Raw genomic sequence first — 57,056 nt, forward strand, 5'->3', positions numbered from 1 at the left:
CGTCCATATCGAGTGTGAGCGGTTTAGCCACTTCACCGTCGATTTTTATTGTCCAGGGTGACGTCACCAGTTGCCCGGCATTAGCGGCCGGATCGGCTTTATCCAGCCCGAATTCGTAGAAGTTGTTGTAGCCTTCCACTTTATCTTCCGGGGTAAGTGTGAGTGAATTCTGATAGGCGGCGGGTTTGGTGAAATCCAGTGGTTTTCCCGCGGGCGCGGCCGGGCGGTCATGGCCTTTGAACCAGGAAAGAATATCTGCCTGCGCACTGGCCGGGATCGCCAGTGCGGCAGCGCTGATCCCCAGCGCCTGCAAAACTTTACGACGATCCTGAAAGATATCCTCGGGGGTGACATCAGCTTCCGTCAGCTTGCGAAATTTGGACATTGCAGTCTCCGGTATTCATCTTATTAATGTTTTTATCGTTATGTAGACAGCATGGCGTGAAACACAGGGTTTTGCGAGACAGGCAAATAAAATAGCGATTTTTAATCCCCCGTTTTGGCGCATTTCTCCTGACACCATAAGAATTCTAAATTGATTAACTTTTGAGTTGCTATGCTATGAATGTATGTAAATGCAACTTTCCCGGGTACAAAATGGTCAGATATTGTCGAATATCAGACCCTGCGCCCGCCAATGCCCGTAACATTCCTTCATGCCTGTTTGGTAAATTTCTCCTGCCGGCGGGTTTTTCTGTTTTATAGTAGCGGCGTTTTTTTCGTAGCAGGCTCAGAGAATACGGGCGCTGTTTCCACCTCACCGTAGCGAGTAAGGCACAGGGATGCGATTTACTACCAGACTATCGGCACTGATTTCGATGTTAGTTGCGCTGGCAATGTTGTTAATGTTGCTTGGCGTGACGTTTAGTTTTATCTACCTCAACAAGCAAAGTACCGAACAGCATTTACAGGCGCTGGCGACCACTTATGATCAGTCGTTACTGACTCATACTCCGGCGGAAGCCGAGCGCTGGCTGCCGCAGGCGATGCGCATGCTTGACGTCACCGATATCGAGGTAAAGCTCGATAACTCCACGGTCTATGAATATCACGAGCGCCCGGATTTGCACCGTTCGTGGGACAGCGTTATGCCAGAATATGACACGGTAGTTATCCCCCTGATGCAAAACCACGCAATGTCGCTGCGTGTTTCTTATATTGATCCCGTCAGCAGCTATATCCGCTCCATGCGTTCAACGCTCGCAATCAGCCTGGCTATCGTGGTCATGCTTGCGATGTTAATGCTGAGTTTCCGCTGGTTACGTAATGAAACCGAAGGTGTGGAAAAACTGGAAGACCGCGCCGTCAGGATTTTGCGCGGTGAACGGGAAGGGCTGGCTGGCACTGTCGGGGAATGGCCGCATTCTGCCAGCAGCGCTATCGATCTCCTGTTAACCGATCTTAATGAAGCGCGCGAACAGCGCAGCCGCGTCGATACGCTGATCCGCGCGTACGCCCAGCGGGATGCGCAAACCGGGCTCAGCAACCGGCTGTTTTTCGACAATCAGCTGGCGACGCAGCTCGAAGAAGCGGGCGCGCATGGCGTACTGATGCTGCTGCGGCTGCCCGATTTTGACATGATGCGCGAAATCCACGGGCAGACGGTGGTTGAAGAATTACGGTCGGCGATGGTGAACCTGTTATCGACTTTCGTGATGCGTCATGTCGATGCGCTGCTGGCGCGCTACTTCCACAGCGATTTTGCTGTGCTCCTTCCGCACCGTACGCTGAAAGATGCCGAAGTGATGGCCGCGCAGTTAATTAACGCGCTGGGCGTGCTGCCGACGTCTTCTCTGATCGACCGGGACGCCCTGATGCACATCGGGATCACCGCGTACCGTTTCGGCCAGACGCCGGATCAGGCTATGGATATGGCCGAACAGGCAACACGCCACGCGGCCTTCCAGGGCAGCAACAGCTGGTTTATCTACGATAAAAACGTGCCGGAAAAAGGGCGTGGCAGCGTCCGCTGGCGCACCTTGCTGGAAAACACTCTGGCGCGCGGCGGTCCGCGTTTGTACCAGAAACCGGCGTTTGGCAGAGACGGAAAACTCGATCACCGCGAGATTCAGCGGCGCGTCTTTGATGGCGAACAGGAACTGCTGGCGGCCGAGTTTATTCCTCTTGTCGTGCAATTCGGGCTGTCTCAGAGCTTCGATCGGGTGATGTTAAGTCAGATTATTCCGTTACTTAACCGCTGGCCGGACGAAACGTTAGCATTTCACCTGACGGTTGATTCATTATTGCAGCGCTCATTTGTTCGCTGGCTGCGCGATACGTTGCTTCAGTGTGAAAGAAAAAAACGAAACCGAATTTTGATTGAACTTGCTGAGGCAGATCTCTGTCAACATACCGACCGGCTGCGCCCTGCGATCCGTTTATTGCAAGGTTTGGGCTGTCGGCTGGCGGTTTCACAGGCCGGTCTGACGGTGGTCAGCACGTCGTATCTGAAAACTTTTCCGGTGGAAAGGGTTAAGCTTCACCCCGGACTGGTGCGTGATATTGATAAAAGGGTGGAGAATCAGCTCTTTGTTCAAAGTCTGCTCAGCGCATGTGAAGGGACTCAGGCGCTGGTTTTTGCAGCCGGCATAAGGACAAAAGAAGAGTGGAACACCTTGCAGAAAAGCGGTATCCACGGCGGCCAGGGGGATTTTTTTGCCGGACCACAGCCTGTTGAACCGGTCGGTAAAAAATATTCACACAACCGCGATGTTTAAGTGACCGTTATTGGTTTATTTAACGTAGAATGAGCCAGCTTTTAACCGACACCCTTACCTGGCATCCGGTGCACGCTTTATGGCCGCAGGTGGACGGAATATGTGGGTGAAAGTGTAAGAATTTATGTGCGGTGTTGCTACTTCGCCTGGGTGCCTGCCCGAGGTAAACCGAGCCTGCGATACAGAATTATTTCGCAGTGCCATCAGCCTCAAAAAGTAACAACCAGTGAATGGCGACATCGCGGACAATTTTCACGGAAGCAGGACGTTTTTGCGCCTTGTCGCTGCTTCGCGTGGTTGGTAAAGTAGGCGGATTTTATTTTCCGCCCCCAGCTTGCAGGATTATCCTTTCGTTATGTTTAAGAAATTTCGTGGCATGTTTTCCAACGACTTGTCCATCGACCTGGGTACCGCCAATACCCTTATCTATGTAAAAGGACAAGGCATCGTGCTGAATGAGCCATCTGTTGTGGCTATTCGTCAGGATCGTGCTGGTTCACCTAAAAGCGTTGCTGCTGTAGGTCACGACGCAAAACAGATGCTGGGTCGTACTCCTGGCAATATCGCGGCTATCCGTCCGATGAAAGATGGCGTTATCGCTGACTTCTTCGTGACTGAAAAAATGCTGCAACACTTCATCAAGCAAGTTCATAGCAACAGCTTCATGCGCCCAAGCCCTCGCGTGCTGGTGTGTGTGCCTGTCGGCGCAACTCAGGTTGAACGCCGCGCTATCCGTGAATCTGCACAAGGTGCAGGCGCGCGTGAAGTGTTCCTGATTGAAGAACCGATGGCTGCGGCAATCGGTGCAGGTCTGCCAGTTTCAGAAGCTACCGGTTCCATGGTTGTGGATATCGGTGGTGGTACAACGGAAGTTGCCGTGATTTCCCTGAACGGCGTCGTGTACTCTTCTTCTGTCCGTATCGGCGGCGACCGCTTCGATGAAGCCATCATCAATTACGTTCGTCGTAATTATGGTTCACTGATCGGCGAAGCCACGGCAGAACGCATCAAGCACAGCATCGGTTCTGCGTATCCGGGCGATGAAGTGCATGAAATTGAAGTGCGTGGCCGTAACCTGGCTGAAGGTGTTCCTCGTGGTTTCACGCTGAACTCCAATGAAATCCTGGAAGCGTTGCAAGAGCCGCTGACCGGTATTGTTAGCGCTGTGATGGTTGCACTGGAACAGTGCCCGCCAGAACTGGCTTCCGATATTTCTGAGCGCGGCATGGTGCTGACCGGCGGTGGCGCATTACTGCGTAACCTCGATCGCCTTCTGATGGAAGAAACCGGTATTCCGGTGGTTGTCGCAGAAGATCCACTGACTTGCGTAGCGCGCGGCGGTGGTAAAGCACTGGAAATGATCGACATGCACGGCGGCGACTTATTCAGCGAAGAGTAATCTCAGCGAAGACTTGTTTTTTTTGACAAGACCCGTTGCAAGCAGAAATAGTCTGCCCGGGAAGGTGGTTGTCCATCAGGTAAAACCTGCAACGTGAAGTGTGCAGTGTTCAATGTGGATCCGCGCAAACACTGTCTGAGCTTAATTGTTCAGGCGGTGTTTTTGGCTATCCCATGAGATTGCCGCCTTTTCTGTCAGATGAAGCACCGACTTCGACTGGCTGAAACCTTCTGTTGCCGAGGAACTCGCATATTTTATGAAGCCAATTTTTAGCAGGGGGCCTTCCCTGCAACTGCGACTTTTTTTGGCTATTCTTACGGCCATTGTCCTGATTGTTGCCGACAGTAAGATAGGTACGTTTGTTAAAATCCGCACCTATATGGATACTGCCGTAAGTCCCTTCTATTTCCTATCTAACGCCCCGCGTGAATTTTTAGATCAGGTTTCCTCGACTTTTGCGACACGTGGCCAGCTTGAATTGGAAAACCGCGCATTGCGTCAGGAATTGCTGTTGAAAAACAGCGATCTGATGTTGCTTGGTCAGTACAAACAAGAAAACGCCCGTTTGCGTGAATTGCTGGGTTCACCACTGCGTCAGGACGAGCACAAGATGGTGACGCAGGTACTTTCCACCAGTAATGATCCGTACAGCGATCAGGTTGTCATCGATAAAGGCAGCAACAACGGCGTTTACATCGGGCAGCCGGTGATCAGCGATAAAGGTGTAGTCGGCCAGGTTGTGGCCGTTGCCGCACTGACCAGCCGCGTTCTGCTGATTTGCGATGCTTCCCATGCATTACCGATTCAGGTGTTGCGTAACGATATCCGCGTGATTGCGGCGGGTAGCGGTTGTGCTGACGATTTGCAACTCGAGCATCTTCCAAGCAATACCGATATTCGTGTCGGCGATGTGCTGGTGACTTCCGGGTTGGGCGGGCGTTTCCCTGAAGGTTATCCTGTGGGCGTGGTGTCTTCTGTCAAAGTGGATAACCAGCGCGCGTACACCGTGATTCAGGCTCGTCCTACAGCCGGTCTGCAACGTCTGCGCTATCTTCTGTTGTTGTGGGGTTCTGACCGGAATGGCGAACATCCGCTTGCGCCGGACGAAGTGCATCGTGTTGCCAATGAGCGTCTGATGCAAATGATGCCACAGGTTCTGCCGCCGCCGGGTGATATGGGGCCTCCGGCACCTGTTCCCGCTCCTGCCACAGGCACGGTGACGGCGCCTGTCAGCGCTCCGCCTGCACAGGGAGCCACACAATGAACAGTTACCGGAGCCACGGACGTTGGATTATTTGGCTATCCTTCCTGATAGCCATGTTGCTGCAAGTGATGCCGTGGCCTGAGCAGATTTACATGTTCAGGCCCTCATGGCTGATGCTGATCCTGATTTATTGGGTGATGGCCTTGCCGCACCGCGTCAATGTGGGTACCGGTTTTGTTGTCGGCTTCATCATGGATTTGATCCTCGGTTCAACGCTGGGGATCAGGGCGCTGGCATTTGCGATTACCGCTTATCTGGTCGCCTTTAAATTCCAGTTATTCCGTAATCTGGCACTCTGGCAGCAGGCGCTGATTGTCATGGTGCTTTCACTGGCCGTGGACGTCATGGTGTTCTGGGGGGAATTCCTGGTCGTTAACGTTTCGTTCCGGCCGGAAGTTTTCTGGAGCAGTGTGGTTGACGGTATTCTGTGGCCATGGCTGTTCCTGCTGATGCGAAAAATTCGTCGTCAGTTTGCCGTGCAATGAGGATGTTATGACTGCACTTTATCTGGCCTCCGGCTCTCCACGTCGCCGTGAATTACTGACTTTGCTGGAACTGCCTTTCGAGCGTCTGTCGACAGATGTGGCAGAAGAACGTCAGCCCGGAGAAGCGCCGCAGGACTATGTTTTACGCCTGGCGAAAGACAAGGCGCAGGCCGGTGTGGCGGTGGCATCAGAAGATTTGCCGGTACTGGGCGCAGATACGATTGTGGTACTTGACGGTAAAGTGTTGGAAAAGCCACGTGACGAAGCGCAAGCCGCTGTTATGCTTAAGGCATTGTCCGGAAAACAGCATCAGGTGATGACCGCCATCGCCTTTGCGGATCGTCGGGATTGCCTCTGTACGCTGGTTGTGACCGATGTCACCTTCCGTTCACTATCCTCCGACGACATTGCACATTATATTCTGAGCGGTGAGCCCATGGATAAAGCGGGCGCTTATGGTATTCAGGGAAAGGGCGGTTGTTTCGTCCGTGAAATTCGCGGCAGTTACTATGCAGTTGTGGGTCTTCCTCTGGTGGAAACTCAGGAACTGCTAAATGAATTTTCTGCCTTACGCGAGCTTAGGAGTAAACATGACAGCTGAATTACTGGTCAATGTCACCCCGTCTGAAACCCGCGTGGCCTACATTGACGGTGGCATTCTGCAGGAAATCCATATTGAGCGTGAGACCAAACGCGGGATTGCCGGCAACATTTATAAAGGACGTATAAGCCGTGTATTGCCTGGGATGCAGGCAGCATTTGTAGATATCGGCCTTGAAAAAGCAGCGTTTTTGCACGCTTCAGACATCATGCCTCACACCGAATGTGTGGCGCGCGATGAGCAGAAAAATTTCCATGTGCGCGATATCGCAGAGCTGGTGCATCAGGGCCAGGATCTGATGGTTCAGGTGGTGAAAGATCCGCTGGGTACCAAAGGCGCGCGCCTGACGACCGACATTACTTTGCCATCCCGTTATCTGGTGTTTATGCCGGGAGCGTCTCACGTTGGTGTCTCCCAGCGCATCGAAAGCGAAGCAGAACGTGACCGCCTCAAACGCATCGTTTCAGAATATTGTGACGAACACGGCGGCTATATTATTCGTACCGCGGCCGAAGGCGTGGGCGAAGAAGAGCTTAAGCAGGATGCTGCGTATTTAAAACGCCTGTGGACCAAAGTCATGGAACGCAAGCGTCGTAACAAAACCAAGTGCAAGCTGTATGGCGAACTGGCGCTGGCGCACCGCGTGCTGCGTGATTTTGCCGGCGAAGCGCTGGACAGGATCCGCGTTGACTCCCGTCTGACCTATGAATTACTGGTGGAATTCACCAGCGAATACATGCCGGAAATGACCAGCAAGCTGGAGCATTACAGCGGCAAACAGCCAATTTTCGATCTGTTTGATGTGGAAAATGAAATCCAGCGTGCGCTCGAGCGCAAGGTTGAGCTGAAATCGGGTGGCTATCTGATCATCGATCAGACCGAAGCCATGACCACCGTGGACATCAACACCGGTGCGTTTGTCGGCCATCGTAATCTGGAAGACACCATCTTCAACACCAACACCGAAGCAACACAGGCTATCGCCCGGCAGCTCCGGTTACGTAATCTCGGTGGCATTATCATCATCGACTTCATTGATATGTCGAATGAAGATCACCGGCGTCGCGTGTTGCACAGCCTCGAGCAGGCATTATCCAAAGACCGCGTCAAAACCGGTATCCACGGTTTCTCCGCGCTCGGTCTGGTGGAAATGACCCGCAAACGTACCCGCGAAAGCGTGGAGCACGTATTGTGCAGCGATTGCCCGACCTGTCACGCGCGCGGCACGGTGAAAACGGTTGAAACGGTGTGCTATGAAATTCTGCGTGAAATCGTGCGCGTGCATCACGCCTACGATTCTGACCGTTTCCTGGTTTACGCTTCTGCGGCCGTGGGGGAGGCGCTGAAAGGCGAAGAATCACATGCACTGGCCGAAGTGGAAATCTTCGTCGGTAAACAGGTCAAAGTGCAGATTGAACCGCTCTACAGTCAGGAGCAGTTTGACGTGGTGATGATGTGATTTGATGGCCGCAAGCCCGCAACATCGAGAAGTTAAAGGTTTCCATTGCCGTCTGTACGGGTGAAAACCCGTATGGAATGGGAAACAAGGAGAGAAGTTTGAGGCGACTGCCCGGTATTTTATTAACGACCAGCGCAACCCTTGTCGTGATAGTGGCTTTGGTGATCAGTGGCTTGCGTCTGGCATTGCCTCAGCTCACCCGCTTTCAGACACAACTGGTCAGCAAAGTAGAATCCGCTACGGGCGTGCCGATCGAGTTGTCGCAAATCAGCGCCAGCTGGCAAACTTTTGGCCCTGTCATGGAAATCCGTGGTCTGCATGTGACCCTGCCGGATTCTGACTGGCAGGTTCAGCGCATCACGATGGCGCTCGACGTCTGGCAATCCCTTCTCCATTTCCGCTGGCAGTTCCGCGATCTCACTTTCTATAATTTGCAGCTGGATCTCAACAGCACGCTGGGCGGCGATACCAATAAAGGGAATGGCATTCAGCCAAATCGCATCAGCGACATCTTTCTCAGGCAGGTCGATCATTTCGATTTGCGTAACAGCCGTATTTCTTTTCTGACGCCTTCCGGCCCGCGCGCTGAATTCGATATTCCGCAACTGACCTGGCTGAACACGCACAACCGTCACCGGGCCGAAGGGCAGCTGAGTTTATCCAGCTTCAACGGGCAGCACGGCATTGTACAGGTGCGTATGGATCTCAACGATACCGACGGTCTGCTCAATAACGGCAAAATCTATTTGCAGGCCGACGATATTGATATGAAGCCGTGGTTCAGCCGCTGGCTGCGCAGCAATACCGGTTTAGAAAACGCCAATTTCAGCCTTGCGGCCTGGCTGACGGTGCGTAACGGCGATATTTACGCGGGCGATGCGCTGTTGAAAAACGGCTCGGCGACCTGGAAAACGGGCGCGGATGAACACCGTCTGGACGTTGATAACCTGGCTCTGCACGGCAGCCGTCAGGGCGATGGCTGGCAGGTTGGTACACAACAGCTGAACCTGAAAACTGACGGCATAGAGTGGCCGAAAGGGCGTCTCGAAGCGCTGTACCTGCCTGAAAATAATGATTTCCTCGGGCCCACGCAGGGCGAAGAATTACGTATCCGCGGTACAAATCTGCAACTCGAACGTTTAGGGCCGATTATTCCGACTTTTTCCTTCCTGACACCGTCGCTGCTGGAGCGCTGGCAGGATCTGAAACCGGCAGGGAATGTCGATCGCCTCGCGCTGGATATCCCGCTTAAACAGCCGGATCAGACCCGTTTTGATGCCAGCTGGAATGATGTCAGCTGGCAGCGCTGGGAACTTCTGCCCGGGATTAACCACTTTAAAGGCAGCGTGAAAGGCAGCATGTCGGGCGGGCAACTGACCGTTAATTTACAGGACAGCCTTCTGCCATATGGTGAAATGTTCCGCGCGCCGCTGGACGTGAGTGTGGCAACCGGTACGTTCAACTGGACCAGCGGCAAAGACGGCTGGGCGCTGTCGGGCAAAGACGTGGATGTCAAAGCCAACGCGCTGTGGGCGAAAGGTGATTTCAGCTACAAGCAACCCGCTGAAGGTGAGCCGTGGCTGAACATTCTGGCCGGTATCCGCCTGTATGATGCGGGCCAGGCCTGGCGCTATTTCCCTGAACCGCTGATGGGCAAACATCTGGTGGATTATCTGAGTGGCGCGATTCAGGCCGGGCAGGTGGATAACGCGACGCTGACCTTTAACGGCAATCCGCATCATTTCCCGTTTAAAAAGAACGAAGGGCAGTTTCAGGTTTGGGTTCCGCTGCGCCATTCGACCTTCCAGTTCCAGCCGGAATGGCCTGCGCTGACCGATCTGGATATCGACCTCGACTTCCTGAATGACGGCCTGTTTATGAAAGCCGCGCACACCAAACTGGGCAATGTCGATGGCAACAACGTCGTGGCAAATATTCCGGATTATCTGAAAGAAAAACTGTTCATCGATTCCGACCTGCGCGGGCAGGGTAAAGATATCGGCGATTACTTCATGGATACGCCACTTCACGACACGCTGGGTTCTGCATTGCAGGAGCTCCAGATTGGTGGCGAAGTAAATGGTCGCTTACATCTGGACATTCCGCTGGACGGGGAACTGGTACGCGCATCCGGTGGCGTAACGCTTAACGATAACAGCCTGTTTATCAAACCGCTGGACAGCAAAATCAGCCATCTCAGCGGCCAGTTCAGCTACGACAACGGCAATCTTCAAAGCAATCAGTTAACCGGTAACTGGTTCGGGCAACCGATCAACGTGATGTTCAGCACGCAGGAACTGCCGGACGATTTCAAAGTGCAGGTTGGTCTGGATGCTAACTGGCAGCTGTCAAAAATTCCAGGCATGCCTGCCGCGGCGGCCAGCAAAATTTCCGGCGGTACGCCGTGGAAAGGCAACGTCAATATCACCCTTCCGCATAAAGGTACGCCGACGTATACCGTAGACGTGAATGCTGACCTGAAAGATGTAAGCAGTCACTTACCTGATCCGCTGAACAAAAAGCCCGGTCATTCGATGCCGCTGGTGGTGAACGTCAAAGGTGATTTGCACAGCTTTAATCTGGAAGGTGTGCTGGCGGGTAGAAACCATTTCAACAGCCGCTGGTTGCTGGGCAAACAGCTGAAACTGGACCGTGCCTCGTGGCAGGAAAACACCAAAAAAACGCCGCCGTTGCCGGATGACAGCAGCCTGACGCTGCATCTGCCACCGCTGGATGGTGAAAACTGGCTTGGCCTGTTGTCGCCGGACAAAGCGACGCAAAGCGCCAGTACTAAACTGTCCGGATTCAGTTTCCCGCACCAGATTATCCTGACCACACCGGCGCTGACGCTGGGCGGGCAGGTCTGGAATGACCTGAAGATTCAGTCGGTTCAGAGCCATCAGGGCATGGAAGTGACTGCCAAAGGTAAAGAAATCGACGGCACGCTGAACATGAATGACAACGGTCCGTGGCTGGTGAATCTGCATTATCTGTATTTCAACCCGCAGTGGACCGTGGACGACGTGGCCAGCAGCGGCCAGCCTGGCGGGAACCCGTTTGCCTCGAGTAAGATTTCTTTCGCGAACTGGCCTGCATTGCAGCTCCGGTGTGAAGCGTGCTGGTTCCTCGGGCAGAACTTCCGCAAGGTGAATGCTGACCTGACGCCGCAGGGCAAATTGCTGATGCTGCGTAACGGCCTGATTGATACCGGTGTGGCAAAACTGGATGTGCAGGGCGACTGGAAGCAGGACGAACAGGGTGAAAATACCGGCCTGAAAGGGAAACTGTCGGGCAAAAATATCGAACAGGCGATGTCCTTCTTTGGCGTGACTACGCCACTTAAAGATGCGCCGTTTAATGTGAACTTCGATCTCCACTGGAAATCGGTGCCGTGGAAGCCGGATATCAGCACGCTGAACGGCACGCTGAAAAACGAGCTGGGCAAAGGCGAAATTGCTGATATTGGTGGCGGTCGCGCCGGACAGTTGCTTCGTCTGGTGAGCTTCGACGCGCTGCTGCGTAAGTTGCGTCTGGATTTCAGCGACACCTTTGGTCAGGGATTCTATTTTGATTCCATCAAATCCACCGCGTGGATTAAAGATGGCACGCTGCACACCGATGACCTGCTGGTTGACGGGCTGGCAGCGGATATCGCCATTACCGGTAAAGTGAATTTCGTAAACCAGCAGCTCGATTTAGAAGCGGTGATTGCGCCGGAAATTTCAGCCACCGTGGGCGTGGCGACGGCATTCGTGATTAACCCGGTGGTCGGCGTGGCTGTTTTTGCGGCCAGTAAAGTGCTGGCACCGCTGTGGAATAAAATCTCGCTGATCCGCTACCAGATTAGCGGGACGATTGCTGAACCGCATATCAATGAAATTTTGCGTAAACCTGCTGTCCCGCCAAAAGAGGCCACCGCGCAGTAACGTTTCCGAGACGGCGCAGGAAAGCTCGTTCGGGCTGTGTTAGGCTGTTAATAACTTTGTAACAATGGATTGTCCGGCAGGCTGACTGATTACCGCAGAGCCAGCACTGCCGGATTTTCGTCTAAAAGAGAGTGAATCTATGAGTCTGGCCTTAGTCAGTGAGCAGTTACTAACTGCCAATAATCTGAGTCATCAGGATCTGTTTTCCGTTTTGGGCCAGTTGTCAGAACGTCGCCTTGATTATGCCGATCTCTTTTTCCAGTCCAGTTTCCACGAAGCCTGGGTTATTGAAGACAGTATCATCAAAGACGGTTCTTACAATATCGACCAGGGCGTCGGTGTCCGTGCGGTCAGCGGTGAAAAAACCGGTTTTGCTTATGCCGATCAGATCACACTGAACGCGCTCAATCAAAGCGCGACGGCGGCGCGAAGCATCGTCCGCGAGCAGGGCAATGGCAAAGCGCATACGCTGGGCGAAATTGCTTACAAATCCCTTTATACGCCACTGGATCCGCTGCAAAGCCTGCCGCGTGAAGCGAAAATTGAGCTTCTGCACCGTGTCGATAAAATTGCCCGCGCTGCCGATAAACGCGTTCAGGAAGTCAGCGCCAGCATTACCGGCGTCTACGAAACCGTACTGGTCGCCGCAACCGATGGCACGCTGGCGGCGGATATCCGTCCGCTGGTGCGCTTGTCTGTCAGCGTGCTGGTCGAGCAGGATGGTCGTCGCGAGCGTGGCTCAAGCGGCGGCGGTGGCCGCGTCGGTTATGATTATTTCCTCGAAACCGTCAATGGTGAAGTGCGCGCAGAAGCCTTCGCCCGTGACGCCGTGCGTATGGCGTTGCTGAACCTGACCGCCGTTGCGGCACCTGCGGGCGGCATGCCTGTGGTACTCGGCGCGGGCTGGCCGGGCGTGCTGTTGCACGAAGCGGTCGGGCATGGCCTCGAAGGCGATTTCAACCGTCGCGGAACGTCAGTCTTCAGTGGCCAGATGGGTAAACTCGTGGCTTCTGAGCTGTGCACGGTTGTTGATGACGGCACAATGCCAGGCCTGCGCGGCTCGCTGGCGATTGACGATGAAGGCGTGCCGGGGCAATACAACGTGCTTATCGAAAACGGCGTGCTGAAAGGCTACATGCAGGACAAACTGAACGCGCGTCTGATGGGCGTTGCGCCAACCGGTAATGGCCGTCGCGAATCCTATGCGCACCTGCCAATGCCGCGTATGACCAATACCTACATGCTGGCCGGGAAATCAACGCCGGAAGATATTATCAGCAGCGTGGAATACGGCTTGTATGCACCGAATTTCGGCGGCGGTCAGGTCGACATTACCTCCGGCAAATTCGTGTTCTCCACCTCTGAAGCCTATCTGATTGAAAAAGGCCGCATCACCAAACCGGTGAAAGGCGCCACGCTGATTGGCTCCGGGATCGAAGCGATGCAGCAGATTTCCATGGTGGGTAACGATCTGGCCATCGATAAAGGCGTGGGCGTGTGCGGTAAAGAAGGTCAGAGCCTTCCGGTCGGCGTCGGTCAGCCAACCCTGAAGCTGGATAATCTGACGGTGGGCGGTACGGCGTAACCTCAGGTTTTTCAGCGATTAGCCTCCCTTTGCGGGAGGCTATTTATTTCCTGCCTAATTCCACTGCGTCACTTTCTTACCCTGCCGGTAACCCTGATACACCTTACTCACCCGTTTGAAATAATCCGTCAGATAATCAATGCAGACCTGCACTTTCAGCGGGAGTTTGTCTTTTTCCGTGTACAGCGCGTACACCGGGCGCGGATCGGACTGGTAGCTTCTGAATAAAATTTCTACTTCGCCGGCATTAATTTCCTCAATCACCCACATCAGCGGGACATACGCAATGCCAACACCCGCTTTCAGCCAGCGGATCATGGTCTGTGAATCGTTGGTGACGAAACGCCCTTGTGGCGTGATGCGCGTCGAAATGCCTTCCGGTGCGATCAGCTCAAATTCACTGTCGGGACGCACGCTGTATTCCAGCCACGAGAAATTCACCATATCGGCAGGTTTTTCCGGCGTACCGTGCTGCGCCAGATAGCTGCGTGCCGCACACACCACCATCGGCATGGACCCTAATCGGGTGCAAAACAGGCTGGAATCTTGCAACGCACCGACACGGATGACGACATCCAGCCCGTCGGCGATTAAATCGGGCGCGGGAATGCCGGTGACCAGATTCACCGTCAGGCCGGGATATTCGCCGAGCATTTCGGCGGTCATGGCAGCAAGAACATTTTGTGCCATTGTCGATGAGCTGCCGATGCGCAAAGTGCCGGTCGGCGTGTTATTGAAGGCATACAACTGTTCATGCACTTCACGCACGTCATGCAGCATTTTCCGGCATCCCTGATAGTAAAGCTTCCCGGCTTCTGTCAGGCCGATACTGCGGGTGCTGCGGTTTAGTAATTTGATTTGTAAGTCATTTTCCAGCTTTGAAATGGTCTGGCTGATGGCGGAAACGCTCATGTCGAGGCGTCGTGCGGCGGCGGTAAAAGAACCGCTTTCCACGACCTGAGCGAATATCGACATGCGTTTTAATCGATCCATTGTTAACTCTGGCTTAAAAGTGATTTAGATCACAGAACGTTGATTACTTGATAATAAGCACGCTAATATACTCGTCCGGGCGATAAAACTCAGGTTTCTGATTTCCTGAATCAATGCTTACCTTCGCACACTTCCCTGGCAACCCCACAGTTTCATTGAGCACTTCCCAGTGAATTATTTATCTCCGGGGACGCGTGGCATTGCCTAAAATAATGAATAATGCGTGCGCGGGACGAGCAGATCTGCCCGCCGTCACTGCTGCTGGTAATAATGTAAGGAATTTTTGATGAGTTTGCTTCCGGTAATGGTGATTTTCGGATTGTCGTTTCCACCGGTATTTTTTGAAATACTGCTGGCGCTGGTGGTGTTTTTCCTGCTCCGGCGGATATTACAACCGACTGGTATTTATGACTTTGTCTGGCATCCGGCTTTGTTTAACACAGCATTATATTGCTGTCTTTTTTACCTGATTTCCCGCTTGTTCGTCTGAGGCCGTTGTGAAAAATTTCTCTATAAAAATAATACGTTATGCAATTACGCTGATTCTTGTCGTTCTGGCTGTCATCGCAATCTTCAGAGCCTGGGCGTTCTATACGGAATCTCCGTGGACCCGTGATGCCAAATTTACCGCTGACGTTGTGTCGATTGCGCCGGATGTGACCGGTTTAATCACTGACGTGCCGGTGATTGATAATCAGCTGGTGACCAAAGGTCAGGTGCTGTTCAAAATTGACCAGCCGCGTTATCAGCAGGCGCTGGACGAAGCCAGTGCTGACGTCGCTTATTATCAGGCGCTGGCCGCCGAGAAAAAACGCGAAGCCGGACGCCGTGTGAAACTGGGCGTTCAGGCAATGTCGCAGGAAGAAATTGATCAGGCGAACAACGTACTGCAAACCGCGCAGCATCAGCTGGCGAAAGCGCAGGCCGCGCGCGATCTGGCGGTACTGGATTTAGAGCGTACCGTGGTTGTCGCACCGGCTGATGGCTGGGTCACCAACCTCACGGTTCATCCCGGCAACTACATTAACCGGGGATCGACCGCTGTCGCGCTGGTGAAGAAAAACTCTTTCTATATTCTCGCTTATCTGGAAGAAACCAAACTGCCGGGCCTGAAGAAAGGCGATCGTGCGGAAATCACCCCGCTGGGCAGTAACCGCATCATGCACGGTACCGTCGACAGCGTCGCTGCTGCGGTCACCAACAGCTCATCTTCGGCGGCGACCAATGGTCTGGCGACTATCGACAGCAACCTGGAATGGGTGCGCCTGGCGCAGCGCGTGCCGGTGAAAATCGTGCTCGACGATAAAGACCAGCAGCATCCGTACCCGGCGGGGACGACGGCCACCGTCGTAATCACCGGCAGTCATGATCGTAAACGAGATGAAGGTTCTCCGTTCCTTCGTCTCCTGCATCGCCTGAGAGAGTTTGGATAAGGCCGGAAAGATGAATAGCGTACTTATCCCGCGCATACGTTTTGCCTGCAAGCTGACGTTCGCGATCCTCGGCGCTCTGGTTCTCGGATTTTATCTGCAACTCGAGACCCCGCGCTGGTCGGCCATGACCGCCGCCATTGTGACCTCCGGCCCTGCGCTGGTGGCGGGCGGCGAACCTTTTGCCGGTGCTATTCGTCACCGTGGTTTCCTGCGCGTTATCGGGACGTTTATCGGCTGTATCGCGGCGCTGGTGATTGTTATCGCCACCGCCCGCGCGCCGGTCGTGATGCTGCTTTTATGCTGTATATGGGCGGGCATCTGCACCTGGTGGTCTTCACTGGTGCGCATTGAAAACTCCTATGCGCTGGGGCTGGCGGGTTATACCGCGCTGATTATCGTGGTGACTTCCGCCAGCGCACCGTTACAGACACCGCAGTTTGCCGTTGAGCGTTGCAGCGAAATCGTGATCGGTATTTGCTGCGCCATCGTGGCTGACCTGCTGTTTTCTCCGCGTTCCATCAAAAAAGATATCGACCGCGCCGTCAGTCAGCTGATGTTGGATCAGTTTGCGCTGATGCGGATTTGCGTGAATGTCGGCTCTAAAGAAGATATCGACAAATCCTGGAATAATCTGGTCAAAAGCACCACAGCGCTAAACGGTATGCGCGGCAGCCTGATGATGGAATCATCGCGCTGGCAGCGTTGCAATCAGCGTCTGAAGGCGCTGCACAGCACCTCGCTGAGCATGATTACCCAGGCCTGTGAAACCTACCTGATTATGCAGGACACGCCGGAAAGGCTTTCTCCCGAGCTGAAAGCGTTATTTGCTGAACCGGCAGAAACCGTTGCGGATGTTCACCGTCGCCTGAAACAGCTGCGCCAGATTATTACCGGCATGCACAGCGATAACGTACTGGTGACGCTCAGCGCCTGGGCCGGGGCAGGGACCCGTGCGCTGTTGCTGATGAAAGGTGTTCAGACCAACAGCAGCATCAGCAGCATTGAAAGCGGCGTGCTGGAAGGCGAAGTGGTAGTGCGTCCGGTGTCTGCAGAACGGCATCATGCGCTGATCAACGGCCTGCGTACCTTTACTGCGACGGCGATTGGCTGCCTGATGTGGTTGTGGACCGGCTGGACGTCGGCCAGCGGCTGCGTGATTATTATCGCCGTGGTGACCTCGCTGGCGATGCGCACGCCGAACCCGAAAGGCATGGCGATGGATTTTATCGTCGGTATGTTACTGGCGATCCCGGTTGGCTCGATGATGTTTATGCTGATCATGCCTTCGACGCAGCAAAGTCTTTTCCTGCTGTGTCTGATGCTGGGGATTTTTACCTTCTTTATCGGTATCGAAGTGACCAAGCGTCGTCTCGGAATGCTCGGTCTGCTGGCGGGCACCATCAATATTCTGGTGCTCAGTAACCCGATGAAATTCAACGTAACGTCGTTTCTCGATAACGCGCTGGGGCAGGCGATCGGGACAGTCATTGCGATGGCTGTATTGCTGATTATTCGCGATAAGTCCCGCGATAAAACGGGGCGCACATTGCTGAACCGCTTTATGAGCAGTGCAGTATCGGCGCTGACCACCAAGGCGTACCGGCGTCGTGAAAACCACCTTCCGGCGCTGTATCATCAGCTCAATCAGCTGCTGGTCATGTTCCCAAATGACATCGGTAAATACCGCCTGGCGCTGATGCTGATTATCGCTCACCAGCGCATGAAACTCGCCGAAGTGCCGGTGAATGATGAGCTGTCAGCGTTCCATAAGAAAATCCGCAACACGGCAGATCACGTGGTTTCTGCATCGGGCGAAGGCAAGCGGACTTACTATTACCAGCGTCTGCTCAAGGAGCTGGCTGAGTATCAGCAGAAGCTGGTCGATTACGATGCACCACTGAAAGTGACCGAGCCAGTGCGGCGCCTGACCGAAATGCTACATCGTTATCAGCATTCATTTGTGGCGTAATTGTCTGCAAAAAACATAAGGCCGGTGTTTAACTACACCGGCCTTTTTTATTGTCGTGCTCCGCGCATTATTTCATGAACGCTTCGCGGTCGGCGGCGGTAATCTGACGTATTACCCGACAGGGAACGCCAGCTGCCACCACACCGGCGGGAATGGACTTTGTTACCACGCTGCCCGCACCAATCACGCTGTTGCGCCCGATTGTCACGCCCGGATTTACCATTACACCCGTGCCCAGCCAGACGTTATCTTCGATGACAATCGGCAGGGAGAATTGCTGTCCGGTTGCGCGGATTTCAGGGTCGATCGGGTGACCGGCTGTCGCCAGCGTCACGTTTGGCGCGAACATCACGTTATCGCCAATCGTCACCGTGGCGTCATCCACCACCGTGAGATTGAAGTTAGCGTAGAAGTTCTTGCCGATATGAATATGCGTGCCGTATGCGACGCGCAGCGGCGGCTCGATCCAGCCGTTTTCGCCGATGCTGCCCATTATGTCTTTCAGCAACCGCTGGCGTTTGTCTTCTTCAGACGGGCGGGTCAGATTGTAATCGTACACCCGCTCTTTTCCGGCGCGGCGCTCTTCAGGCAGTCCTTCGCCCATGTCGGTATAAAGCTCGCCAATGTTCATTTTTTCGCGTGTCGACATACTTTCGTCCTTTTTAAAATGAGTCAGATTGCAGACAGTTTACGGAGTGCCACGCGGGCTGTGAACGTATGACATTCAACTTTGCGAGCTGTGTCTCTCAGTGCTGTCTGACAGACGCTTTCTTCTCAGCCGCTATACTTAACGCAATCCCGTGCGTTAACCAGCACAAATCAGGAGGATCCCTAATGTCTGCCCATTCTCAAAAACTGTCCGCGCATCCTTTATTCAAGACCGGCTATTTTGTCGGCGGCGAATGGCATGAAGCCAAAAACACCTTCGATGTCCTGAATCCGGCGAGCGGCGATGTGGTGGCTAAAGTGGCCAAGGCCGGTAAAGCCGAGACCGAAGCCGCCGTCAAAGCCGCCAGCGACGCTTTCCCCGCATGGCGGAAAACGACCGCAAAAGCCCGTTCGGAGATTTTGCACCGCTGGTATGAACTGATGCTGGAAAACAAACAGTTTCTCGGCGAACTGATGGTGGCTGAACAAGGCAAACCGCTGAAAGAGGCGCTGGGCGAAGTCGATTACGCCGCCAGCTATCTGCAATGGTTCAGCGAAGAAGCCAAACGCGCCAACGGTGAAATCATTCCGCCGGCCAAATCCGGTTCGCGCATTCTGGCAACCCGGGAACCTGTCGGCGTCGTGGCGGCGATCACACCCTGGAATTTCCCGCTGGCGATGCTCACCCGCAAACTCGGTCCGGCGCTGGCCGCAGGCTGTACCGGCCTTATCAAACCGGCAAATAATACGCCGCTTTCCGCTTTTGCGTTGTTGCAGCTGGCGAAAGACGCGGGTGTGCCGGATGGCGTCATCAACGGCGTGGCGGGCGATACGCAGGCTATCAGCGACGTGATTATGGCCAGCGATAAAGTAAGAAAAGTGTCCTTTACCGGTTCTACTGAAGTCGGGAAAACGCTGGTTCGCAACAGCGCCGACACCATGAAAAAAGTGTCGATGGAGCTGGGGGGTAACGCGCCGTATATCGTGTTCGACGACGCTGATATTGAGGCCGCAGTGAAAGGGGCCATCACCTGCAAATTCCGTAACACCGGACAGGTCTGCGTGTGTATCAACCGCATCTACGTTCAGGACGGCGTTTACGAAGCGTTTACCTCGCGCCTGGTCGAAGAAGTGCGCAAGCTGAAAGTCGGTAACGGCATGGATGAAGGCGTGATAGTCGGCCCGCTGATTGACATCAAAGGGCTGGAGAAAGTGGAGGAACATGTTAAAGACGCGCTGGAGAAGGGCGCGAAGCTGATGGAAGGCGGGCAGCGACATAAGCTGGGCGGTAACTTCTTCCAGCCGACGGTGATTATCAATGCAACCGACGACATGAAAGTCGCGCGCGAAGAAACCTTTGGTCCGCTGGCAGCCTGTTTCCGTTTCAAAACGGAAGAGGAAGTGATAAAGCGCGCCAACGATACGCCGTTCGGACTGGCCGCGTATTTCTACAGTCAGAATCTGCAACGTATTTTCCGCGTTGCCGATGCAATTGAAAGCGGCATGATCGGCATTAACGAATGTGCGATTTCCAATGAGGCCGCGCCGTTTGGCGGGGTAAAAGAGTCCGGTCTGGGGCGCGAGGGCTCCGTGCTGGGGCTGGAAGAGTATTTGCAGGTGAAAACATTACATTTGGGAAATCTATAAGTCAGCTTTCCCGAAACTCTGTTTTGAGAAACAATATTCAGCAACCGACGGTTTTTCGCATTATAAAAGGGACGTCAATGAAGGCATTCAACGGGCTGCGTTCGCGCACTTTTTCTCGCAATCTGATCATGGCCATCGCCGTCATTCTGGGGCTGGCCGGTGTTGCCGGACACGTTGTCGCAAAGTCGACATACAATCAGGGCACAATCGTTGCGGGTACTGATGAACAATCCGTGGTGAATTATTTGCGCCAGAATCACAGATTGCCTGATAACTACATCACCAAGAAAAAGGCACGCGAAGCGGGCTGGGATGCGCGTTCCGGCAACCTGTGCGATGTATTGCCAGGAAAAGCCATCGGCGGCGACCGGTTCTCAAACCGGGAAGGGCGTTTACCGGCGGCTAACAAACGCGTATGGCGTGAGGCAGATATCAACTATCGCTGCGGACGCCGCGGTGCTGACCGCGTGCTGTTTGCCAGCGACGGACTGATTTATGTCAGCCGTAACCATTATCAGAATTTTGTTCGGGTGGAGTAATGTCGATGAAAAAAGTGAGCTTCGATTTTAATCACATCCCGGATTTACCCGCATTCTACGGCGAGTTTGCCCGTCAGTTTGAACTGACCGACGAATTCGGCGCGAATCTGGACGCACTTTGGGATGAGGTGACCGGCGGAATAGCGCTGCCGGTTGAAATTGATTTCTTAAATCTGAACGCCAGCCGCAAACGGCGATTTGGTGCGCTGATTCTGCTGTTTGAAGAGGCGGAAGAAGAGCTGGAAGGCGAGTTGCGGCTGAACCTGCTGGAGAAACCTGCCGCGAAAGCGAAAGGCTAAAAAGAAAAAACCCGCCATTTCGGTGACTCAAAAGGCGGGTTTTTATTTTAGTCCTGGCCTTCAGCCAGTTCGCGCAGATACTGGAAAATCTGGCGGTAAGATTTCGGCGGCTTGTTCGTCGCTTTCTCTTTTTGCGCGTTGCGGATCAGCGCGCGAAGTTGCTGACGGTCAGCTTCCGGATAGAGAACTAAAACGGAAGGAATGACATCGTCGCCTTCTTCGACCAGACGGTCACGCAGCATTTCCAGTTTATGGAACAGCGAAACCTGCTGATTGTGGCGGTTTTTCAGTTTATCCAGCGCGGTCTGGATCGGCTCAACGTCACGGGAACGCAGCATTTTACCGATCAGCTGCATCTGGCGGCGACGGCCTTCTTTCTTGATCTTTTGCGCAAGGTTGATGGCGGCGCGGAGATCTTCATCCAGCGGCAATTTGTCGAGCGAGTTATTACCCAGATCAACCATTTCTGCACCGAGATCTTTCAGCGCCTCGGCGTCACGTTTGATTTCACTTTTACTGACCCAGATGATCTCATCATCTTCTTCGTTCGCGTTGTTATCCGGAACGTCGTCGTGCCAGTCGTCAATTTTCTTTGTCATGGGCGCTTCCTCTTAACGAGGTAATCCTGTCAGTTTGATTGTGCTTTATTGCTTCGGCCGCATTATGCCACAGTCCTCTATATTCTGTTGCAACTTCGGTTTAACACTCTCGGACTGAAAGCGAAATTATGGCGAGTCTCTGTTAGACTCAAAGGTAATCGTCTTCATAATTCAGTGTAGAACAATCCCTTTTATCTCATAAGCGATGGCATGCCGATGAACGTAGTCAATCAAGTTGCGCAGCAGCGTAAAACCCTGGAACAGGCCGTCTCACAGGCACTGGAGCTGGCGAAAGCAGGCTCAGATGCCGCAGAAGTGGCGGTCAGCAAAACCACCGGTATCGGCGTCAGCACGCGTTTTGGCGAAGTTGAGAACGTAGAATTCAACAGCGATGGTGCGTTAGGCATCACGGTGTATTACCAGAACCGCAAGGGCAGTGCTTCTTCCACCGATTTAAGCCCTGACGCGATTTCCCGCACCGTGCAGGCTGCGCTGGATATTGCCCGTTATACGTCACCGGATCCGTTCGCGGGCGTGGCGGATAAAGAGATGCTGGCGTTCGATGCGCCGGATCTGGATTTATTCCATCCGGAAGAATTGGATCCAGATCGCAGTATCGAACTGGCCGCCCGTGCTGAACAAGCCGCATTGCAGGCGGATAAACGAATCACTAACACTGAAGGCGGCAGTTTCAACAGCCACTACGGCATCCGGGTTTTCGGAAACAGCCACGGTATGTTGCAGAGCTATTGTTCGACGCGTCACTCCATTTCTGCTTCGGTTATTGCTGAACACGAAGGTGACATGGAACGCGATTACGCCTATTCCATCGCCCGTAAAATGAGCGACCTGAAAGACCCTGAATGGGTCGGCGCAGAGTGCGCACGCCGCACGTTATCGCGTCTGGCTCCGCGTAAATTACCGACCATGCAGGCACCGGTTCTGTTCGCTTCCGAAGTGGCGACCGGTTTGTTCGGTCATCTGGTCGGGGCGATCAGCGGCGGCAGCATATACCGCAAATCGTCATTCCTGCTCGACAGCCTCGGCAAGCAAATTCTGCCGGAATGGCTGACCATTGAAGAACATCCGCATCTGCTGCAAGGTCTGGCTTCGACGCCGTTCGACAGCGAAGGTGTGCGCACCGAACGCCGTGATATCGTTAAAGACGGCGTGCTGCAAAACTGGCTGATGACCTGTTATTCCGCGCGTAAACTCGGTCTGCAAACCACCGGCCATGCGGGCGGTATTCACAACTGGCGCATCGCGGGTCAGGGCGATGATTTCGCGGGTATGCTGCGTAAACTCGACAAAGGTCTGGTTGTTACCGAACTGATGGGCCAGGGCGTCAGCGGCGTGACCGGTGACTATTCCCGCGGTGCGGCAGGTTTCTGGGTAGAGAATGGCGAGATCCAGTATCCGGTGAGCGAAATCACCATCGCCGGTAACCTGAAAGATATGTGGCGCAATATGGTCGCCATCGGCAGCGATATCGAAACCCGCAGTAACATTCAGTGCGGCTCCGTGCTGTTGCCTGCGATGAAAATCGCCGGCGAATAATCCTGACTTAAAAGCAGCGATCGCCCGATCGCTGCTTCCTCCTTTACTACCTTTCTTTACAAAAAATTCATCCCGTTTTCCTCTCTCTCAGCCTATTTTTATAAAGCCTTACAAGCAATGTCGTCTTAACTAACAAATAAATAACAATAGAGAGAAAAGAATATGCGCAAACAACTGATGGCGTTGGCGGTAATCGCCCTGTTAGGAAGCAGTACGGCGGTTCTGGCCGCAGATTTAGAAACGGACATGGACACGATTGCGGATAACTACAGCAAAGTGCTGAAGACCAATGATCAGGCAGAACTTACGACCAGCCTGGCGAACATGAAAGCGGCAGCGGAAGACGCGAAAAAAGCCACACCGCCGAAGCTGAAAGGCAAAGCGCCGGACAGTCCGGAGATTCAGGATTACCACAAAGGGCTGGATACGCTGATTGGGCAGATTGATTCGGCATCAGCTTTGGCGAAAGCCGGCAAAGTAGATGAAGCGAAGAAAGAAGCCGAAGGGTTTAAGGCCACAAGGAATGAGAACCACAAGAAGTTTAAGTAAGCAGATGGCCGCTGCTTAGGCGGCTTTTCATGCTGATAGCAGCGTAAGTTTCGGTTTCTCAATAACGGTTATCACACGGCCTCTCGCACCGAAACCGACCAAAGAGGGCTAAGACGAGCCCTCTTTGGAATCTCTACGTCTTAAACTGCGCGCTCCGCTCGCTGTCTATGTTTCAGATACCACCGCGACAGGCTGGAAATCTTGCCGCTGCGCGGTGCCTTCTCTCGGGATTCGAGCCTCTGGTCTCGAACCTCTCGCTCAGCAAGATTTCTGAATCGCCCGTAGGGTCTTAAATTCAACGTCAGATCGTTTTCATCTTTTAAATAAGCTTAATGGCGTGCTCAAAAATGGCACCGAATGAATGGTTCGAGACCTGAGGCCCGAAGCCTGAAATGAGGGAATCGCGCAGCGATGACATTTTGCGCCGCTCACTATTGCCATGGAACATGTCCATCGAGCCTGCGATAGCGCGCAGTAAAAAAGCGGGGAGAGATCCAAGAGAGGGAAAGCACTTCCCTCTCCTGGGCGGTTTCGGCGCTGCGCGTTAAGCGATCACCGCAGGTGAGAAACCGAAATGTTCTCGGTCTTTAGTAAAGCAGTGCAGCGGCTTCTGCAAAAAAATCTTAACTTCTCAGTTCCCCGGCCGCCTCCGGCTGATACAACAACTCCAGCACGGTAATGTGGCTTTCTTCGCCATTGGGCATTTCCCACGTAATGCTGCCGCCGACGCGCAGGCCTAAAAGGGCAGCGCCGAGCGGGGCCATCACCGACAGTTGCTCATTGCTGTCTTTCAACGCTGCCGGATAGACCAGTGTACGGATGTGCTCTTCGCCTTCTTTACCTTCCGTAAAGCGAACCTTGCTGTTCATCGTAACTACGTCGGCAGGAATTTCCCCGGGCGGCAAAATCTCTGCGCGATCCAACTCTTCATTCAGGGCATCGGCGACCGGGCTGCTGGCAAATGCCGGTTGCGCCAGCAATGTGTCCAGGCGTTCTGCGTCAAGTTCATTGATGATCAGTGTCGGTTTACTCATAACATTCTCCATGGTTCCTTTTGCATCACCCGCTTCATGCGAGTGGGGTGCCGGTCGGCAAAAAATAACACCCCCGCGGGTAAGCGCGGGGGTGTCAGTGTTCTGCATGTGTTCTTTGATACTAGGCATTCTTATCGGTAAAAGAAAGCGTTGTAAGGGAATTAATCCGCATTGCGAAAAATCCGATTACCAGTGAAATACGCTGCTACAGACGGTAATACTCAGTGATATGACGACTTAACTTTTCGTTTTGCGAATTAGATCTGCTCAGCTCACCGTATTTCCACTTCGAACTGGAAAAAGACCCACTACACAGGAAATCTCTCCAGGGTTAGGGTAAAGACAGATGAAATAAACGACTGAAAATAGAAAGTCAGGCAAGGAGAGAGGTAACCGCGAGTGAATAACGGAACCGCATCTGTGAAGGGTAACGGGCAGACAGAATTGGAAGATGCTCCTGCAATAACAGAGAAAGTATTAAAAGATATTCAGGCAATGCAAAGTGCGAAGAATATCTACACCACAGATGTTCAGTTACAGATGTTAACGTCACACGTTAAAGCCATGGTATTACGCTCAATCACCGGCGAACCATTGCCTGAAGTCGAAAAAGATTTATTTGACGAAATTTCTGATGAGTCCATGAAAATGGCAGAAGAAGTTGTCAGCTGGTTCGGAAATTTACCGATTGAGGAAGCGTATTTGCTCTCGGTGCATTTTGAAGTCGCAAGAGACAACGAACCGAAATAATCCTGATTTTTGATTTAACGAATTAACCAAACTGGAGAAGTAAATTATGGGACAAGTATTAGTTGTGATTGGCGACCGTTTAGGTAAAGGCCAGAAAGTGGCAGCAGGCGTGGAAGCGGCTGGCGGAAGAGCCATTGTTGTCCCAGGCATGGCAGCCGATATGAAACTCGGCGACGTGATGAAAACAGAAGGCGCGACCTTTGGTATTTCGTTCTGCGGCAGCGGCGGCGCCGGTGCGATTACCGCACAAAACAAATACGGATATAAAGCCAAGTACGGGATGCGTTCAGTGGATGAAGGTGTGACGGCAATTAACGAAGGCTGTCTGGTATTAGGGTTCGGATTTATGGATAAAGAAGAACTGGGTCAGCGCCTGGTTGAAGCTTATAACAAGAAGTATGGTCAGGCGTAATGAAGCAACAATTAAGCACGACAGTTCGGGTTGAAGGAAAAGGTGAAAATAAGGCTGCCGCCTTTTCTTCCGCACTGAGTCAGGTTCAGAGAACGGTTCTCAAATCTTCTGCCAATAATGTCTTGCTGCGTATTGAACCGCAGGACGTCAAGGTAATAAAGGCAGAAGAGTCAGTGAAAAGAGAAAAGTTTCTGTTCTTTTTTCTGGCCAGGGAAAGAAAGAGTTATTACGTGGCGTTAGACATTACCGTCAACCTGACTGTTATTAATACGGAACAGGTAGTTTTTGTCACGAAATAAAAACGTTAGCTATAAATGACAAGGATATACTGATGTTTTTAATTATTTTATTTAAGTCGCTTATTATCGGCGGACTGGTTGGCGTGGGGGTAGGTGCAGGTGCTGCACGTATGTTCCACGCGCCTACCGTACAAGGGATGGGGGCTTTTCGTACTCTTGGGGAATTAAATTCCTGTGAAGGCGATCCGGCTTCGCATTTCTCATTTGGTCTGGGCTTCTTCTTTAACGCCTGGGCTTCTTCCGTTGCGGCGGGTTCTTTCACACAGGACGTCGACCACCGCATCATCCCTCACTGGGCGACCGCTGCTCTGATGTTCAAAAACCGCAATGTGGCTGAAACCATGCACGACCCGCGCAAGATGGCGATTGCGGGCGGCATCATCGGCATGATTGTGGTGGCATTCCTGAATACCACCGCCTCCGCGGTACCTGCGGCTTTACAGGTGACGGCGATTAAAGTGCTGGTGCCTGCGGCCAACCTGCTGGTGAACACCGTCATGCCCGTAATTTTCTGGCTGGCGGCGATTGATGCAGGGCGTCGTTCCGGTTTCTGGGCCACCATCTTCGGCGGTCTGGCGCAGATGATCATGGGTAACGCCGTGCCGGGTCTGGTGCTGGGTATTCTGATCGGGAAAGGCGTTGAAGAAAGCGGCTGGAACCGCGTCACCAAAGTGATGATGGCGGCGATTATCGCGCTGTTCGCACTCAGCGGCTTCTTCCGCGGTTTCGACGTCAAACTGTTGCAGTCTTTCATGCTGGATGTTCCCGCGTGGCTGAACGGCATTCACAACTCACTCAGCGGCAAGTAAGAGGAACATGACAATGGAAGAACAAGCCAAACGTGGTTTCTGGTACGCCGAGTGGTCGTTCCCGATTTTTGTCGGACTGCTGTCGTCAGGCGTTTTCGCCGGGACACACATGTATTACCTGTATGGCATTGGTGCTTTTAACGAAGTGGCGTTTGTGTCGATGCTGCGTTCAGGCATGGATACCGGTGTGTACGGCGCAGTGGCGGCCTTCGGTGCCAGCTTCCTGTTTGCCCGCATTATCGAAGGTTCGCTGGTCGGTATTCTGGATATCGGCGGCGCGATCCAGACCGGTATTGGTCTGGGCGTTCCGGCACTGTTGCTCGGCGCGGGGATTATCTTCCCGGTGGCGAACTTTGCCGCTTCGCTGGTGACCGGCCTGATCCTCGGTTTAGCTGTGGGCTACATCATTATTCTGGCGCGTAAATTTACCATCAATCAGAGCAATTCCACCTACGGTGCGGACGTGATGATGGGTGCGGGTAACGCCTCCGGCCGCTTCCTCGGGCCGTTGATTATCCTCTCCGCGATGGCCGCGTCGATTCCAATCGGCCTGGGATCACTGCTTGGCGCGCTGGGCTTCTACCTGTGGCAGAAACCTATCACCGGCGGTGCCATTCTCGGTGCGATGGTGCTGGGCGCTATCTTCCCGGTATCACTGTAAGTACTTCAATAAGAAAGCAGTAATCAGGCGTCAGGATTTCTCTGGCGCCTGAGATTATGGAGAACGTCGTATGTATGACTTAATCATCCGACAGGCAAAAAGCACAGACGGCAGCCTGACTGATATTGCAATTCAGGGCGGCAAATTCGCCGCCATCGGCACGCTGGCACCCGACGCCACAGCCCGCCAGACACTCGACCTTCAGGGCAAAGTTTACGCCAGCGCAGGCTGGATTGACTCCCACGTTCACTGTTACCCGAAATCACCCATTTATCATGACGATGCCGATTTGATTGGCATCGCCTGTGGTGTCACCACGGTGGCGGATGCCGGCAGCACCGGCGCGAATGATGTCGACGATTTCTATCAGATCACCCGAGCGGCGAAAACCAACGTCTACGCGTTCCTGAATATCGCGCGCACCGGCATCGTCACGCAGAACGAACTGGCGGATATGACGCAGATCGACAAAGTCGGCGTGCGTGACGCCATCGCGCGAAACACCGGTTTTATTATCGGCATCAAAGCGCGCATGAGCAGCAGCGTGGTCGGCCAGAACGGTATTAAACCGCTGGTGCGCGCCAAAGAAATTCAGCAGGAAAACAACGGTCTGCCGCTGATGGTGCATATCGGTAATAACCCGCCGAACCTCGATGAAATCGCCGATTTGCTGACATCAGGCGACATCATCACGCACTGCTATAACGGCAAGCCAAACCGCATCCTCTCGCCAGAAGGTGTACTGCGCGATTCCATTAAGCGCGCGCTGAGCCGCGGCGTGCGGCTGGATGTCGGTCACGGGACCGCAAGTTTCAGTTTTGAAGTGGCGGAACGGGCGATTAAGCAGGGCATTTTGCCCCACACCATCAGCTCCGATATTTACTGCCGCAACCGCATGAACGGGCCGGTGCATAGCCTGGCGACCGTCATGTCGAAGTTCTTTAGCGTAGGCATGACACTGACGCAGGTGATTGATTGCGTCACTTCACACGCCGCCGATGCTTTACGCCTGCCTGCCAAAGGCCGTCTCGAAGTGGGCGCTGACGCCGACCTGACTCTGTTCGAGCAGCGTTTTGCGCCGCAGGTATTTGTCGATTCCGAAGGTCAGTCCGTGAAGGGCGAAAGTTTGCTGGTACCTCTGGCCGCCGTGGTCGCGGGTGTCACTCTGTTAACCGAAGAAGGGAAATCTGCTCATGTCTTCTGAACAATCTTTGTATGAAAAATATCTGCTGAAACAGGTGATTAACGCGTCCGGTCGCATGACGGCGCTGGGTGTTTCCACGCCGCGTGAAGAAGTGGCGGCGGTGGTCAACACCGGCCTGAATCACTACTTCGAGATGAAGGATCTGGTGAACAAAACCGGCGCTTATATCGCCAAACTGCTGAACGTGGAAAACGCGGTGGTGGTGTCCTGTGCGTCTGCCGGGATTGCGCAGTCGGTCGCGGCGGTGATTGTGAAAGATAACGCCTGGCTGCTGGAAAACCTGCATGCCGCACCGCTGGAAGTCCCTCACGACATCGTGCTGCCAAAAGGCCACAACGTGAATTTCGGTGCGCCGGTGGGCACGATGGTGACAATGGGCGGCGGCAAAGTCGTGGAAGCCGGTTATGCCAACGAATGTTCAGCCGCCCAGCTTGCGGCCTGCATTACGCCACGCACTGCCGCCATTTTGTACATCAAATCACATCACAGCGTGCAGAAAAGCATTCTTTCGGTGGCGGAAGCCGCTGCCGTTGCCCGTGAGCATAACCTGCCGCTGATCGTTGATGCTGCCGCAGAAGAAGACCTGACCTGTTATTACGAAATGGGCGCAGATCTGGTGATTTACAGCGGCGCGAAGGCCATCGAAGGGCCGACCAGCGGTCTGGTGCTCGGCAAAAAACAGTACGTCGAATGGGTGAAACTGCAATCGGGCGGGATTGGCCGTGCGATGAAAGTCGGCAAAGAGGGCATTCTCGGCCTGACGCAGGCCATCGAAAGCTACATCACGCAACCCAAAACCACCGGGCAGGAAATGGTCGACAAGATGACGCCATTTATCGCCAGCCTGAATGAAATTAACGGCGTCACCGGACGCGTGGTCTGGGACAGCGCCGGGCGTGATATTGCGCGTACGGAAATTACGTTCGATGAAACGGTACTGGGCTGGAAAACCAAAGCCATTGTGGATGCGATGAAAACCGGCGATATCGCGATTTATTTCCGTGGCTACCGCGCTAACGAAGGCAAGATTGAAGTTGATGTGCGCAGCGTGACGCCGCCGCAGCTCGCCATCGTCGCAGAACGTTTTAAACAACTTTTTAGTGGAGAGAAAGCATGAAGCTGACCCCGAATTTCTACCGTGACCGCGTGTGCCTGAATGTGCTGGCTGGCTCGAAAGACAATGCCCGTGAAATCTATGAGGCGGCAGAAGGTCATGTTCTGGTCGGTGTGCTTTCCAAAAATTATCCGGACGTTGCGAGTGCGGTAACGGACATGAAGGAGTACGCGGAGCTTATCGAAAACGCTTTGTCCGTTGGCTTAGGCGCGGGAGATCCGCGTCAGTCGCTGATGGTCAGCCAGATTTCACAACACGTTCAGCCGCAGCATGTGAATCAGGTCTTCACCGGTGTCGGCACCAGCCGTGCGCTGCTTGGTCAAAACGACAGCGTGGTCAACGGCCTGATTTCGCCGACCGGCAAAGTCGGTTTCGTCAAAATTAACACCGGCCCGCTAAGCTCCGCGGCCAGTGACGCCATTGTGCCGGTGGAAACCGCCATTGCGCTGCTCAAAGACATGGGCGGCAGCTCGGTGAAATATTTCCCGATGGGCGGCCTGAAAACTCGTGAAGAATTCGCTGCCGTGGCGCGTGCCTGTGCAGAACAGGATTTCTGGCTGGAGCCAACCGGCGGTATCGATCTGGAAAACTTCGAGCCAATCATGGAAATCGCACTGGCCGCGGGCGTGACCAAAATCATCCCGCATATCTACAGCTCAATCATCGACAGCGCGTCGGGCAATACCCGTCCTGAAGATGTGAAAACCCTGCTGGCCAGCGTCAAAAAACTGGTGGGCTGAAGGTTCTGACCTTTCCTGCGCGGTAAGCCGTCTGCGCGGTTAAACACTCAGCGTCCTTCATCCACTGAACGGGCGCTGAGCCTCTCGTTTGTCTGACAACCCAGGTTTGAGGAAATGTATGAGAAACTGGTTTCTGATTTCAGGTTTAACCTCCGCGATGCTGGCCGTTTCGGCCATGCCGCTCTACGCAGCAGAAAAAACAATGACTTCTACAACGCCACATTTCGCGTATGTCGGCACTTACAATCCCAACGGGGAAGGTGTCTACCGCTTTAAATTTGATCCGAAAACCGGCGCGCTGAGCGATAAAACGCTCGCCAGCCAGTTGCCAAATCAGGCACAGATGGTGCTCAGCCATGACGGTAAAACGCTGTTTATCGGCAGCGAAATTGATCATTACAATGGTGGCAAACATGGTTCAGTGGCGGCCTATCGCATTGCGCCTGAAGATGGCAGCCTGACGCTGATTAATCAGGTGGATTCGCAGGGCGCAGGGCCGGTGTATCTTTCGCTGACGCCAAAAGGTGATCATCTGCTGGTGGCGAACTACATCAGCGGCGTGGTTGCCGTCTTCCCGGTGGACATCAGCGGGAAGCTGAGTGAAGCCAGTAACAGCCAGCAGGATTCCGGTCCGGCAGGCGCAGGCAAACCGGCCGCGGCGGCGGAAGGCAGTTTTGCCATCAGCGACCACAACGGGCCACACGCGCACATGATTGCCACAGATCCTTCCGGCAAATTCGTGTTCTCTACCGATCTGGGGCTGGACCGGATTTATCAGTGGAAGCTCAACGGTGAAACCGGCGTACTGGAAGCCAACGATCCGCCGTTTATCAAAGCCTCTTCTGAAGGTGCCGGACCCCGCCATTTCGTGTTTCATCCTAACGGCAAAGTCGTTTTCCTGATCAACGAAGAGGCTTCGACGCTGACCAGCTATCGTTTTGACGCCGTAAAAGGCACGCTCAGCGAGCTGCACAGCTTGTCCACGCTGCCGGCCGGTTTCAAAGGCACGAACTTCGCCGCGGGCATTGTGCTGAGCAAAGACGGCAAACATCTGTACGTTGCCAATCGTCTGCACAACAGCATCGCGCAAATCAACGTGACCGGTGAAGGCGCGATGACCTGGAGTGATGAAACCTGGACGCGCGGTGACTATCCAAGAACGCTGACGTTGTCACCGGACGGTAAATATATTTACGCAATGAATCAACGAAGCGATAACATCACCAGATTCAAGGTATCTGGCGAAAACGGCAAGCTGTCATTTGTGGATGACTATGTGGCTGTGGGCAGCCCGTCACAGATGGTGATTGCGCCTTAAGCGGTGCCGCAACAGAAACAAACTGCGTTCACGACGTGTTTTGTTCGTGAACGGAGCCTCGTTGAAACGAACTGGAAGAACAATGGTGAGATTTCCCAATCAACGTCTGGCGCAGTTATTTGATGCGCTGCAAACCGAAACCCTTCCTCAGGATGAACTGGCAAAACGTCTGTCTGTTTCGACGCGCACGGTGCGTGCCGATATTACTGCGCTGAACGAAATCATCGCCGATTTTGGTGCGACGTTTGTCCACAGCCGGGGCAGCGGATATCAGTTGCGCATCGATGATGCGGCGCTGTTTTCGTCGTTACAGCAATCAACACAACGTAAACCGAACCCGACGCCGCGCACCGCCGCTGAGCGGGTGAAGACGTTGCTGATCCGCTTTTTGACCTCAGCTTTTTCATTAAAGCTGGAAGATCTGGCCGATGAATGGTTTGTCAGCCGGGGAACCCTGCAAAATGATATGGCTGAGGTGAGGGAGCATCTGGCGCGCTATCACCTGAATATCGAAACCAAGCCGCGCTACGGCATGAAATTGTTCGGTGCTGAACTGGCGATCCGCGCCTGTCTGACCGATTTGCTGTTCCAGCTGGATGCCGAAGAGCAGGCTAATCCGCTGCTGAAAGCAGAAAGTCTGGAGCCGGAAGCGCTGGTGCCGCTGACGCGTTTTATGCATCAGTTGCTGACGCAGTCTTCCATTCAGCTGACGGATGAAGGCGAACAGTATCTGATCCTCTATTGCGCCGTGGCGATCAAACGCATTACCGGCGGTTATCCGCTGACCGATTTTGATGCCGAAGACGGTGATCCGGCGGTGAAGCAGGTTTCTGTGCGGCTGGCGGCGGAGCTGAAAAATCTGGTTGGTAAGGAAATTCCCGCTTCGGAAGAGGCGTATCTGCGGGTGAATATTGCCGCGCGCCGCGTCCAGCAGATTTTACCGACGGACATTAACGCCGACGACGATGAGTCGCTGGTCGATTACATTCTTTCGTACATCAATTCGCACTATAACTATGATTTGCAGGGTGATAAGCAGCTGCGAGCGGATCTGCTGACGCACATCAAAACCATGATTACGCGGGTGAAATACCAGATTAATATCCCCAATCCGCTGCTGAGCAATATCAAACAGCATTATCCGATGGCGTATGACGTCACGCTGGCGGCCGTTTCCAGCTGGGGTAAATACACGCCTTACACGCTGAGTGAGAATGAAATCGGCTTTCTGGTGCTGCATATTGGCGTCGGGCTGGAGCGGCATTACAACATTGGCTACCAGCGCCATCCGCAGGTGATGCTGGTGTGCGACACCGGCAATTCAACCATCCGTATGATCCAGGCGCAGATTAACCGTAAGTATCCTCAACTGGTGATGAAGCAGGTGGTTTCGCTGCGTGATTACGAGCAGCTGGAGCACATCGACGAAGATTTTATTATCTCCAACGCCCGTATCACCGAGAAGAATAAGCCGGTGGTGGTGCTGTCGCCGTTCCCGACCGAATACCAGATGGAGCAGCTCGGCAAGCTGGTACTCGTCGACCGCACGCGCCCGTATATGCTGGAAAAATTCTTCGACGAAAAGCACTTCATGATCGTCAATGAGCCGATGACACAGGCGGAGCTTTTTCGCCATGTTTGTTCACAGCTTGAAGAAGAAGGCTCTGTCGATCAGGCGTTTTACCCGTCGGTGGTGGAGCGCGAGGAGATTGTCTCGACCATGCTGGGCGAAGGCATTGCGCTGCCGCATTCGCTGGGATTGCTCGCAAAGAAAACCGTGGTGATCACTTTGCTTTCGCCGCAAGGCATTGCCTGGGGCGAAGGGGAAACGGCGCACGTGATTTTCCTGCTGGCGATCAGCAAGGCGGATTACGAGGAAGCAATGGCGATTTACGATTTGTTCGTGACGTTTGTGCGGGAACGCTCGATGAGCCGTTTGCTGAGCAGTGAGAATTTTGAAAGCTTCAAGGCGATTGCTATCGACTGTTTAAGCCGCATTTAATACGGCTTAAACAGTCCGTTAACCCTCAGTCTTCGTCAAAACCTGAATTAATCAGATTTACGACGGCGCTGAGAGCCTGTTCTTCATCGGGGCCGGTGGCTTCGATTTCGATTTTCTGGCCTTTCGGGGAGTCCAGCATCAGCAGTGCGATCACGCTGCTGGCTTCCGCCTCGATGCCTGTGCCGTTGCGCAGCATCACTTCTGACTCAAAACTCTGTACCAGTTCAAATAACTTCATCGCCGGACGGGCGTGCATCCCTAACCGGTTTTTGATTTCTACCGTTTGTTTAACCGTCATGATTTGCGTTTTTCCAGCGTGCGATGGCGGGACTGGACGTTCTTCCCGCGGGAACGGAAATAGTCAGCCAGCTGTTCTGCGATATACACCGAACGGTGCTTACCGCCGGTACAGCCAATGGCGACGGTCAGATAACTGCGGTTGTTGGTTTCCAGCGCGGGCAGCCATTGTTCAAGATAGCTGCGCGTCTGATAGATAAAATTATGTACTTCGGTATGACGGTCGAGGAACGCAGCGACCGGTTTGTCGAGGCCGGTCATCGGACGCAGCTTCGGATCCCAGTGCGGGTTAGGCAGGAAACGCACGTCGAAAACGTAATCCGCATCAATCGGAATACCGTGTTTGAAACCAAAGGATTCAAAGACCATGGTCAGCTCACGTTCGCGTTTGCCCAGCAGGCGCGTACGCAGCATTTCTGCCAGTTCGTGAACGGACATCTCGGAGGTGTCGATGATCAGATCCGCGGAAGAGCGCAAAGGCTCCAGCAAATCGGCTTCTTCATCGATTGCACTTTCAAGGGACAGGTTTTTGCTGGAGAGCGGGTGCAGACGACGGGTGTCGCTGTAACGGCGGATCAGGGTATTACGGTCAGCGTCGAGGAACAGCAGCTGTGGCGAGAAGCTTTCCGGCAGCTGTGACATCGCATGCTCATAAACTTCCGGTGTTTCTGGCATGTTGCGAACGTCAATGCTGACGGCCGCAGACGTATTGCGTTCAACAAGTGTCTGGGCGAGCTGCGGCAACAACACCACCGGCAGGTTATCCACACAGTAAAAACCCATGTCTTCCAATGCCCTTAGGGCAACCGACTTCCCGGAACCGGAACGGCCGCTGACAATCATCAGCACCATGGTGTCACTCCCCTGGCATTCAGTGTTCAGAATTCATTTTCCCGGCGCGCAACCGGGAATCAGTAATTTATTCGTTTTCAGTCATTATCTGGAACAGTTCTTCGTCACTTTGCGCTCCGCGCAGACGACGACACACCCCTTTATCCGCCAGCTTTTTGGCGACTAAAGACAAGGTATGTAAATGGGTTTTACATTGATCTGCCGGAACCAGCAAGGCAAAAAGCAAATCCACAGGCTGATTATCGATAGCGTCAAAAGCGATCGGCTGTTCAAGCTGAATGAACACCCCGACGGCACGTAAAGTGTCTTCTTCCAGCTTTCCGTGCGGAATAGCGATCCCGGCACCGATCCCGGTGCTGCCCATGCGTTCACGGGTCAAAATGGCGTCAAAAATCACCTGCGGTGATAAATTTAGCTGTTTGGCCGCCAGCTCACTGATGATTTCCAGTGCGCGTTTTTTGCTGGCGCAATGAACGCCGCTTTTGGTGCATTCGGCATTAAGCACCGATGTTAATTGCATTGCAGTATCGTTAATCATGTCATCTTCACTTTGGCGCTGTTTCACCCTTAAAGCTATATCGGCTCGTTTCCCGAAGGTCACAAGCCGATGCCCGAAGGTTTGTAGCACAGGGTTGGCTACATGAATGTCAGTGCTGTTTCAGTTTGTCTTTGTGCTTGTTCAGCTGACGGGCCAGTTTATCAACCAGGCCGTCAATTGCCGCGTACATATCCTGATGCTCCGAGGTGGCATGCAACTCGCCTCCGTTCACATGCAAAGTGGCTTCCGCTACTTTCTGCACCTTTTCAACGCTCAACACCACATACACCTGATTTATCCGGTCGAAATACTGCTCAAGCTTGGCCAGTTTCGACGTGATGAATTCTCTCAGGGGATCCGTGATCTCAATGTGATGTCCGGTAATGTTGAGCTGCATAATGTCTTCCTTCTCTGTTGAGGTCAAACTAACTGTTTACGTTGGTTTGAGGGCGGGATGGACAAAGACTCTCGGTATTTGGCGACGGTTCGTCGTGCCACCATAATTCCCTGATCGGAAAGGAGGGTGGCTAACTTACTGTCACTGAGCGGTTTTACAGGATTCTCCGCTGCGATTAATTTCTTCACCAGCGCCCGGATCGCGGTTGACGATGCCTCGCCGCCGCTGTCTGTACTGACATGGCTGGAAAAGAAATACTTCAGTTCGAAAATTCCACGCGGGCTGTGCAGAAACTTCTGCGTCGTCACGCGTGAAATCGTCGATTCGTGCATTTCTACGGCGCTGGCGATATCGGCCAGCACCATAGGCTTCATAAATTCTTCACCCAGTTCAAAGAACGCCTGCTGCTGCTCAACGATACAGCGCGTGACTTTCAAAAGCGTGTCATTACGGCTTTCCAGGCTTTTGATTAACCACTTGGCTTCCTGCAGGTTACTGCGGATAAATTGCCCGTCGCTATCGCTGCGCGCGGAATTGCCCATCGCGGCGTACTGCTGGTTAATCTTAAGACGCGGAATGCTGTCGGAATTCAGTTCTACCGTCCAGACACCTGACACTTTTCGCACCAGCACATCGGGGATCACGTACTCGGATTCACCGGTGTTGATCGATTGTCCCGGACGCGGATCAAGAGACTGAATCAGAAGCATCGCTCCTTTCAGTGTATCTTCTTTTAGCCGGGTTGAACGCATAAGTGCGCGGAAATCATGGTTCGCCAGCAAATCCAGATGTTCGCTGATAATCAGGCGCGCTTCGGCGATGAAAGGCGTATCTGTGGCGTACTGTGAAAGCTGGATCAGCAGGCAATCACGCAGGTCACGCGCCGCCACACCAACCGGATCAAAACGCTGCACACGTTTTAAAACGGCTTCCACTTCGTCCATGCTGACGTTGTCGTCACCGATACTTTCGAGGATGTCGTCAAGGGAAACGGTCAGATAACCGGTATCGTCTACCGCGTCGACAATGGACGTGGCAATCGCGGCATCGGTGTCGGAAAACGGCGTCAGTTCCACCTGCCACATCAGGTAATCCTGAAGCGTCTGCGTGGTTTCACCCTGATAAATTGGCAGCTCGTCGTCACTGTAATCGTTGCCGGTGCCGGAAGGCGTGCCCGCGGTATAAATCTCGTCCCAGGTGGCGTCCAGCGGCAACTCTTCGGGCATGTCTTTCTGCTCGAGCGCTTCGCGGGTATCTAACGCTTCGTTGTCGGTGGCTTCTACCGAATCGATTTCATCATGAAGGTCGGTTTGTTCCAGCAGAGGGTTGCTCTCCAGCGCGAGTTGGATCTCCTGTTGGAGCTCAAGCGTGGACAGTTGCAACAGGCGGATGGCCTGTTGTAACTGAGGAGTCATTGCCAGTTGTTGGCTGAGTCTGAGTTGCAAACCTTGCTTCATATCTTGGTTTTATTTCCGTTGATTACAAACTGAGTAACTTCTGTCAGAGACCTCCCGTCAGACTTTACGTCGAAACGGGCACGGTTCCGGCGGCACAGATCACAGACGGAATTCTTCACCAAGATAAACGCGTTTAACCTGTTCATCAGCAAGAATGTCGGCTGGCGTGCCGTGGGCGATCAATTTCCCCTGACTGACGATATAGGCACGCTCACAAACGTCGAGAGTTTCGCGAACGTTGTGGTCAGTGATCAGTACGCCGAGGCCGCTGTCACGCAAATGCTCAATGATTTTTTTGATGTCGATGACGGAAATCGGGTCAACGCCGGCGAAAGGTTCATCCAGCAGGATAAACTTGGGATTCGCTGCCAGTGCGCGGGCAATCTCAACACGGCGACGTTCACCACCGGACAAGGACTGACCGAGGTTATCGCGCAAATGAGAAATATGGAACTCTTCCATCAGTTCATTAGCGCGATCGTTACGCTGTTCTTTGTTCAGATCATCGCGGATCTGCAGTACGGCCATCAGGTTATCAAACACGCTGAGACGACGGAAGATGGAGGCTTCCTGCGGAAGATAGCCAATGCCGCGACGGGCGCGGGTATGCAATGGCAAAAGGCTGATGTCCTCATCGTCAACGATGATACGGCCCGCATCACGTTGCACAATCCCGACGACCATGTAGAAGGTGGTGGTTTTTCCCGCACCGTTTGGCCCCAGCAATCCGACGATTTCGCCGGAGTTCACCATCAGGCTGACATCTTCTACAACCTTGCGGCCTTTGTAGGCTTTTGCCAGATTCTCTGCGATTAATTTTGCCATAAAATATCAGTTACTCTTTTTGGTCGGCTGGCCGCCCGCGGCAGGCGTTTTTTGTTGCAGCTGCGAAGGAACCAGAACGGTCGTCACGCGGTTGCCTTTATCACTGAAGGCTTCCATTTGCTGTTTCTGCACCAGATAGGTAATACGGTCGCCTTTCACGTTGCTGTCGAGCTGTTCGAGGTATGCGTTACCGGTCAGGGTCACGAGATCGTTTTCCACTTCATAGCGGACTTTCTGCGCATGGCCTTTTACCGGCTTGCCGTTGTCCTGCATCTGGTAAAACGTCACCGGATTGCCGTAACCTTCCACCACTTCTTTGCCGGATACGCCCTGAGGACGGATCACGACAACTTTATCGGCTTTCACCTGAATAGTGCCCTGATTGACTACGACGTTACCGGTGAAGGTGGCCGTGTTGGTGTTCACATCCAGCGCCTGATTGGCGGAATCAATGGTGATCGGTTTCGTTGTGTCATCTTTTAAGGCGAAGGCCGGAATGCTCACGGCTAACAACGAGCTGACGATCAGGAGATCACGGATTTTATTTTTTGCTTTGAATTTCATAAGAGGTCGTTACCTTTTCGATCAGCTGTGCTGTCTTATCACGCAGATTACCGCGCATTTTCATGCCGTTAGATGTAAAACCTGTGCCATAAAGCGTTACTTCATCGTCTGAGGCAACGTCCTGTGTCGTCAGGTTAACCCGGGCATTATCCGTTTTGATTCTTTGAAGCTGTGATGTCTCAGGCGTCAGGCTATCAGCCTGCACATGCCCGTAAAGATAAAGCATCTTATCCTGAGTCAACTTGGCTTTATCAGAACGCAGCACCCAGGTTGGTGTTTTATTCTTGTCAAACATGGTCGCGACCGGGTTGGTAAACCATGTCACCTGATCGGCGGCGTAGTATTTTACCTGGTCCGAAACCAGTTTATAGGTCAGGCTACCCGTTGGGTCATAGACCATCGTGACCGTGTGGGATGTCTGGTAAGTGGGATCCTGATCGTTAACGGCCTGCGGTGCGTCATCGCTGCTATCAGACAATGACCAGCCCACCAGAACCAGAACGATGGCCGTCAGAACAAGGATAATCCAAAGTTTTGTTTTACTCATATCGACAGCCCTTTGGCGTCCTCCAGCTTACCCTGCGCCAGCAGAATCAAATCACACAATTCGCGTACGGCGCCACGCCCGCCAGCGATGCGGGTAACGTAATCGGCCTTCGGCAACAGGATCGGATGTGCATCCTGAACCGCCACGGAAAGACCGACTTCGGCCATGACCGGCCAGTCAATCAGATCATCCCCGATATAAGCCACTTCTTCGGCCCGCAGGGACAGTGTATCTAACAGTTCGCGGAAGGCCAAAAGCTTATCCGATTGCCCCTGATACAAGTGGCGGATACCGAGGGTTTTAGCGCGATCTTCCAGTAATTTTGCATTGCGGCCTGTAATAATCGCGACCTCAATGTCAGATGTCAGCAGGCAACGGATACCGTAACCGTCGCGAACGTTAAAACTTTTTAGCTCTTCGCCCTGATTTCCCATGTAGATCAGGCCGTCGGACATGACGCCGTCCACATCGCAAATCAGCAGGCGAACGGCTTTGGCGCGTTCCAGCACGTGGGCGCTGACCGGACCGTAGCAGGTCTCCACCAGGGCTGCGCTATTACTCATTCGGGCTATTCCTCAATTAGACTACGCCAGCGCGCAGCATATCGTGCATATGTAACACACCTAACAACTGGTCACCATCAGCAACCATTACGCAGGTAATGTGTTTTTCCTGCATCAGATTCAGTGCGTCAACCGCCAGAAGCGAAGGGCGAACACGGATCCCGCCGGTCGTCATCACCTCGGCAATCGCCGCATTATTAATGTTCACGCCCATATCAAAGATGCGGCGTAAATCACCATCGGTAAAGATCCCTTCGATTTTCATCAAATCGTTGCAGATGACCGTCATGCCCAGATTTTTGCGAGTGATTTCCAGAAGGGCATCGCGCAAAGACGCATCACGGCTGACGTGCGGGATTTCATCGCCGGTGTGCATGATATCGCTGACGCGCAACAAGAGCTTGCGACCCAGTGCTCCGCCGGGGTGAGACAGGGCGAAATCTTCAGGGGTGAATCCGCGGGCTTCAAGCAGGGCCACTGCCAGCGCATCGCCCATAACCAATACCGCCGTGGTGCTGCTGGTCGGTGCCAGACCCAGCGGGCACGCTTCTTTCGGCACACGGACGCAAAGATGCACATCGGCGGCTTTGCCCATCGTGCTTTCCGGATTGGACGTCATGCAGATAAGCGTAATGCTCAGCCGTTTCAGCACCGGGATCAGCCCCAGAATTTCATGCGCTTCGCCGGAGTTGGAAATCAGGATAACGATGTCCTGCTTTGATACCATGCCCAGATCGCCGTGACTGGCTTCACCCGGGTGGACAAAAAATGCCGGAGTCCCGGTACTGGCAAATGTGGCGGCCATCTTGCGGCCAATATGACCCGATTTGCCCATACCCATCACGACGACTTTTCCGGTGCAACCGAAGATTTTTTCGCACGCACGGGTAAAATCACCGTTAATGTATTGATCTAACTGCTCAAGTCCTTCACGTTCTGTTTTCAGCACATCACGCCCGACGGCCTGGAAATCAAAGTCGGAGGCGAAGGTAAAGTTAGCCATAGTCAATTCCTGACAGAGTTCAGAAGGCGATGCTGTCCGGTAACAGGAACAGCACCGCCATATAGGCGATAAATCCGCACAGCAATAATGCTCCGGCCAGATGCCCGATCCGGTGTTTGCGCATCAGGCACAAACCGGAAAGCACCACGCTGACCGCCAGCATCACCCAGTAGTCGCGGTGAAACGCATCCGGGTTGAACGAACCCGGTGCCACCAGTGCGGGTAATCCCAGCACCAGGCAGGTGTTAAAAATATTGGCGCCGATGATATTGCCCAGCGCGATATCATCTTCACCTTTAATCGCACCGGCGATAAACGTTGCCAGTTCCGGCAGGCTGGTGCCGATAGCGATGACCGTCAGACCAATCACCAGTTCGCTCACGCCTAAATATCGTGCAATCACTGTACTGTTGTCGACAATCATGCCTGACGCCAGTGGCATGATAATAAAGCCCAATGCCAGCCACAGAAATGCCACAGTGTTGCTGCTGTCTTGCGGAAGTTCAGACATTTGCTCGTACGTCAGCGTGTCCAGCCCTTCTTTTTCAGCCGCCCGGGCGATTTTAATCACCAGCATCATAAACGCGGCGGCACTGGCCAGCAGTAAAACGCCATCGAGCCGGCTGAGTTCGCCGTCACTGAGCAGAAAACCGCACAGCGCTGTGACCAGTAACAATAGAGGGAGTTCGCGGCGTAATATATCAGAACGAACGGAAAGTGGATGAATCAGGGCGGCACCGCCCAAAATCAGAAGAATATTAATGATATTCGAACCAATTGCGTTTCCAACGGCCAAATCCATTTGATCGTTGATGGCGGCGGTGGTGGAAACCACCAGCTCAGGCAGTGATATGCCCACGCCGACGACGGTCATGCCAATCACCAGTGGCGGCATGCCCAGCGAGCGTGCCAGCACAGCGGCTCCGTACACCAGACGATCGGCGGCGTAAACAAGCAGTAACAGGCCGACAATCATCAGTACGATAGCGAGAAGCATGAAACATCCTTTATTGGGTATAATGCGAGGTTCGTCGCCTTGAAAGGCAGGCGATTCCTTCGTCAACATGAGCTAAGGCGACATTTTGTCTGAAAACGCGGCCAGCAGGTTCCTGTATGTTAGACGATGAAGGCTTTTAATTTAAAATGGTAATTCGTTGATTTTGACCGTCTGTGACGGAAAAGTAAATCGATGGCAACTTTGGTAACGAAAGCGGGGTAAGTTTTTGTAAAAATACCAAAGTTATACGACACCCCGTGAGGGTCAGACGTATTCTTAGCGAAAGCATTCCGAAGGGATAAACTGAATGAGTCAAAGCGAATCGAATCTGGTTGAGATCAAAGGCATGAGTTTCGTGCGCGGCGATCGTCCCATTTTCGAAGAGATAAACATGACCGTGCCGAAAGGCAAAGTCACCGCCATTATGGGGCCTTCGGGGATCGGTAAAACGACGCTCCTGCGTCTTATCGGCGGCCAGCTTACGCCGGATAAAGGTGAAATCTGGTTTGACGGAGACAACATTCCTGCGCTGTCACGCCGAAAGCTTTACGAATCACGCAAAAAAATGAGCATGCTGTTTCAGTCCGGTGCATTGTTTACCGACCTCAATGTGTTCGAAAATGTCGCGTTCCCGTTACGTGAGCACAGTAAATTACCGGAAGAACTGCTGCGCAGTACCGTGACCATGAAGCTCGAAGCCGTCGGGCTGCGCGGTGCCGGTGAACTGATGCCTGCGGAATTGTCCGGCGGCATGGCGCGTCGTGTCGCGCTGGCGCGTGCCATTGCGCTTGACCCTGAACTCATCATGTTTGATGAGCCTTTCGTGGGGCAGGATCCGATCACGATGGGCGTGCTGGTCAAACTGATCGACGAGCTGAACCATGCGCTGGGCGTGACCTGTATTGTGGTTTCCCATGACGTACCTGAAGTGCTGAGCATTGCGGATTACGCGTATATTGTTGCAGCACAACATGTTATTGCTGAAGGAACGCCCGAGGAGCTGCAAAATAATCCTGATCCGCGGGTTCGTCAGTTCCTTGATGGTATTGCCGACGGACCGGTGCCTTTCCGTTTCCCTGCCGGTGATTACAAAACCGAGCTGCTCGGATGATGGAGTACCCATGTTAATTAAGGCATTAGCCTCAGTCGGGCGCAGCGGGATAAACACCTGTGCGTCCTTTGGCCGTGCCGGTTTAATGCTCTTCCGGGCATTAGTCGGTAAGCCGCAATTTGCCAAGCAATGGCCGCTGCTGATAAAGCAACTCTACAGCGTTGGCGTGCTTTCTCTGTTAATCATTCTGGTTTCCGGGTTGTTCATCGGCATGGTTCTGGGGTTGCAGGGATATCTTATTTTGACCACGTACAGCGCCGAAGCCAGTCTGGGCATGATGGTGGCGTTGTCGTTATTGCGTGAGCTTGGTCCGGTCGTGACCGCGCTGCTGTTTGCCGGGCGTGCGGGTTCTGCGTTAACCGCTGAACTGGGTCTGATGAAAGCCACTGAGCAAATCTCCAGCCTGGAAATGATGGCGATTGATCCGCTGCGCCGCGTTGTGGCACCGCGCTTCTGGGCCGGTCTGATTTCCATGCCCCTGCTGACGGCGATTTTCGTTGCCGTCGGGATTTGGGGCGGTTCACTGGTTGGCGTGGACTGGAAGGGGATCGACAGCGGTTTCTTCTGGTCTGCGATGCAAACTGCCGTAGACTGGCGGACAGATTTGCTTAACTGCCTGATTAAAAGCCTTGTTTTCGCTATCACCGTGACCTGGATTGCGTTGTTCAATGGCTATGATGCGATCCCGACATCCGAAGGGATCAGCCGGGCAACGACACGTACTGTGGTGCATTCGTCACTGGCGGTGCTGGGATTGGATTTTGTGCTGACAGCACTGATGTTTGGAAATTAAACCATGCAAACGAAAAAGAGTGAGATTTGGGTTGGCGCATTTTTAATCATCGCGTTGATTGCGGTGGTCTTTTTGTGCCTGAAAGTGGCTGACATCCGTTCTATCGGTTCGGATCCGACTTACCGTATTTCTGCGGACTTCGACAATATCGGTGGCCTGAAAAGCGGCTCGCCGGTGAAAGTTGGCGGTGTGGTGATCGGTCGCGTCAGCAGCATTACGCTGGATAAAAATTATTCTCCGCGAGTGGAAATGGATATCGACCAGAAATACAACCAGATCCCAAGCACCAGTACGCTGGCTATCCGTACCTCGGGTTTACTGGGTGAACAATTCCTGGCGCTGAACATTGGATTTGAAGACCCGGAGATGGGAACGACTATCCTTAAAAACGGTGGCGTCATTCAGGACACGAAATCCGCACTGGTTCTCGAAGACCTGATTGGCCAGTTCCTTTATAAAAGCGGCGACGGCAAGGCTGACCCTGATGCAGCGGCTGCTCCGGCAGCAACTGAAGGGAATGCCGCACCTGCACCTGACGCTAATACGGCGCCACAGCCAGCTGCCCATTAAGAATTGCTATCACGGATTCTCCATAAAAGAGGAAGATAAGTATGTTTAAACGTTTAGTGATCGCTGCACTGCTGGTGGTTATGGCTCCGCTGGCCAATGCCGCTGTGGATAAAACCAATCCTTACAGCGTGATGAATGAAGCGGCGAATAAAACCTTCACCCGCCTGAAAACCGAACAGCCTAAAATCAAGCAGGATCCTAACTACCTGCGCCAGATCGTTCGTGATGAACTGCTGCCGTACGTGCAGATTAAATATGCCGGTGCGCTGGTATTAGGCCGCTATTACCAACAGGCAACGCCTGCACAACGTGACGCATACTTTGCGGCGTTCTCTGAATATTTGCAGCAGGCCTATGGTCAGGCACTGGCGATGTACAACGGCCAGAGCTACACCGTGCAGCCTGAACAGTCTTATGCGGACAAAGATATCATCGCTATCCGCGTCACCATCACCGATCCTAATGGCCGTCCGCCAGTACGTCTGGATTTCCAGTGGCGTAAAAACAGCCGCACCGGCGAATGGCAGGCATATGACATGATTGCAGAAGGCGTGAGCATGATTTCGACCAAGCAGAACGAGTGGGCGGACATCCTGCGTCAGAAAGGCATCGATGGCCTGACTGCCCGTCTGAAACAAGCCGCTGCTCAGCCGATCACACTGGATAAGCAATAATGAGTGAAGCTCTGCGCTGGGAATCGCAGCCGCCGCGACTGACCTTGCAGGGTGAGTTGGATCGCGAAACGCTGGTGGCTTTTTGGGATGCGCGTAAAAAACTGATGTCCGGCGTGACCACTCTGGACGTGTCCGGGCTTGAACGCGTGGATTCTTCGGGCCTGGCGCTGTTAGTGCATCTGCGCGAAGAAGCCAGCCAGCAGGGGAGTGCGCTGACCATCGCAGGCATTACCGACCGGCTGCATACACTGATTGCGTTATATAATCTTCAGGACATTATCCCGACTGACTCACTGGCAAATAAGTGAACAGTTACGGGAGGTTAGGCGGCGTGATGTAAATCGTTGCCTTAATGTCCACAAAGCCCCTGTGCGAAACTCCTCCTCAGGGGCTTTTTCGTGGTTTAAGATTTGGTCCGATCCCTATAAGATATCGGGCTGTTATGATTCTTCAGAAGAATAGATCCCTATGGAAACGAGTGAAATTAAAGAAGTGCTGATGAACGCGTTGGCACTGGATGAAGCCCACATTACTGGCGATGGCAGTCATTTTCAGGCCATTGTCGTTGGTGCGATGTTTGATGGCATGAGCCGCGTGAAAAAACAGCAGACCGTTTACGCCCCGCTGATGGAATACATCGCCGACAATCGAATTCATGCGTTGTCTATTAAGGCTTATACCCCGGAAGAATGGGCGCGTGACCGTAAACTGAGCGGTTTATAAGACTGCCGGAGCGCCGGCAGCTTCCTCGTATTTAATCAGAGTTGAAATTTAAGAGAGCAGTCATAATGGATAAATTTCGTGTACAGGGTGGGACTCGTCTGAGTGGCGAAGTTACTATCTCTGGTGCAAAAAATGCCGCACTTCCTATTTTGTTTGCCGCACTGCTTGCTGAGGAACCTGTTGAACTCCAGAACGTTCCTCACCTGAAAGACATCGATACCACTATCAAATTACTGAACCAGTTAGGCACCAAAATCGAACGCAACGGTTCTGTGTTCGTGGATGCCAGCGCGGTCAATGAGTTTTGTGCGCCGTATGATCTGGTGAAAACCATGCGTGCCTCCATCTGGGCTCTCGGTCCTTTGGTGGCGCGTTTTGGTCGTGGTGAAGTTTCCCTGCCGGGCGGCTGTGCGATCGGCGCGCGCCCTGTTGACCTGCACATTACCGGCCTGGAACAGCTCGGTGCGACTATTGTGCTGGAAGAAGGTTATGTAAAAGCATCCGTTGATGGCCGTCTGAAAGGCGCGCATATCGTGATGGACAAAGTCAGCGTGGGCGCCACCGTGACCATCATGAGCGCAGCGACCTTGGCGGAAGGCACGACCATTATCGAAAACGCCGCGCGTGAGCCGGAGATTGTCGATACCGCTAATTTCCTTAACACGCTCGGTGCAAAAATCACCGGTGCGGGTACCGATAAGATCACCATCGAAGGCGTCGCACGTCTGGGTGGCGGTGTTTACCGTGTTGTTCCTGACCGTATCGAAACCGGGACTTTCCTGGTTGCAGCGGCTATTTCCGGTGGCAAAATTACCTGCCGTGAAGCCCGTCCTGACACGCTGGATGCTGTACTCGCAAAACTGCGTGAAGCCGGTGCCGATATCGAAGTGGGCGAAGACTGGATCAGTCTCGACATGCATGGCAAACGCGCTAAAGCAGTCAACTTCCGCACTGCGCCGCATCCGGGCTTCCCGACTGATATGCAGGCACAATTCAGCCTGCTGAATCTGGTGGCGGAAGGTACCGGTGTGATTACCGAAACTATCTTCGAAAACCGCTTCATGCACATCCCTGAGCTTATCCGTATGGGCGCTCATGCTGAAATCGAAGGCAGCACCCTGATTTGCCACGGCGTTGAGAAACTGTCTGGCGCGCAGGTAATGGCGACGGATTTACGCGCGTCTGCCAGCCTGGTTCTGGCCGGTTGCATCGCAGAAGGCGTGACTGTCGTTGACCGTATTTATCACATCGATCGTGGCTACGAGCGCATCGAAGATAAACTGCGTCAACTCGGCGCCAAAATTGAGCGTTTCAAAGGCGAGTAAACTTTACGCCGCGCGCATTAAAAAAGCCGGAAGGGGAAACCTTTCCGGCTTTTTTCTTTATCTGTTCAACGGTTACGTAAATCAGTGTTCAGGATACTCCTGCACGGTGACCTGCAATGTCAGCTTCTGCCCGTTGCGCATAATCTCAACCGGAATCACCGTACCAGGGCGGACTTCGGCCACCTGATCCATGGTTTCGATGGCGGAAATCGCAGGCTTATTATTCACGTTAACAATTACATCGCTGACCTGCATTCCCGCATTCGCCGCCGGGCCGTTAGCGGTTACTTCGTTAACCACAATTCCCTGAATATGATCCAGCCCGTTGTTCGGCCCGTGCAGTGGCGAAACTTCACGCCCGCTGATGCCGATATACCCGCGAATGACGCGACCATCGCGGATGAGCTTGCCCATCACCTTGGTCGCCAGCGCAGTCGGGATGGCAAAGCCAATGCCTTCCGGGGTCGCGCCATCGTTGCTCTGGTCAAAGGACAGGGTATTGATCCCCATCAGCTCGCCCAGTGAGTTGACCAGCGCACCGCCGGAGTTGCCCTGGTTGATCGAAGCATCGGTTTGCAGGAAATTCTGACGGCCGGAAGGGCTGAGGCCAATACGACCGGTGGCACTGATAATACCCTGCGTCACGGTCTGGCCGAGGTTGTAAGGATTTCCGATTGCCATGACCACATCGCCAACGTGCGGCGTTCTGCGCGGGTTAATCGGAATTACCGGCAAGTTGCCGGCGTTGATTTTGAGAACGGCCAGATCGGTCAGGCTGTCTGAACCCACCAGCAGGGCTTCAAAAACGCGGCCATCCTGCAGGGCAACAATAATCTGGTCGGCATTATTCACCACATGTTTGTTGGTGAGGATATAACCGTTGTCATTCATGATCACGCCGGAACCCAGCGTGCGGATCGCCAGCTCGTTTTGCGAACTGTTGCCCATATTACGGTTATAAACATTCACAACCGCAGGCGCTGCATGACGGACACCGCCGTTAAAGCTGACAGGCTGTTCGCTGTCCTGATTGAAATTACGGTTAAATATCGGTTCTGAGATGTTTTTACGCAACATAGGGACCGCCGCCAGCAAAATGCCAGCGACAATCAGGCCGATAACAGCAGATCTCAATAGCTTAACAAACATGGATATATGGGGTGCGAGAGGAAAAGTGACTGAAGGATAGCATGAGTTAATCGGACGCAGCAGCATCTGCATCCGATTTTCAACGCATTACGGCATGAATAAATAGATATTTTGACCTTTACGCAAAATACTCAGCGCGATCAGGTCGGGTTTGCTTTCGAGGATTTTGCGGAATGCCGCCAGATTCTCGAGAGGCTCACGGTTTACGCCGATAATGACATCGTCTTTCTCAAGGCCGATCTGATCCGCTGGCGTGCCTTTTTTCACGTCATCGACATGAACGCCTTTGGTGTTCTTATCGGCCGGGTCACTCAACGTGACGCCCTGAAGTGCCGGATTGAGTTTCTCAATGCTGACTTCCACCGCCGGGCTTTTATCCAGCGTGACGCTGACGGTCATTGGTTTGCCGTCGCGCAATAAACCGATTTGCATAGTGACGCCTGGCCCCGCGGTCCCGACTTTCGCCCGCAATTCAGCGAAACTGCTCAGGGTTTTGCCTTGCAGCGTCACCAGAACGTCACCGGATTTAATGCCCGCTTTCGCCGCAGCCGAATCAGGCAGAACTTCGTTGACGAAAGCCCCGCGCTGGCTGTCCAGCTTAAATGCCTGAGCCAGTTCTGGTGTCATTTCGCTGCCACGAATCCCCAGCAGACCGCGCTTCACTTCGCCGAATTCGATCAACTGATGACTGAGATTTTTGGCCATGTTAACCGGAATGGCAAAACCGATGCCGACGCTGCCGCCCTGCGAGGAAATAATGGCGGTGTTAATACCAATCAGTTCACCTTTCAGGTCAAGCAATGCGCCGCCGGAGTTACCGCGGTTAATCGAAGCATCTGTCTGGATAAAGTTTTCCAGCCCTTCAAGATTCAGGCCGCTGCGACCCAGCGCCGAAACAATGCCGGATGTGACGGTCTGGCCGAGGCCAAACGGGTTACCCACGGCAATCGCAAAATCGCCGACGCGAAGGTTATCGGAATCGGCCATCGTAATTTGGGTCAGATTTTTGGCATCAATCAGCTGGATCACGGCAATATCCGACTGATCGTCTTTGCCGATAAGTTTGGCTTTGTATTCGCGACCGTCGTTAAGCTGAACGCTGATTTTATCGGCGTTATTCACCACATGGTTGTTGGTAAGCACGTAGCCTTTTGCCGCATCAATAATGACGCCAGAACCCAGCCCTTCGAAAGGCTGCGGCCCGGTATTCGGCTCAGGATCTTGCTGACCGAAGAAGAATTTATATTCCGGAGGAACGTCCGCACTTGGCGGCTGCGTGCCGGAAACCTGAACGCCAACCACAGCGGGCAGCACTTTTTCAAGCACCGGAGCCAGGCTGGGCAGGGGCTGTCCCTGAACTTCCGTAGGTAAAGCAGCACTCGCCATAGGCGCAGAAGCGAAAGTTAATCCAAGGCTAACAGCTAACACACTGAGCAAAAATGACTTTTTCTTCATCAGGATAACTCTCTCGCTTTCTGTAATGGACGTCAGTTAGGAACAATAGAACAGTGATTCACAGCACGGGAAGGATCAGGTCAGAAGAACGGCACATGCATGAAACATGCGCCGTTATAAGCACCGGTGCCGTGGATCGCACCGGTTAATGACGTCTGTTATTTACGAACCGGACGCTCGCCGCGCAGCAGACCTGATGCGCCGTCAGAATAATCGCGTGGCATCTGAACCGGAACCTGATCGTTATCGGCTTCAGACCCTGTCAGACGGTAGTTGAACGGATTATCGTGCTCAGGCATATCCGGCAGAAGGTTGTTAGAACTTTTTGCCATATGCTGATAAAGCTGACGGTAATCAGTCGCCATGTTATCAAGCAACTCGGCGCTGCGGGCAAAGTGGCCCACCAGTTCCTGACGATACTCATCGAGTTCTGCCTTGCTTTTCTCCAGCTCGTTTTTCATGACTTGTTGATCACGTAATTTACGATTACCAAAGCGCATCGCCACCGCACCAATCGCGATACCGACCACTAATCCAATGAGTGCATACTCCCAGGTCATAATGACTCCTATTTTGACTTCGTTGTCCCGCAGGGCTTTTTCACGTAACTTTTATGACTTAACTTTTTTTGACAATGGTTTTAACGTAATTGTCACACGAATTCGTCATGCAATAGCTCCACTATAACCGTTAACCTTGTCAGAGTGGAATCCTGCCGGGAAAATCACTGCCACCTGTCGTTTTTTTCATACACAGACAGCAGGGAAATGCGGCGAACCCACGGCAAAAAAGCAGCTAAACAACGTGAAAAACGTAAATTTTTTTTCTCAGGGACGTTAACTACGATGCAACCCAAATCACCCCTTACCCTTTATCAGAGTGCAGTTGATGCCGGTGAGTTCCAGCCGGATGCCGTTCAGAAGCAGGCCGTAGCGCAGCTGGATGTTATTTATCAGGCGCTTTCTGCTCTGCCAGCGTCGGCGCCTGCCACGGCAGCACGCGGTGGCTTGCTGGGGCGTTTGTTCGGCAAAGCGCCGGTAAAAACAGCCCAACGCCCGGTTCAGGGCCTTTATATGTGGGGCGGTGTCGGGCGCGGTAAAACCTGGCTGATGGATTTGTTTTTCCACAGTCTGCCCGGCGAACGCAAACTGCGCCTGCACTTCCACCGCTTTATGCTGCGTGTGCATGAAGAACTGACGCAGCTTCAGGGGCAGGAAGATCCGCTGGAAGTGATCGCGGATAAATTCAAAGCCGAAACTGATGTCCTGTGTTTCGATGAGTTTTTTGTCTCGGATATTACCGACGCGATGCTGCTGGCGACGCTGTTGCAGGCCTTATTTGCACGCGGTATCACGCTGATTGCGACGTCTAACATTCCGCCTGATCAGCTGTACCGAAACGGGTTGCAGCGCGCGCGTTTCCTGCCCGCCATCGATCTGATTAAAGAATACTGTGACGTGCTGAATGTGGATGCGGGCATTGATTATCGTTTGCGCACATTAACGCAGGCGAATTTGTGGCTGTCTCCGGCGGGCCCGGAAGCGACGGTGGCGATGCAAAGCATGCTGGGGAAACTGACCGGCAACCACAACGGAGATTCTGGTGCTGAACCGGTCATGCTGGAAGTGAATCACCGGCCGTTGCAGGCGCTCGCGGCGGTAGACGGCGTTTTGGCGGTAGAATTTCATACCTTGTGTGAAGAGGCGCGCAGCCAGCTTGACTATATTGCGCTGTCGAAAATCTATCACAGCGTATTGCTGCATAACGTTCCGGTGATGGCTGCTGACAGCGAGAATGCGGCGCGGCGTTTTCTGGCACTGGTTGATGAGTTCTATGAACGTCATGTGAAACTGGTGATTTCAGCGGCGGTGCCGATGTTTGAGATTTATCAGGGCGAACGGCTGAAGTTTGAATACCAGCGCTGTTTGTCACGCCTTCAGGAGATGCAAAGCGAGGAATATCTCAAACGTCCGCATCTGCCCTGATTATGGATTGGTTATTATTTGCCCGATTCGTGATATAAAAGCGTCTGCCGGTTATGCAAAGTGAACCCTCCGGGCGACGTGAGGGAAATCTTTCTTTTTGTCGAAAAAGGGTTCGATCTTTGCAGAGGACTTCTCTATAATCTTGCGACCCCACGTTACTACAAAGTTTTTTTCCCGAAACTTTATAAGTGCCAGCATTGGCTATTCGAAGGGGTAGGTTTGCTGGACGATGGTCGTGTGAACCTCAAATACTTATTTTATAAACAAGTAAGCGTTCGGGTGTTCGCCAACGTGTAACTTTAATTGGGTAAGCTTTTAATGAAAACTTTTACAGCTAAACCGGAAACCGTACAACGTGACTGGTTCGTAGTTGACGCTACCGGCAAGACCTTAGGTCGCCTGGCCACTGAACTGGCCCGCCGTCTGCGTGGCAAACATAAAGCGGAATACACTCCGCACGTTGATACTGGTGATTACATCATCGTTCTGAACGCAGAAAAAGTTGCTGTAACCGGCAACAAGCGTAACGACAAGATTTATTACCATCACACCGGCCACATCGGTGGTATCAAGCAAGCGACCTTTGAAGAGATGATCGCTCGCCGTCCTGAACGCGTGATCGAGCTCGCGGTTAAAGGCATGTTGCCAAAGGGCCCGTTGGGTCGTGCAATGTACCGTAAAATGAAAGTTTACGCGGGTAACGAGCACACTCATGCGGCGCAACAACCGCAAGTTCTTGACATTTAATTCGGGATTATAGGCAATGGCTGAAAATCAATACTACGGCACTGGTCGCCGCAAAAGCTCCGCCGCTCGTGTTTTCATCAAACCGGGTAGTGGTAACATCGTAATTAACCAGCGTAGCCTGGAACAGTACTTTGGTCGTGAAACTGCCCGCATGGTAGTTCGTCAACCACTGGAACTGGTCGACATGGTTGAGAAATTCGACCTGTACATCACCGTTAAAGGTGGTGGTATCTCCGGTCAAGCTGGTGCTATCCGTCACGGTATCACCCGTGCACTGATGGAATATGACGAAAATCTGCGTGGCGAACTGCGTAAAGCAGGCTTCGTAACTCGCGATGCTCGTCAGGTTGAACGTAAGAAAGTCGGTCTGCGTAAAGCACGTCGTCGTCCTCAGTTCTCCAAACGTTAATTTTCTGCTGCTTATGCAGCTCAGTGCTTCGGCACGAAAATCAGCGTCAAAAACCCGGTGTTTCACCGGGTTTTTTTATGCCCACTATTCCGATTTTTCGGAAGAAAAGATCTCCTGACACACAATTCACCATGAAATCGTCTCAGCGTCCCCCACAGCGTGCGTAAAATCTGGTAAACTATCACACACTTTTGTGCCTGTTCGCCGAGCAGTTGACGTTGCCGCGCTTCCTGGCTGGGTTCGCCTTGCCAATGGTTGTCTATGAAACTACGGGACAAAAACTGCAGGCTGGCGATAACTCGCTGTAATATTCTAGATAAACTTGGAGGTTTTCATGGCTGTCGCTGCCAACAAACGTTCGGTAATGACGCTGTTTTCCGGCCCGACCGACATTTTTAGCCATCAAGTACGTATCGTACTGGCGGAAAAAGGTGTCAGTGTCGAGATCGAGCAGGTTGAGATGGATCACCTGCCGCAGGATCTTATTGACCTCAACCCTTATCGCACCGTGCCAACGCTGGTCGATCGTGAGCTGACGCTGTTCGAATCCCGCATCATCATGGAATATCTTGATGAGCGTTTCCCGCATCCACCACTGATGCCGGTTTATCCGGTTGCCCGTGGCGAGAGCCGTCTGATGATGCACCGCATCGAAAACGACTGGTATTCTCTGATGCGTCAAATCGAGCAAGGTTCTGCGACCGAAGCGGATGCTGCGCGTAAACAACTTCGCGAAGAGTTGCTGGCGATTGCGCCAATCTTCTCCTACATGCCTTACTTCAAAAGCGAAGAGTTCAGCCTGGTCGATTGCTACCTGGCTCCGTTGCTGTGGCGTTTGCCAGAACTGGGCATCGAGCTGTCAGGTGCCGGTTCTAAAGAGCTGAAAGGTTATATGACTCGCGTCTTTGAGCGTGATGCATTCCTGGCTTCCCTGACCGAACCCGAGCGCGAAATGCGTTTGCATACCCGAGGTTAAGGTATGGAGATGACCGACATGTCTCCGCGTCGCCCTTATCTGTTGCGGGCTTTTTATGACTGGTTGCTTGACAACCAGTTAACCCCGCATCTGGTGGTTGACGTGACGATGCCTGGCGTGATGGTGCCGATGGAGTTTGCGCGTGACGGACAAATTGTTCTGAACGTTGCGCCGCGCGCTGTCGGCAATCTCGAACTGGGCAACGACGATGTACGCTTCAATGCACGTTTTGGTGGCGTACCGCGTAACGTTTTTGTACCGATAGCCGCCGTTCTGGCAATTTATGCCCGTGAGAACGGAGCCGGTACCATGTTCGAGCCTGAACCTGCTTATGAAGCCGAAGGCGCCTTTGCTGGCGATCTGAGTGTGGAAGAGCCGACAGAGCCGACCATGTCAGTCATTGACGGCGATTTGCCAGATGTGGCTGAAGAAGATCCGGATGATGAGCCGCCGGCTCCGCCACGTGGTGGTCGCCCGGCCCTACGCGTTGTGAAATAACACCGCGCTTCTGATGTCGTCCAGCCAAAACCCTGCGTTGTTACGCGGGGTTTTTTATTGCCTGAATTCGGCGACGGGTATCACCGTATCCCATAAAAAAGGCCGCTTTCGCGGCCTTCGTGAAGGGCAAAATGAAATTACACTTCGAGGTAGTTCATGATGCCTTCTGCGGCCTTGCGGCCTTCAGCAATCGCCGTTACCACCAGATCAGAACCGCGAACGGCATCGCCACCGGCGAAGATTTTCGGGTTGCTGGTCTGGAAAGCGTTGTCGCTGCCTTCCGGAGCCACAATGCGTCCGGATGAATCGAGTTCTACGTCGTGCGACGCCAGCCATTCCATTTTGTGAGGGCGGAAACCAAACGCCATCACCACGGCATCGGCTTCCATAACATGCTCTGAACCGGCCACGATTTCCGCACGGCGGCGGCCAGCAGCATCTGGCGCACCGAGTTCAGTACGAGCCATCCGCACACCACACACACGGCCAGAATCGTTCAGTTCAATGCTCAGCGGTTGCAGGTTGAATTTGAAATCAACGCCTTCTTCGCGCGCATTCTTCACTTCGCGACGTGAACCCGGCATGTTCTCTTCATCACGACGGTACGCACAAGTGACGTGCGTTGCGCCCTGACGGATTGAAGTACGCACACAGTCCATCGCGGTGTCACCACCGCCCAGCACCACGACGCGTTTCTTATCCATCGTGACGTAAGGCTCTTCCTGACAGTCGTCGTAGCCCATCAGCTGTTTGGTGTTAGCGATGAGGAAAGGCAGGGCGTCGTAAACACCCGGTGCATCTTCATTCTGCAGGCCACCGCGCATGGACTGATAAGTCCCAACGCCGAGGAAGACAGAATCATATTCTGCCAGCAAGGCTTCCATCGTGATGTCCTTGCCGACTTCCGTATTGAGCTGGAACTCAATACCCATCTCGGTGAAGATTTCACGACGCTTGGTCATCACTGATTTTTCCAGCTTGAAGGCTGGAATACCGAATGTCAGCAAACCGCCGATTTCCGGATGACGATCGTAAACCACCGCTTTCACGCCGTTACGGGTCAGCACATCAGCACAGGCCAGACCTGCCGGACCTGCACCGATAATCGCCACACGTTTGCCGGTTGGCTGCACGTGAGACATATCCGGACGCCAGCCCATTTCGATCGCTTTATCGTTGATGTAGCGCTCGATGTTACCAATGGTCACCGCACCGAATTCATCATTCAGGGTGCAGGAACCTTCGCACAGTCGGTCCTGCGGGCAGACACGCCCGCAAACTTCCGGCAGGCTGTTGGTCTGGTGCGCGAGGTCGGCGGCTTCCATGATGCGACCTTCGTTTGCCAGCTTCAGCCAGTTCGGAATGTAGTTATGTACAGGACATTTCCATTCACAGTAAGGGTTACCACAAGACAGGCAGCGGTCTGCCTGCGATGCGGCCTGAGTTGCTGAGAACGGCTCGTAAATTTCCACAAACTCAATTTTACGGATCTTCAGCGCTTTTTTCGGCGGATCAACACGCTGTAAGTCGACAAATTGATAAACGTTTTGACTCATCTTAACCTCTTACTGCGCTTGTACCCGCAGCTCAGCTGCGGAACGACTACGGTGACCCAACAATGCTTTGACATCACTGGACTTCGGTTTTACCAGGGCAAATTTAGGCGCCCATTCCGGCCAGTTCGCCAAAATCTCTTCACCACGGGTCGATGCGGTCAACTGTACGTGTTCGATGATCAAACCGCGCAGATGCTCTTCATGGATAGCCAGATCGGCCACTTCCAGGACTTCAACCAGTTCCGGGTTAACGCGTTTGCGGAATTCGCCGTCTTCATCAAGAACGTAAGCGAAGCCACCGGTCATGCCAGCCCCGAAGTTGACGCCGGTACGGCCCAGCACACATACAATGCCGCCGGTCATATATTCACAACCGTTATCGCCAATGCCTTCGACTACGGTGATAGCACCGGAGTTACGCACGGCGAAACGCTCGCCTGCACGGCCAGCCGCGAACATCTTGCCGCCGGTTGCGCCGTAAAGGCAGGTGTTACCGATGATGCTGGCTTCATGGCTGCGGAACGCTGAACCGATTGGCGGACGAATAGCAATACGGCCACCGGCCATGCCTTTGCCCACGTAGTCGTTCGCGTCGCCGGTCAGCATTAAATCGACGCCGCCCGCGTTCCAGACGCCGAAGCTCTGACCTGCGGTGCCGTTGAAGTTAATACGCACCGGATCTGCCGCCATACCCTGATCGCCATGCTTTTCAGCAATCGCACCGGACAATGTGGCACCAACTGAACGGTCAGTGTTGCGGATATCGAAATAGAACGCTTTGCTCTGCTTAGAATCGATATGTGGCGCAGCCTGTTCCAGAATGTCTTTGTTCAGCTGGCCTTTGTCGAACGCCGGGTTGCCTTCGGTGCAGTACACCGCTTTGCCTTCGTGCGGCGTCGCTGTTGCCAGCATCGCGGACAGATCCAGATTGTTTTGTTTTGCTGTGAAGCCATCGAGTTCGGTGAGCAGATCGGTACGACCAATCAGATCCACCAACTGGCTGACACCCAGTTCTGCCATGATTTCACGGGTT

At 53.3% G+C, this 57,056-nt stretch carries 59 protein-coding genes (2 of these 59 running past the window's edge); 38 read left to right on the plus strand and 21 right to left on the minus strand.

Translation table 11 applies throughout. The annotated features are described in order from the left end of the window. On the minus strand, positions 1-385 hold the 5' portion of the coding sequence (gene msrP / locus GW579_RS19740; protein ID WP_165061324.1) for a protein-methionine-sulfoxide reductase catalytic subunit MsrP. It extends 617 nt beyond the left edge of the window; the window shows 385 of its 1,002 coding nt (coding positions 1-385); it begins with the start codon at positions 383-385; its stop codon lies beyond the left edge, outside the window. 397 nt (positions 386-782) lie between these two features. Between msrP and csrD the strand changes: the two genes are divergently transcribed. The 8 genes from csrD to tldD all read left to right on the plus strand — a co-directional run bounded on the left by csrD (position 783) and on the right by tldD (position 13,436). Then, positions 783-2,717 (plus strand): RNase E specificity factor CsrD, encoded by a 1,935-nt coding sequence (gene csrD, locus GW579_RS19745; protein WP_165061326.1) that lies wholly within the window; start codon positions 783-785, stop codon positions 2,715-2,717. 355 nt (positions 2,718-3,072) lie between these two features. After that, positions 3,073-4,116: a rod shape-determining protein MreB gene (mreB, locus tag GW579_RS19750; protein ID WP_013577291.1), complete on the plus strand. Its 1,044-nt coding sequence runs from the start codon at positions 3,073-3,075 to the stop codon at positions 4,114-4,116. Between the two features lie 256 nt (positions 4,117-4,372). Further along, positions 4,373-5,380, plus strand: a complete 1,008-nt coding sequence (gene mreC, locus GW579_RS19755; RefSeq protein ID WP_152327362.1) for a rod shape-determining protein MreC — start codon at positions 4,373-4,375, stop codon at positions 5,378-5,380. Then, the gene (mreD, locus tag GW579_RS19760; RefSeq protein ID WP_120508332.1) at positions 5,377-5,865 is read left to right on the plus strand and encodes a rod shape-determining protein MreD; all 489 of its coding nucleotides are present in this window, start codon (positions 5,377-5,379) and stop codon (positions 5,863-5,865) included. The genes mreC and mreD overlap by 4 nt, the downstream gene beginning before the upstream one ends. Before the next feature lie 7 nt (positions 5,866-5,872). Next, positions 5,873-6,466: a Maf family protein gene (locus tag GW579_RS19765; protein ID WP_152327361.1), complete on the plus strand. Its 594-nt coding sequence runs from the start codon at positions 5,873-5,875 to the stop codon at positions 6,464-6,466. After that, a complete protein-coding gene (gene rng, locus GW579_RS19770; RefSeq protein ID WP_013577287.1) occupies positions 6,456-7,925 on the plus strand; it encodes a ribonuclease G in 1,470 nt (489 codons plus the stop codon). The genes GW579_RS19765 and rng overlap by 11 nt, the downstream gene beginning before the upstream one ends. A 98-nt stretch (positions 7,926-8,023) precedes the next feature. Continuing rightward, entirely contained in the window at positions 8,024-11,851 is a 3,828-nt protein-coding gene (gene yhdP / locus GW579_RS19775; RefSeq protein ID WP_165061329.1) for an AsmA2 domain-containing protein YhdP, read from the plus strand. Between the two features lie 139 nt (positions 11,852-11,990). Continuing rightward, positions 11,991-13,436, plus strand: a complete 1,446-nt coding sequence (gene tldD / locus GW579_RS19780; RefSeq protein WP_165061332.1) for a metalloprotease TldD — start codon at positions 11,991-11,993, stop codon at positions 13,434-13,436. 54 nt (positions 13,437-13,490) lie between these two features. Here tldD and aaeR read toward each other — a convergent pair whose 3' ends face one another. Then, positions 13,491-14,429, minus strand: coding sequence for an HTH-type transcriptional activator AaeR (aaeR, locus tag GW579_RS19785; protein WP_152327357.1), 939 nt, complete (start codon positions 14,427-14,429; stop codon positions 13,491-13,493). Between the two features lie 286 nt (positions 14,430-14,715). On the opposite strand from aaeR, the gene aaeX reads away from it, so the two are divergent. From aaeX to aaeB, 3 genes are read left to right on the plus strand one after another with little or no spacing between them, the layout of a single operon-like run. Beyond that, complete coding sequence (aaeX, locus tag GW579_RS19790; RefSeq protein WP_152327355.1) at positions 14,716-14,919, plus strand: p-hydroxybenzoic acid efflux pump operon protein AaeX; 204 nt, start codon at positions 14,716-14,718, stop codon at positions 14,917-14,919. Between the two features lie 7 nt (positions 14,920-14,926). Beyond that, positions 14,927-15,862 carry a p-hydroxybenzoic acid efflux pump subunit AaeA gene (gene aaeA, locus GW579_RS19795; protein ID WP_152327354.1) on the plus strand — a complete coding sequence of 312 codons (936 nt, stop codon included), beginning with the start codon at positions 14,927-14,929 and terminating at the stop codon, positions 15,860-15,862. A gap of 10 nt (positions 15,863-15,872) precedes the next feature. After that, on the plus strand, positions 15,873-17,831 hold the full coding sequence (gene aaeB / locus GW579_RS19800) for a p-hydroxybenzoic acid efflux pump subunit AaeB (RefSeq protein WP_165061334.1): 1,959 nt from the start codon (positions 15,873-15,875) through the stop codon (positions 17,829-17,831). A 67-nt stretch (positions 17,832-17,898) separates the two neighbouring features. Here aaeB and GW579_RS19805 read toward each other — a convergent pair whose 3' ends face one another. After that, positions 17,899-18,480, minus strand: coding sequence for a maltose acetyltransferase domain-containing protein (locus GW579_RS19805; RefSeq protein ID WP_165061336.1), 582 nt, complete (start codon positions 18,478-18,480; stop codon positions 17,899-17,901). Positions 18,481-18,665: 185 nt separating this feature from the next. On the opposite strand from GW579_RS19805, the gene GW579_RS19810 reads away from it, so the two are divergent. The 3 genes from GW579_RS19810 to GW579_RS19820 all read left to right on the plus strand — a co-directional run bounded on the left by GW579_RS19810 (position 18,666) and on the right by GW579_RS19820 (position 20,964). After that, a complete protein-coding gene (locus tag GW579_RS19810) occupies positions 18,666-20,126 on the plus strand; it encodes an NAD-dependent succinate-semialdehyde dehydrogenase (RefSeq protein WP_165061338.1) in 1,461 nt (486 codons plus the stop codon). Positions 20,127-20,203: 77 nt separating this feature from the next. Beyond that, on the plus strand, positions 20,204-20,665 hold the full coding sequence (locus tag GW579_RS19815) for a ribonuclease domain-containing protein (protein WP_152327350.1): 462 nt from the start codon (positions 20,204-20,206) through the stop codon (positions 20,663-20,665). Positions 20,666-20,670: 5 nt separating this feature from the next. Beyond that, positions 20,671-20,964, plus strand: a complete 294-nt coding sequence (locus GW579_RS19820; protein WP_165061611.1) for a barstar family protein — start codon at positions 20,671-20,673, stop codon at positions 20,962-20,964. 47 nt (positions 20,965-21,011) lie between these two features. Here the strand turns inward: GW579_RS19820 and yjgA are convergent, their stop codons facing one another. Then, positions 21,012-21,563, minus strand: a complete 552-nt coding sequence (gene yjgA / locus GW579_RS19825) for a ribosome biogenesis factor YjgA (protein ID WP_101074947.1) — start codon at positions 21,561-21,563, stop codon at positions 21,012-21,014. Positions 21,564-21,779: 216 nt separating this feature from the next. On the opposite strand from yjgA, the gene pmbA reads away from it, so the two are divergent. Continuing rightward, positions 21,780-23,120: a metalloprotease PmbA gene (gene pmbA / locus GW579_RS19830; protein WP_015690526.1), complete on the plus strand. Its 1,341-nt coding sequence runs from the start codon at positions 21,780-21,782 to the stop codon at positions 23,118-23,120. A gap of 162 nt (positions 23,121-23,282) precedes the next feature. Then, complete coding sequence (cybC, locus tag GW579_RS19835) at positions 23,283-23,669, plus strand: cytochrome b562 (RefSeq protein ID WP_152327349.1); 387 nt, start codon at positions 23,283-23,285, stop codon at positions 23,667-23,669. Positions 23,670-24,292: 623 nt separating this feature from the next. On the opposite strand, the gene rnk is transcribed toward cybC, so the two are convergent. After that, positions 24,293-24,703 carry a nucleoside diphosphate kinase regulator gene (rnk, locus tag GW579_RS19840; RefSeq protein ID WP_152327348.1) on the minus strand — a complete coding sequence of 137 codons (411 nt, stop codon included), beginning with the start codon at positions 24,701-24,703 and terminating at the stop codon, positions 24,293-24,295. A gap of 399 nt (positions 24,704-25,102) precedes the next feature. Between rnk and GW579_RS19845 the strand changes: the two genes are divergently transcribed. The 10 genes from GW579_RS19845 (at position 25,103) to GW579_RS19890 (ending at position 34,012) form a co-directional block, all read left to right on the plus strand. After that, positions 25,103-25,453 carry a PRD domain-containing protein gene (locus tag GW579_RS19845; RefSeq protein WP_152327347.1) on the plus strand — a complete coding sequence of 117 codons (351 nt, stop codon included), beginning with the start codon at positions 25,103-25,105 and terminating at the stop codon, positions 25,451-25,453. A 46-nt stretch (positions 25,454-25,499) separates the two neighbouring features. Next, a complete protein-coding gene (locus GW579_RS19850) occupies positions 25,500-25,865 on the plus strand; it encodes an SFCGS family glycine-rich protein (protein WP_152327346.1) in 366 nt (121 codons plus the stop codon). Next, complete coding sequence (locus tag GW579_RS19855; RefSeq protein ID WP_152327345.1) at positions 25,865-26,164, plus strand: DUF4312 family protein; 300 nt, start codon at positions 25,865-25,867, stop codon at positions 26,162-26,164. Before GW579_RS19850 ends, GW579_RS19855 begins: the two co-directional genes overlap by 1 nt. Before the next feature lie 32 nt (positions 26,165-26,196). After that, a complete protein-coding gene (locus tag GW579_RS19860; RefSeq protein WP_101074954.1) occupies positions 26,197-26,973 on the plus strand; it encodes a DUF4311 domain-containing protein in 777 nt (258 codons plus the stop codon). Positions 26,974-26,986: 13 nt separating this feature from the next. Continuing rightward, positions 26,987-27,634, plus strand: coding sequence for a DUF4310 family protein (locus tag GW579_RS19865; RefSeq protein ID WP_101074955.1), 648 nt, complete (start codon positions 26,987-26,989; stop codon positions 27,632-27,634). A 70-nt stretch (positions 27,635-27,704) separates the two neighbouring features. Continuing rightward, positions 27,705-28,838, plus strand: coding sequence for an amidohydrolase/deacetylase family metallohydrolase (locus GW579_RS19870; protein WP_165061340.1), 1,134 nt, complete (start codon positions 27,705-27,707; stop codon positions 28,836-28,838). After that, positions 28,828-29,955, plus strand: a complete 1,128-nt coding sequence (locus tag GW579_RS19875; RefSeq protein ID WP_165061342.1) for a DgaE family pyridoxal phosphate-dependent ammonia lyase — start codon at positions 28,828-28,830, stop codon at positions 29,953-29,955. Before GW579_RS19870 ends, GW579_RS19875 begins: the two co-directional genes overlap by 11 nt. After that, a complete protein-coding gene (gene dagF, locus GW579_RS19880) occupies positions 29,952-30,692 on the plus strand; it encodes a 2-dehydro-3-deoxy-phosphogluconate aldolase (RefSeq protein WP_165061344.1) in 741 nt (246 codons plus the stop codon). Before GW579_RS19875 ends, dagF begins: the two co-directional genes overlap by 4 nt. A 118-nt stretch (positions 30,693-30,810) precedes the next feature. Beyond that, the gene (locus GW579_RS19885; protein ID WP_152327341.1) at positions 30,811-32,010 is read left to right on the plus strand and encodes a lactonase family protein; all 1,200 of its coding nucleotides are present in this window, start codon (positions 30,811-30,813) and stop codon (positions 32,008-32,010) included. An 82-nt stretch (positions 32,011-32,092) separates the two neighbouring features. Further along, complete coding sequence (locus GW579_RS19890) at positions 32,093-34,012, plus strand: BglG family transcription antiterminator (RefSeq protein ID WP_165061346.1); 1,920 nt, start codon at positions 32,093-32,095, stop codon at positions 34,010-34,012. Between the two features lie 25 nt (positions 34,013-34,037). On the opposite strand, the gene npr is transcribed toward GW579_RS19890, so the two are convergent. The 11 genes from npr to GW579_RS19945 form a co-directional block, all read right to left on the minus strand. After that, a complete protein-coding gene (npr, locus tag GW579_RS19895; protein WP_112288366.1) occupies positions 34,038-34,310 on the minus strand; it encodes a PTS phosphocarrier protein NPr in 273 nt (90 codons plus the stop codon). Next, on the minus strand, positions 34,307-35,161 hold the full coding sequence (gene rapZ, locus GW579_RS19900; protein WP_101074959.1) for an RNase adapter RapZ: 855 nt from the start codon (positions 35,159-35,161) through the stop codon (positions 34,307-34,309). Before rapZ ends, npr begins: the two co-directional genes overlap by 4 nt. A gap of 67 nt (positions 35,162-35,228) precedes the next feature. Then, the gene (gene ptsN / locus GW579_RS19905; protein ID WP_152327340.1) at positions 35,229-35,699 is read right to left on the minus strand and encodes a PTS IIA-like nitrogen regulatory protein PtsN; all 471 of its coding nucleotides are present in this window, start codon (positions 35,697-35,699) and stop codon (positions 35,229-35,231) included. Positions 35,700-35,808: 109 nt separating this feature from the next. Further along, the gene (gene hpf, locus GW579_RS19910) at positions 35,809-36,096 is read right to left on the minus strand and encodes a ribosome hibernation promoting factor (protein ID WP_013577259.1); all 288 of its coding nucleotides are present in this window, start codon (positions 36,094-36,096) and stop codon (positions 35,809-35,811) included. A gap of 23 nt (positions 36,097-36,119) precedes the next feature. Continuing rightward, positions 36,120-37,553: an RNA polymerase factor sigma-54 gene (gene rpoN, locus GW579_RS19915; RefSeq protein ID WP_152327339.1), complete on the minus strand. Its 1,434-nt coding sequence runs from the start codon at positions 37,551-37,553 to the stop codon at positions 36,120-36,122. 99 nt (positions 37,554-37,652) lie between these two features. Next, positions 37,653-38,378 (minus strand): LPS export ABC transporter ATP-binding protein, encoded by a 726-nt coding sequence (lptB, locus tag GW579_RS19920; RefSeq protein ID WP_112288368.1) that lies wholly within the window; start codon positions 38,376-38,378, stop codon positions 37,653-37,655. Between the two features lie 6 nt (positions 38,379-38,384). After that, positions 38,385-38,942: a lipopolysaccharide ABC transporter substrate-binding protein LptA gene (gene lptA / locus GW579_RS19925; RefSeq protein WP_152327338.1), complete on the minus strand. Its 558-nt coding sequence runs from the start codon at positions 38,940-38,942 to the stop codon at positions 38,385-38,387. Continuing rightward, entirely contained in the window at positions 38,920-39,489 is a 570-nt protein-coding gene (gene lptC, locus GW579_RS19930) for an LPS export ABC transporter periplasmic protein LptC (protein ID WP_152327337.1), read from the minus strand. Before lptC ends, lptA begins: the two co-directional genes overlap by 23 nt. Continuing rightward, positions 39,486-40,052, minus strand: a complete 567-nt coding sequence (gene kdsC / locus GW579_RS19935) for a 3-deoxy-manno-octulosonate-8-phosphatase KdsC (protein WP_152327336.1) — start codon at positions 40,050-40,052, stop codon at positions 39,486-39,488. The genes lptC and kdsC overlap by 4 nt, the downstream gene beginning before the upstream one ends. Positions 40,053-40,068: 16 nt before the next feature. Further along, the gene (kdsD, locus tag GW579_RS19940; protein WP_152327335.1) at positions 40,069-41,055 is read right to left on the minus strand and encodes an arabinose-5-phosphate isomerase KdsD; all 987 of its coding nucleotides are present in this window, start codon (positions 41,053-41,055) and stop codon (positions 40,069-40,071) included. 19 nt (positions 41,056-41,074) lie between these two features. Next, complete coding sequence (locus GW579_RS19945) at positions 41,075-42,052, minus strand: calcium/sodium antiporter (RefSeq protein ID WP_152327334.1); 978 nt, start codon at positions 42,050-42,052, stop codon at positions 41,075-41,077. 307 nt (positions 42,053-42,359) lie between these two features. Here GW579_RS19945 and mlaF point away from each other — a divergent pair, with 307 nt between their 5' ends. The 7 genes from mlaF to murA all read left to right on the plus strand — a co-directional run bounded on the left by mlaF (position 42,360) and on the right by murA (position 47,248). Next, complete coding sequence (mlaF, locus tag GW579_RS19950) at positions 42,360-43,163, plus strand: phospholipid ABC transporter ATP-binding protein MlaF (RefSeq protein WP_152327333.1); 804 nt, start codon at positions 42,360-42,362, stop codon at positions 43,161-43,163. 10 nt (positions 43,164-43,173) lie between these two features. Beyond that, entirely contained in the window at positions 43,174-43,956 is a 783-nt protein-coding gene (gene mlaE / locus GW579_RS19955; protein ID WP_152327332.1) for a lipid asymmetry maintenance ABC transporter permease subunit MlaE, read from the plus strand. Between the two features lie 3 nt (positions 43,957-43,959). Further along, positions 43,960-44,526 (plus strand): outer membrane lipid asymmetry maintenance protein MlaD, encoded by a 567-nt coding sequence (mlaD, locus tag GW579_RS19960; protein WP_152327331.1) that lies wholly within the window; start codon positions 43,960-43,962, stop codon positions 44,524-44,526. Between the two features lie 41 nt (positions 44,527-44,567). Then, a complete protein-coding gene (gene mlaC, locus GW579_RS19965; protein ID WP_152327330.1) occupies positions 44,568-45,200 on the plus strand; it encodes a phospholipid-binding protein MlaC in 633 nt (210 codons plus the stop codon). Continuing rightward, positions 45,200-45,508: a lipid asymmetry maintenance protein MlaB gene (mlaB, locus tag GW579_RS19970; protein ID WP_165061348.1), complete on the plus strand. Its 309-nt coding sequence runs from the start codon at positions 45,200-45,202 to the stop codon at positions 45,506-45,508. Before mlaC ends, mlaB begins: the two co-directional genes overlap by 1 nt. 160 nt (positions 45,509-45,668) lie before the next feature. After that, positions 45,669-45,923, plus strand: coding sequence for a BolA family iron metabolism protein IbaG (gene ibaG / locus GW579_RS19975; RefSeq protein ID WP_152327328.1), 255 nt, complete (start codon positions 45,669-45,671; stop codon positions 45,921-45,923). Between the two features lie 65 nt (positions 45,924-45,988). Beyond that, positions 45,989-47,248: a UDP-N-acetylglucosamine 1-carboxyvinyltransferase gene (gene murA / locus GW579_RS19980; protein WP_152327327.1), complete on the plus strand. Its 1,260-nt coding sequence runs from the start codon at positions 45,989-45,991 to the stop codon at positions 47,246-47,248. An 81-nt stretch (positions 47,249-47,329) separates the two neighbouring features. Here the strand turns inward: murA and degS are convergent, their stop codons facing one another. The 3 genes from degS to zapG form a co-directional block, all read right to left on the minus strand. Continuing rightward, positions 47,330-48,397, minus strand: coding sequence for an outer membrane-stress sensor serine endopeptidase DegS (degS, locus tag GW579_RS19985; RefSeq protein ID WP_152327326.1), 1,068 nt, complete (start codon positions 48,395-48,397; stop codon positions 47,330-47,332). 87 nt (positions 48,398-48,484) lie between these two features. Beyond that, on the minus strand, positions 48,485-49,852 hold the full coding sequence (degQ, locus tag GW579_RS19990) for a serine endoprotease DegQ (protein WP_165061351.1): 1,368 nt from the start codon (positions 49,850-49,852) through the stop codon (positions 48,485-48,487). Between the two features lie 158 nt (positions 49,853-50,010). Further along, positions 50,011-50,412, minus strand: coding sequence for a Z-ring associated protein ZapG (gene zapG, locus GW579_RS19995; protein WP_165061354.1), 402 nt, complete (start codon positions 50,410-50,412; stop codon positions 50,011-50,013). A 285-nt stretch (positions 50,413-50,697) separates the two neighbouring features. Between zapG and zapE the strand changes: the two genes are divergently transcribed. From zapE to sspB, 5 genes are all read left to right on the plus strand, one after another. After that, positions 50,698-51,837 (plus strand): cell division protein ZapE, encoded by a 1,140-nt coding sequence (zapE, locus tag GW579_RS20000; RefSeq protein WP_165061357.1) that lies wholly within the window; start codon positions 50,698-50,700, stop codon positions 51,835-51,837. 318 nt (positions 51,838-52,155) lie between these two features. After that, positions 52,156-52,584, plus strand: a complete 429-nt coding sequence (gene rplM, locus GW579_RS20010) for a 50S ribosomal protein L13 (RefSeq protein ID WP_013577239.1) — start codon at positions 52,156-52,158, stop codon at positions 52,582-52,584. Between the two features lie 16 nt (positions 52,585-52,600). Continuing rightward, the gene (rpsI, locus tag GW579_RS20015) at positions 52,601-52,993 is read left to right on the plus strand and encodes a 30S ribosomal protein S9 (RefSeq protein WP_013577238.1); all 393 of its coding nucleotides are present in this window, start codon (positions 52,601-52,603) and stop codon (positions 52,991-52,993) included. 334 nt (positions 52,994-53,327) lie between these two features. After that, positions 53,328-53,969, plus strand: a complete 642-nt coding sequence (sspA, locus tag GW579_RS20020) for a stringent starvation protein SspA (RefSeq protein WP_104924272.1) — start codon at positions 53,328-53,330, stop codon at positions 53,967-53,969. A gap of 3 nt (positions 53,970-53,972) precedes the next feature. After that, positions 53,973-54,467: a ClpXP protease specificity-enhancing factor gene (sspB, locus tag GW579_RS20025; protein WP_152327323.1), complete on the plus strand. Its 495-nt coding sequence runs from the start codon at positions 53,973-53,975 to the stop codon at positions 54,465-54,467. Between the two features lie 137 nt (positions 54,468-54,604). Here sspB and GW579_RS20030 read toward each other — a convergent pair whose 3' ends face one another. Continuing rightward, positions 54,605-56,023, minus strand: a complete 1,419-nt coding sequence (locus GW579_RS20030; RefSeq protein WP_165061360.1) for a glutamate synthase small subunit — start codon at positions 56,021-56,023, stop codon at positions 54,605-54,607. 9 nt (positions 56,024-56,032) lie between these two features. Next, a protein-coding gene (gene gltB, locus GW579_RS20035; RefSeq protein ID WP_152327321.1) for a glutamate synthase large subunit crosses the window boundary here: on the minus strand, positions 56,033-57,056 show its end. The gene runs 3,434 nt beyond the window's last position; only the last 1,024 of its 4,458 coding nucleotides appear in the window; its start codon lies off the right edge, out of view — the gene reads right to left on this strand; it ends in the stop codon at positions 56,033-56,035.

Source organism: Rahnella contaminans, assembly GCF_011065485.1.
GTDB classification, from domain to species: Bacteria; Pseudomonadota; Gammaproteobacteria; order Enterobacterales; family Enterobacteriaceae; genus Rahnella; species Rahnella contaminans.

Bases quoted from the DNA above. Each gene is read 5' to 3' on its own strand.
- csrD (WP_165061326.1), top strand. From the start codon at position 783: ATGCGATTTACTACCAGACTATCGGCACTGATTTCGATGTTAGTTGCG.
- mreB (WP_013577291.1), top strand. From the start codon at position 3,073: ATGTTTAAGAAATTTCGTGGCATGTTTTCCAACGACTTGTCCATCGAC.
- mreC (WP_152327362.1), top strand. From the start codon at position 4,373: ATGAAGCCAATTTTTAGCAGGGGGCCTTCCCTGCAACTGCGACTTTTT.
- mreD (WP_120508332.1), top strand. From the start codon at position 5,377: ATGAACAGTTACCGGAGCCACGGACGTTGGATTATTTGGCTATCCTTC.
- GW579_RS19765 (WP_152327361.1), top strand. From the start codon at position 5,873: ATGACTGCACTTTATCTGGCCTCCGGCTCTCCACGTCGCCGTGAATTA.
- rng (WP_013577287.1), top strand. From the start codon at position 6,456: ATGACAGCTGAATTACTGGTCAATGTCACCCCGTCTGAAACCCGCGTG.
- tldD (WP_165061332.1), top strand. From the start codon at position 11,991: ATGAGTCTGGCCTTAGTCAGTGAGCAGTTACTAACTGCCAATAATCTG.
- aaeR (WP_152327357.1), bottom strand. From the start codon at position 14,429: ATGGATCGATTAAAACGCATGTCGATATTCGCTCAGGTCGTGGAAAGC.
- aaeX (WP_152327355.1), top strand. From the start codon at position 14,716: ATGAGTTTGCTTCCGGTAATGGTGATTTTCGGATTGTCGTTTCCACCG.
- aaeB (WP_165061334.1), top strand. From the start codon at position 15,873: ATGAATAGCGTACTTATCCCGCGCATACGTTTTGCCTGCAAGCTGACG.
- GW579_RS19805 (WP_165061336.1), bottom strand. From the start codon at position 18,480: ATGTCGACACGCGAAAAAATGAACATTGGCGAGCTTTATACCGACATG.
- GW579_RS19810 (WP_165061338.1), top strand. From the start codon at position 18,666: ATGTCTGCCCATTCTCAAAAACTGTCCGCGCATCCTTTATTCAAGACC.
- GW579_RS19815 (WP_152327350.1), top strand. From the start codon at position 20,204: ATGAAGGCATTCAACGGGCTGCGTTCGCGCACTTTTTCTCGCAATCTG.
- GW579_RS19820 (WP_165061611.1), top strand. From the start codon at position 20,671: ATGAAAAAAGTGAGCTTCGATTTTAATCACATCCCGGATTTACCCGCA.
- yjgA (WP_101074947.1), bottom strand. From the start codon at position 21,563: ATGACAAAGAAAATTGACGACTGGCACGACGACGTTCCGGATAACAAC.
- pmbA (WP_015690526.1), top strand. From the start codon at position 21,780: ATGAACGTAGTCAATCAAGTTGCGCAGCAGCGTAAAACCCTGGAACAG.
- cybC (WP_152327349.1), top strand. From the start codon at position 23,283: ATGCGCAAACAACTGATGGCGTTGGCGGTAATCGCCCTGTTAGGAAGC.
- rnk (WP_152327348.1), bottom strand. From the start codon at position 24,703: ATGAGTAAACCGACACTGATCATCAATGAACTTGACGCAGAACGCCTG.
- GW579_RS19850 (WP_152327346.1), top strand. From the start codon at position 25,500: ATGGGACAAGTATTAGTTGTGATTGGCGACCGTTTAGGTAAAGGCCAG.
- GW579_RS19855 (WP_152327345.1), top strand. From the start codon at position 25,865: ATGAAGCAACAATTAAGCACGACAGTTCGGGTTGAAGGAAAAGGTGAA.
- GW579_RS19860 (WP_101074954.1), top strand. From the start codon at position 26,197: ATGTTTTTAATTATTTTATTTAAGTCGCTTATTATCGGCGGACTGGTT.
- GW579_RS19865 (WP_101074955.1), top strand. From the start codon at position 26,987: ATGGAAGAACAAGCCAAACGTGGTTTCTGGTACGCCGAGTGGTCGTTC.
- GW579_RS19870 (WP_165061340.1), top strand. From the start codon at position 27,705: ATGTATGACTTAATCATCCGACAGGCAAAAAGCACAGACGGCAGCCTG.
- GW579_RS19875 (WP_165061342.1), top strand. From the start codon at position 28,828: ATGTCTTCTGAACAATCTTTGTATGAAAAATATCTGCTGAAACAGGTG.
- dagF (WP_165061344.1), top strand. From the start codon at position 29,952: ATGAAGCTGACCCCGAATTTCTACCGTGACCGCGTGTGCCTGAATGTG.
- GW579_RS19885 (WP_152327341.1), top strand. From the start codon at position 30,811: ATGAGAAACTGGTTTCTGATTTCAGGTTTAACCTCCGCGATGCTGGCC.
- GW579_RS19890 (WP_165061346.1), top strand. From the start codon at position 32,093: ATGGTGAGATTTCCCAATCAACGTCTGGCGCAGTTATTTGATGCGCTG.
- npr (WP_112288366.1), bottom strand. From the start codon at position 34,310: ATGACGGTTAAACAAACGGTAGAAATCAAAAACCGGTTAGGGATGCAC.
- rapZ (WP_101074959.1), bottom strand. From the start codon at position 35,161: ATGGTGCTGATGATTGTCAGCGGCCGTTCCGGTTCCGGGAAGTCGGTT.
- ptsN (WP_152327340.1), bottom strand. From the start codon at position 35,699: ATGATTAACGATACTGCAATGCAATTAACATCGGTGCTTAATGCCGAA.
- hpf (WP_013577259.1), bottom strand. From the start codon at position 36,096: ATGCAGCTCAACATTACCGGACATCACATTGAGATCACGGATCCCCTG.
- rpoN (WP_152327339.1), bottom strand. From the start codon at position 37,553: ATGAAGCAAGGTTTGCAACTCAGACTCAGCCAACAACTGGCAATGACT.
- lptB (WP_112288368.1), bottom strand. From the start codon at position 38,378: ATGGCAAAATTAATCGCAGAGAATCTGGCAAAAGCCTACAAAGGCCGC.
- lptA (WP_152327338.1), bottom strand. From the start codon at position 38,942: ATGAAATTCAAAGCAAAAAATAAAATCCGTGATCTCCTGATCGTCAGC.
- lptC (WP_152327337.1), bottom strand. From the start codon at position 39,489: ATGAGTAAAACAAAACTTTGGATTATCCTTGTTCTGACGGCCATCGTT.
- kdsC (WP_152327336.1), bottom strand. From the start codon at position 40,052: ATGAGTAATAGCGCAGCCCTGGTGGAGACCTGCTACGGTCCGGTCAGC.
- kdsD (WP_152327335.1), bottom strand. From the start codon at position 41,055: ATGGCTAACTTTACCTTCGCCTCCGACTTTGATTTCCAGGCCGTCGGG.
- GW579_RS19945 (WP_152327334.1), bottom strand. From the start codon at position 42,052: ATGCTTCTCGCTATCGTACTGATGATTGTCGGCCTGTTACTGCTTGTT.
- mlaF (WP_152327333.1), top strand. From the start codon at position 42,360: ATGAGTCAAAGCGAATCGAATCTGGTTGAGATCAAAGGCATGAGTTTC.
- mlaE (WP_152327332.1), top strand. From the start codon at position 43,174: ATGTTAATTAAGGCATTAGCCTCAGTCGGGCGCAGCGGGATAAACACC.
- mlaD (WP_152327331.1), top strand. From the start codon at position 43,960: ATGCAAACGAAAAAGAGTGAGATTTGGGTTGGCGCATTTTTAATCATC.
- mlaC (WP_152327330.1), top strand. From the start codon at position 44,568: ATGTTTAAACGTTTAGTGATCGCTGCACTGCTGGTGGTTATGGCTCCG.
- mlaB (WP_165061348.1), top strand. From the start codon at position 45,200: ATGAGTGAAGCTCTGCGCTGGGAATCGCAGCCGCCGCGACTGACCTTG.
- ibaG (WP_152327328.1), top strand. From the start codon at position 45,669: ATGGAAACGAGTGAAATTAAAGAAGTGCTGATGAACGCGTTGGCACTG.
- murA (WP_152327327.1), top strand. From the start codon at position 45,989: ATGGATAAATTTCGTGTACAGGGTGGGACTCGTCTGAGTGGCGAAGTT.
- degS (WP_152327326.1), bottom strand. From the start codon at position 48,397: ATGTTTGTTAAGCTATTGAGATCTGCTGTTATCGGCCTGATTGTCGCT.
- degQ (WP_165061351.1), bottom strand. From the start codon at position 49,852: ATGAAGAAAAAGTCATTTTTGCTCAGTGTGTTAGCTGTTAGCCTTGGA.
- zapG (WP_165061354.1), bottom strand. From the start codon at position 50,412: ATGACCTGGGAGTATGCACTCATTGGATTAGTGGTCGGTATCGCGATT.
- zapE (WP_165061357.1), top strand. From the start codon at position 50,698: ATGCAACCCAAATCACCCCTTACCCTTTATCAGAGTGCAGTTGATGCC.
- rplM (WP_013577239.1), top strand. From the start codon at position 52,156: ATGAAAACTTTTACAGCTAAACCGGAAACCGTACAACGTGACTGGTTC.
- rpsI (WP_013577238.1), top strand. From the start codon at position 52,601: ATGGCTGAAAATCAATACTACGGCACTGGTCGCCGCAAAAGCTCCGCC.
- sspA (WP_104924272.1), top strand. From the start codon at position 53,328: ATGGCTGTCGCTGCCAACAAACGTTCGGTAATGACGCTGTTTTCCGGC.
- sspB (WP_152327323.1), top strand. From the start codon at position 53,973: ATGGAGATGACCGACATGTCTCCGCGTCGCCCTTATCTGTTGCGGGCT.
- GW579_RS20030 (WP_165061360.1), bottom strand. From the start codon at position 56,023: ATGAGTCAAAACGTTTATCAATTTGTCGACTTACAGCGTGTTGATCCG.